Here is a 45733-nt window from a genome sequence, read left to right on the forward strand (position 1 = left end):
AGTGTCATCTGATAAAAGATCTACAATCACTTCATAATAGGCATCGATTTTTGATGTTCTATTTTTGGTCCCCTTTGGTATAAAACCATTCATGTATTTATCAATGGTACGTCGATCAACCTTCAATTCTCGTGCTAGTTGACTTTTATTTATTTTCATCTTTAAGTTCTCCATTAAATTTTTAAAATTAGATAAGTCTGTAAGACTTTTAATTGTAAATTCCGTTGGAATATCTAGTTTGATATACACACTAACCACCTCAAAGTCAGTATGTAGAATCCTATTGAAAATGTACATGCTTATTCAAGTGTTAATGTGTACATTTAAACTAGCATTTATAAATAAAGAAGGACTTATGAATTATTATATGAACGGTTTATTAATTAAGTGTGTATCAATTAGATGGGAATTTTATTTCTCTACACCTATTTTAATTTACTGGCAAAATCATGTTAAAAGTAAGAAGGAAAGTATTAAGTTAATGTTATTTTATTTAAAATATAATCCCAATCGGAATCATCACCTTCCCATCTATCCTGATAACGTGGGAGTTCAATTGAACAAACCCTTGATATTCCCCAATTTTGTTCAACGATATTAGATATATCCTCCTTAAAATTGACAATAAGAATATTAAAATCTTTATTTGTAATTTCGGATAATACGTTTTTTAATTCAATCGCTTCATCTCGATTTCCCCAAATCCTAATGAATAAAATCGATTCACTACTATTTATTTTTTCAAGGAATCGATTAATTCTAGTGTCTAATTTAGCTTTAAAAGAAGGATAAGTTGATTTCCAATTCTTTTCTGAGTCAATAGGAAAGTCATGCATTGAAAAACAATTATAATAAGTGTCCTTTATACAATAGGTAATTCGTTCTGCCCATTTAGTTTGATTATCAAATTCTGATTCAATAAGACCGTAACTTTCTGAACCTTCTATGACCATATTTTCCAACTTCATAAATTTTTCAAACCGACTTTGAAGTAATCTGTTTACATCTGAAAGTGATGGATAATAAAACCAATCTAAAGGTCCAGAAAATGTTCTTAAATGGTGCCTTTTGATTTGGTTAGTGACTTGACACAATCCTCCTAAACTTACAATTACGCCATAGGATTTTTGTATATCATCTAGGTTCATCCTCATCATCCTTTTTAAAAGTAATTTAAATTATCTATTCAGTATATGATGCAATAACATATTGATGTGGACATATATATCAAAGTACATAGAACTAAGACAATGGTATAAATTTGAAAAGTCAAAATCCCTAAGTTAAGGGATTATATCTTTAATGTTATATCATTGAGTTGCTATTGGGATGAAAGCTGGTAGGGATTATACTCTCCAGTAACTAAAATTAGAAACCAGTCCTTGATTACTACAGTAAAATTGTTGTACCTTTAAAAGAATCCTTAGATAAAAAAATCTATTGGTTAGCATTTAACCAGTAGATTTTTCTTTGAGTTATTATCTTTTACATCATAATTATAGAAGATGAAAAATTCCACTTAGAAATAATTTTAAGCAGAAGAATAGACTAGTCTAATTTCTAATGGTCCCAGTATCTTTTATTTTGACGTGTGTCTTTACATTTATTTTAGCCTCTGCTAACGCTTGCAACCAATCTCCCTTTACTTTTTTCCACTCTTTATATTGAAATGCTCTAGCATATAGGGATAATCCGATTGGATCAATTTTATTCTGCTGTATTTCATACAACATATTTTGTAAATTATTATTAATTTCTTTTTGAATAGCACTTTTTAAATTATTTATATTTTTTTTATTATCATAGTGTCCCTTAATTGAATTCGCATTGGTTTTTTCTATTAAAGCTACATTAGCATATATATCGAGATTAAATACAAACTTTCCGTTTTGAAAATTAACAAATACCTTCCTTGTCGCGTTCTGTACGAAGATAGAAGTGTTTATTTTTTTGTTGGACTTTTTAGGAGGAAGCGCAAGGTGTAGTATCATTCGCCCGCTACTTTTTTGCTTATTTATAAGATTAAAAAATTTAACATCTTTTTTAGGGATATGAGTTAAATATTTCCCTTTTCGATTTAAAAATGCAATTCCTACTGTGTCGATTTCATTCTTTGTTTTTTTGATAATTGGAACAGCTTGCGTCATTCCTTCTTCATTTTGTTCTCTCATTAATTGTTGAATTGTAGAAGAGACGGATTGGTTATTTTGAATTGACGATTCAATTACACCATTTATATAAGATGAAAGTGATGGTTTACTAGGCTTATGAATTTTAAAAATTTCTTCTGCAGGTCCATCTACAAGCACTACTTTAGCATTAATGGTAGCGTAAGGATCACGGTAAGAAGAATCAAGCTCCTGCAACCAATTTGCTTCTTGCGCTAATTTTTTCCCAATTAAAATGATTTCAGCTTTGGAAGCTGTCATAAAGCCTGTTAACTTTGTATCTATCTTACTGAATCCAGTATATACAGTTGATGCTTGTGTCCAATGTTCTATAGTACTTTTTGGTTGTTTATGATGAAAGAGTGGTATGCTTGTTCCAACTTTTATGTCTCCATTAGGGGTTCTATCCAAGCCAATTAACAGGATTAATGAAACCTTCTCAAGAGGAATTCTCTGACTACAACCAATTATATATACACAACAAATTACAATCCATATCCATTTTCGAATCAAAGTTGTTTCCTCCTAGTAATCCAAGTAAAAAGAATACTGTAAGCGAAAAATAAGATTGGTAATAGAATAAAGAAAACGACATTTAAGATATCCATAAGAGAATATATAAACAAATATTGATCCACATCGGGATTTAGGAAAATAAATAGGCCAACTATAAGTAACATAAAAGCAAGTAGCGCCCAATTGCGGGCGTTTTTTTGAAGTGAAATGGTCACAGATTCAAAACTGAAAAATAAATACGGATATATTGTAGTGGAAAATACAATTAAATAGTAAGCGATATATATAATTTCTAATCGTTCCATGAAAGAAAAACGAACCCCTTTTAACAGATGAAATACTGGCCAGATTACATCTTTTATCCCTTCTGGACTAAAGTATATATAAGAAAGGATAGTAACATATAGATAGAAAAACATGGTTCCAGTATTCGCTATTAGTAGTCCTTTTATGGCTTTTTGTTTTTTTTGTAAGAATGGGTATATATAATATGCAATTTCTAGGCCAGCATAAGGAGTAATGGTTTCTTTTGTTGCCTTTACAATAGGGTATAATCCTTCTTTAAATATAGGTAGTAGGTGTAAAGGATTGTAGTTAGTCTTTAGTGAAAAAAGAAGAAATAGCGGCATCCAAGTAGTGAAGAAGAAAACAAGCATAGAATAACTAGTAAGAGCCCTTAACCCACTCAGGGCTAAAATAATAAAAGGTAATAGTAATAATATGGTGATTTGATAAGCAGGAGTGGAAGGGAATATCCACACTTTTACAATATCAGTTGCCTTTAATAAAGTATTAAATCCAGCAAAAAATAGATAAAAGGCATATGCAAGAAAAAGAATTGTCCCTATCCATTTACCAAAGTATGTTTTTAAGATTTGTGAGAAATTTTTGTTAGGATTTTTTTGTAACATTAATATAATAAATACACCGATTATAGAAGTAACTATCCATCCGAGAATGATCGAAATCCAGCCATCTGTACCAGCAGTAGTAGCAAGTGGGCTTGGCATAATTAACATACCAGATGCGAGTTGCAGCGAATGAATGAAAATAATAAATTCGAATAAAGTTACTTTTTGGAACTTAAGATTCCCCATGTTAACCACCTTCTTTTTTCTTTCTTTGTTTCGGCTGTCCTGTACTCGAGCGGGTGGTAATCATCGAAATAGGAAATCTTACAAAAGAATCTTTTAACTCTTGGAGACGAAATGGTGCGATTGGCATTCCGTATGGTGAACCATAGGAAGTTAGTGAAACAAAATGAGCAAATAAGAGCATTAATCCACTAACAATACCTACAATCCCATAAAAGTAAGCCAATAACATCATTGGAAAACGGATAAGGCGTATAGAACTTGATAAATCATAATTAGAAACAATAAATGAAGCAATGGCTGTAATAGATACGATAATAACCATAACGTTACTAACAAGACCAGCTTGAACAGCTGCCTGTCCAATTACAATCCCTCCAACGATTCCAATAGTTTGTCCAATTGGTTGTGGTAAGCGAATGCCAGCTTCACGTAGCATTTCTAGTGTAATTTCCATTATAAAAGCTTCCAATAAGGGGGAGAAAGGGACTTTGACTCTTGATGTTGCAATAGAAGTGTATAAGTCTATAGGAATAATTTCAAAGTGAAAAGAGACTATAGCAATATAAAATGCGGGTAAAAAAATAGCTATAATAAATCCTGCAAATCGTAATAAGCGAAAAAATGATGCGATGAGCCAATGAATATTATAGTCATCTGGGGTTTGAAAAAATCCAATCAAATTCATCGGAACAACCATTGCACCAGGGGATCTATCCATTAATACTGCTACTTTCCCATCAAGTATATGATTTGAAATGGCGTCTGGGCGCTCGCTTAAATACGCCTGTGGAAAAGGAGTCCAATTTTGATCTTTTGTATAATTAGATAGCTCTCCAATACTTAATACCGCATCTGTTTTGATTTTACAGATTCTGGTTTCAATTTCTTGGACTACATCTGCGTTTGCTACATCACCTAAGTAAATTAAATAGACTAAAGAAGTGGCTCTTTCTCCAATCGTCAGCTTTTTGATTTTTAACTCTGTAGAAGGAATATATCGACGGATAAGACCTATATTTTTTGTGGCATTTTCAATAAATCCATCATGGGATCCTTTTATAGTAACTTCTGAAATTGGCTCTTGAATTGCTCTCTCTGCCCAGCCTTTTGTATTTATTAGAAGTGAACGCTTTTCTCCCTCCATAAACAGTACACATTGCCCCTCAAGTAATCCTTCTTTAATTTCATTCCATGTATATACTATTTTGGTATGAGTAGCAATAATATTAGAATTAAATATTTGACTGTCTTCATTTACTTCTTGTAATAATGGTGTAACAACATTGGTTTTTAATGCAACACCATCTGTAAGGCCTTCGAAATAATATAGTAAAATATTCGTGTTTGTTTTTAATTGCAAAGGATGTTCAATTAAATCTGCACTAATATCAAAGATGTTATCTAATGTATTTTTAAGTTCTTTTAAGTTACTTGTTTGGATCTTTTCAATGGTTTTATCTGTCTTAGTTTCTAAGGTCTCTTCATTTAAGGACAAAATTGACACCTCTTTAATATATAACGATTAGTTGTATTTATTATTTTTATATGATTGAATTTTATTCACTAATTTAAACTAATTGGAGATAAGAATTAATAAATTTGATGTGCTATATTATTAATTCAATAATTGGGAGCAAAAAGCAGATGTAATTTGTGTGGAAATTTCAGTATTAAGATAGAATTGAAATTTGAATGATTATAATAAAAAGAGCCCTTGATAGGTTCTTTTTTTAGTTGGTAAATATGATGTCAACAATAGATGGCGATAAAGGTAGTAATTTAGATGTCTTTATGTTAATCTGCTAAATTTTGTAAGGAGAATTCTTTTTTTCATACCTTCATACTCAATGAAAAAGGATATTTCATTTATTTGGGTGTTCTAGTGTATTTTAATTTTGCGCACCAACAAATTTTGTTTAGGGACAAAATGCGTTTTCTTAATTATCAGAAAAAACAGTGCGACAAAATTCCTATTAATTATTTTGGTAGGTATCAAATATTTCTTTGACCTTATTTTCTTGATATTACCGTACGTTTATATGTTTCTAAGGGAAAGAAATACTTTCATTTTTATTACCATCTATTGTTTGATTAAGATGGTAACATGAAAGTGAAACGTTTACAACCAGAAAATAAAGAAAAAATATTAAAATACGACTTTTTTCGACAATCATTCTATGTTTATATTTCATTTTATTATAGGAAAAGGCGGGGGAAAGCGGACCTTTTCCTATAAAATGTTTTGTTGGAATTAGAAATAACTAAAAAAGTAATATTATCTTAAAATTAAAATGAAATTCAATGATAAGGTTATAATTGAATTTTTAAACCTCATGTGTATTGAAAGTATGGTCAAATCTTAATCCACGTTGCGTTTCTTCCTTTTGTAACTAGCTTAATATGGCCAAACACTTGCAAGGAATTTAAAGCCTTACTGATTGTACTTTCTGCAATGTCTGGATAAGTGTTACGAATACTTTCCTTAGTAAAGGGTTGTTTTTGTTTAAGTATAAAATCCTGAATTCTCTCAACTTTAGTATGTTTACATATAGAATCTAGAACTGTGTTATGTAGATCTTTGTAAGCCTCTAATATAATGGTTAAAAACGTTTTTAACCAAAAGCTATTATTATGTTCCTCGCAGTACCAATTCACCGAAGATTTATAAATCGAATTGTAATAATCAGATTCGTTTTTCTTAATATATTTATCCAAACATACATATTTTACAAATGTATGTCCACTCTTAATTAACAGCAATTGCATTAACATAAATGCCAGCCTGTTATTACCTTGATTGAAAGGGACTATGCAATAAAAATTTAATATAAAACGAGCTATTAATAAAAGTGAATGTAGCCCCTTACTAGTATTTAATGAGTTGTATTGATCACATAATTGCTCCATAAACCGTGGGATAAGTTCATGCGGAAGAATGCGGTAACTATTCAAGTGCATTCCATGTTCTGGAACTCCTGGAATAATAAAAGGTTTTTCACGCCATTTGGCACTGTCAGAGGTAATATAATGTATTAGTTGAAAATGTAATTCCTGTATAGTTGCTGGATTAATTAATAAAGTACAGGAGTTTTTATGTACAAAAGAAAGTGTTTGATAATAGCAGAAAATAGCATCTTCAGAAATATTTTGAGGTACTATATCATCTAAAATAAGTTCTTTTAATCTTTTATTAGGAACTTTTATATCCTCATAAATAGTTGTGAAATTTTTTATGTAATGTAGTGGTATAGTTTTTTCTAAACTATTAAATATGTCAGGGTTTTGTTCCTGATAAGCAGCTAATTTTCCTTTGAATTCGCTAATTTCACTTATTAAATTGATTAACCTCCTTTTTAATTCAATATTTTTGTACTTATCATCAAAAAAGTCTCTCATTTTTGTTCCTCCTGTAACCCCTTAACACGTTGTTGCATATATCTTTCCATTCTAAAGGTATGCCACGAAATCATTGTAAAATAAAGATATTGTAGGTCTGATTTTGAATATATATATCAGAATCTATATTTTTATTTAACAATTAAAATGTGGAAATTATAAAGAAGAATCGTTACGATTCAATTTTAATAGGCATAATCCTAACATCAAATGCAAAAATGTACAATAAAAAAATATAAAATATAAAACTATCAAATCTTTTGAAAGATTATCTAAAAGAGTTTTAAGAAGTTGTAGGTATAGATGTTCTTTGGTTTAGGAGTAAATAATAAAGCGATAATAAAGTTTTCATAGGTAATTAAAAAGTAGATAGACTATTAATTTGTGACAATTACGTGCCTAATCTATCATATGCTTTTATGAGAATTCTAAAATTAAATCCTAACGAGCTGAATTTTCTATATTTAGCATAAATATTAGGGAGGCGTGCTGATGAAATGTATCATTTTATATAGAAATATGTAACGTTTAACACTCGTATTGTAAAATATTTTGACATACGTTAATTTAAATATTAGGTACAGGAACATTTAATAAAAACTCAGTACTAAAATACCCTTTAAACGTTTCACCCTAAGAACTTTTCTCAAGCACACTGAAGTTCATCCTTTGTTTCTGTGCCTTATTAGATAAAAATAACACAATAAATTATTAGAATGTGATAGTTAAAATTGTATTTTTAAATCTTTTTCTTTTCTATTTTTAAACCTTTTCTCTTTTCTTAAACATTAACAATTTTTTGATAATCTGTTTAAAGTAAGGAAATACAGGATAGAAAATAGCTATTAATAAAGAAAATACAGTTAAGCTAGATACCTTAAGTTATTTTATAAGTAATTAAGCGTTAGTTTGAATTAGTAGGGGTATTATATGTGTTTTAACCTCAAGTGTATATGTTTAAGGTTAAAGAATTTGTGAGTGGTATAAAAGTAGCGGAAGTCTGGAAGAAACGGATATAATCGGTTTCTTCTAGACTTTTTTGCTTTTTGTAATATAAAAAATTTATTTTTCCTACATGAGGAATTTTTTTGTTTTAATATTTGAATTTTTTGTGAAATTAAATGAAGTTTTTATTCTTCTTTTAATACATAATGTTACAAAATTGCTTAATTGTATTTACTTTATTTTTATAGGAGATTAAAAATAATAATAAATGTACCAATTTATGAGAGATATTAATATATTAATTGACGATTTGTTCGTTTATCCCTATATTGCTATTATATTAGCGAAAGCAATATATTGGGGGGACAAAAATGAAATTGAAATTAACATCTAAATTGGAAAGATTAAGAACAAGTAAAAAGGGGATTGGTGCTTGTGTTTTGGCTGCAGGCATGACAGCAATCACAATGACTCCTCAAAGTGCGTATGCACACGGGTTTGTTGAAAAGCCGAGTAGTCGTGCTGCTTTATGTAGTCAGAATTATGGGGCATTAAATTTAAATTGTGGAAATGTAATGTATGAACCTCAAAGTCTAGAAGCACCTAAAGGGTTTCCCGATGGTGGACCGATTGATGGTAAAATCGCTTCGGCAGGAGGACTATTTGGAGGAACTCTTGACCAACAAACAACAAATCGTTGGTTCAAAAACACAATTAAGGGTGGAGAAAATACATTTACATGGAAATATACAGCAGCACATTCTACAAGTAAATGGCATTATTACATTACAAAAAAAGGATGGGATCCTAATAAACCATTAACACGTGCGGAATTAGAACCAATTGGAACTGTAAAACATGACGGTTCGGCCGCATCAAATAATTTAACACATACAATTAATGTACCAACTGATCGTAATGGTTATCATGTTATTTTAGCTGTATGGGATGTAGCAGATACGTCAAATGCGTTTTATAATGTAATTGATGTAAATTTAGTAAATAATGAAACTCCTGATACAGTAGCTCCAAGTCAACCAACTGAATTAAATGCCTCTAAAGTTTCTGCCAATAGTGTTGAAATAACATGGAAGGCTTCTACTGATAATATAGGTGTAAAAGAATATCAAGTGTTACGTAATGGAGAAGTAATTGATACGGTACCAGGTACAACTTTTATTGATAAAAAACTAAAAGCAGATACGGAATATACCTATACAATAAAGGCATTAGACTCTGCTGGAAATATATCAAAAGAAAGCGAAAAACTAAAGGTTAAGACAACACATGCAATCCCAGATATAGAGGCTCCAAGTCAACCAAAAGGATTACATAGTATGGGTACAACAGCGACAACTGTTGATTTGATGTGGAGTCCATCAGAAGATAATGTAGGTGTTGACCATTATATTGTATATAGAGAAAGCGCTGGGGTTATGAATAAAATTGGGACCGCGGCTAATACATCCTTTATGGATAAAGATTTGAAGGCTAATACATCGTATAAATATGTAGTGACGGCGGTTGATTTAGCTGGAAATGAATCTAGTAGAAGTGATGTTTTGAATGTAACAACAAAGTCAGAGGATTCCGTATATGAAAAATGGGATGCAAGAAAAGCATATACTAAAGGTGATAGAGTAGTACATGAGGGGAAAGTGTATGAAGCAGTTCAAAATCATCAAGGAAATGGCGACTCAAATTGGATTTTTGCTTTATCGCTTTGGAAGCCAGTTTTGAATAAATGATAAGCTGAAAAAGGTAGTTAACAATTTTGGATTGCTCTTTAAAAATTAAGGGCTGTTTCAAATATAATTATCTAATGGATTAAATGATATGTTAATAAAGTGAAACTTTAATCAGTGAAGGTTTTGTTCATCCCCCACTGATTATCATCCCTCACCAATCGGGCTTTTACGGGCGCCCGTTAATGCGGGATAAAATTTAAACGCCATCCTAATGTTTACGAAATGAAATTAAAAAAGAATCCCAATGGAATTCCATTGGGATTCTTTTTTTCTAATTTGTAATAGCGTATATTTTCACTGTGAATTTGCTAGTGGCACCAATTGGACTTGCAATATAATATTTAGTATTTGTGTAAGCTTCAGTCCTAGATTCATGTGAAATATTTTTCCAACGAGTGGAATCTATTCCTAGGGAAACATCAATCATTACATTGAAAGAAATAGTAGAAGGATAATCTTTTTCTGAAGGCACAATAACCCATTTTAATTCTTTGGTACCTACAGGTAAACTATCAATTTTAAAGTTTTGGCTGGATCGATTTTGTTGCCCTGATAAAGGACTAGATTCAGATGATATTTGTGAAATTAATATTTCCTTTTCATTTGAATGTATACCATTTAATTTAATGATACTATCAATTAAACCTGGACCGGGAAAATCAGCTGCGATGATACCAGAATGTTTAATTGCGCCTTGTTGTAAGAGTTCGGTCCCAAGTGTATTCATCCCCCCATAGTATACTTGTCCGTTTCTATCGCGAGGGAAATCACTCCACGCATTAGTGGAATTCGTTTGAATCAATTTAGGACTACTGTCAGTATTTCTGCTCTCTTTTCCGCTTGCAACAAACCAAGGATATACATTATTTAAAAATGCGGCTGCGCCCCCCGTACCACTAAAATGGTTGAGATGAATTTTTCCATTATTAAAATTAATATTTGTATTTTGTAGATGGTTTTTTATCGCAATCCATTTTGTATATATTTCGTCTGGTCCGCTTCCAATTTCAAATTTATCTTGTATATTTAAACCTTCGTAATCAATCCCGTACAATTGAGCGGATGTAAAGTTTTGTAAGATTACAATTTTTCCGCGGGTATCTCCTAAAGTAGGGTTATTTCTATCTGAAGTTGGTACGGAATTAGGATCCCAAAAATATGAAGCATTAACGTTTTTATATTTTAAAAATATCTCCTCAAATGATAGAGATCCACTTTCAGGATTAGTTTCTTCTTTTAAGCGCATTAATATTGTTTCTGTTGGATGATCTTTTAAAAATTGAATGGTCTCTTTTAATACATCTTCAAACACAGCTTTTTGATTTACAACGCCATGATACATTGCAAAAGAATCTTTTACACGTTTAACACGCATATCTACATATCGAATTCCAGAATTTAATTGTTGGGATAAACTCATAGTTTGATTTCTTGTCAAATTTTCATCAAGAAAACTCGCTCCATGTAAAGCCATCGTACCGTGAGTCCCTGGAATAGATATTTCACTTATTTTTGTTGAACCTTCTATTTTCGACATCCACGATGGATTTTGATACCCTATATTGGATTCATAGGAGTAACCTGGATGACTATCAGCTAAAATAGTAGATGGTGTACTTAAACTTGCTAGTGTAATACAAGTAAGGATGCTAATTTTAAAGAAATTTCTCATTTTTATTTTGTTCATTTTTTCTCTCCTGACCTTTAAACAATTGTTAGATGATTTTTTACTATATTTATTGTTTTTCATTCTTAAGATAATAAATTTTTGTATTTAAAAATAATTAACAATAGGAGGAGTAAGTTATTTGAGACTTTAATAATTTTTTATTATAAATTGTCCCTAATAGCCAAACGGATTCTTGAAAACTCGAAGTATAGCCTCCAAAAAACAACTGTTTATCGTATTCAATACAAACAAAACAGAAGTCCTAAAAAAGACTTCTATTTTGTGACATATAATGAATGATAAGGTGGTAAACAAATCAAGATAATGTGATTGAGTGGTAAAAATTTATTAATAGCTGTTTTAGAATCTCTTATAACAAGGCTGATTACAAAAAGCGGATCTCTACACTGCTAATAAAAATTGAAAAATTCTACTCATTAAAACTTAGACTAACTACAGTTGCAATTGATTGGGCTGCATGTTCCCAGCTTCCATCTATAACTTTACCAATCTGCTGACCAAGTGCATTTAAATCATTTGGATTAACTGGAATTCCATTATACGCAGCAAGAATTGATAAAAGTGGAGCAGCAAATGGTGTCCAACCACCTCTGTCAATATTAAATACAGGTTTATCTAGTACCTTTCCATCTTGTACTGTAAACTCATAATAAAATTGATCATCTGGACGAAAACTTAAATGATGAGAGATTTGCCCCTTAACATATTTTTTTCCTGCACCTAGATTTACTACTTCTATTTCCTTTACATTAAATTCATGTTCAAATACTTTGATTTTTTTGACTTCTGGACCATTTAAGGCAGCTTGAACGGCTGTTTCCAAATTGTTTTGTGCAAAAGGTTGAATACTTAATTGTGCCTCTTTTAGTTGAATAGGAGCCTCCTTTTCTGCAGCAAACACCGAGGTAGTAGGTAGTGCACCTGTAGCTAACGTAGCTGCAAGTGCCGTTGTCATCATGATTTTTCGTTTCATCTTCATAGTTTTCCTTCCTCTCTTAAAGTTATGATATATAATTTTTTAAGATTGACACGGTACAATTTTTTTCATAATGCACGCAAAAAACTGGTTTAAGAACTATGTGAAAAACGTGTCGGAAAATTAAAATTAATTATATATGTATTTTAAATGATATATATCTACACATATTTTTTCAATTTTTAGATAAATTAAACAGTCATTACTGCATAAGAGTCAATTTAGCACTTTATTTATCTATACACTTCCTATAAACACATTTAGTTCATAGTAAAAGTAATATATTTGATATTAAATGTCTTGCATAATGCGATAAAATTTCACAATTTTTTATCAATATATACAGAAAAAAAGTAACGAAACTTAAGTGATATTTAATACTTTTCATATTTGTGAAGTATGTGAATTTGCTTATTGTAACATCTAAGATGTTAGATGTTGTTTTTTAAACATTACTTATCCGGATTCATGAAAAGTATTTTAATATATTTTTTATTTTATATAAAAATATATAGTTTTAATATTAAAACTAAAATATGGAAGTAACATAGGGGATTTACGCATATAGTAATGTTGATGGTGAAATTAACAAAATTTTCATTTAAATCAGATAAATCTATGATGTTTTTAACTTATAATAATGTTACTACGATGAAAAAATGGCTACTAATTAGTTAATTTAAAAATCAATTTTAGATAGGAAGAGGATAATGAAGACCAGAGATACTTATAAAATTATTGTAATTGGTGCTGGGACTGCAGGAATATCTTCTACTGCACATTTATTAAGAAATATCCCCCTATTGAAAGAAAGTATAGCGATTATTGATCCGTCAAAAAAACATTATTTTCAGCCACTATGGAGTTTAGTGGGGGGAGGAATTGTTTCAAAGGAAAGTACAATGCGTGATCAAGAATCGCTTATTCCAAAAGGGGCAACGTGGATCCCTAAAAGTGTTGTTAAGTTATTTCCGGATGAAAATAAGATACTGTTAGATGACGGACTGCTGCTTGAGTATGAAATTCTTATTGTAGCAGCTGGTATACAAATAAATTGGGAAGGTATTAAAGGCTTAAAAGAATCTATTGGGACTAATGGGGTATGTAGCAATTATTCTTATACATATGTTGATTCTACTTGGAGAGAAATCGAAAAATTTAAAGGAGGAAATGCGCTTTTTACCCACCCTAATACTCCTATTAAATGCGGTGGTGCTCCACAAAAAATTATGTATTTAGCAGAGGAGTATTTTTGTAATAGTGGTGTAAGAAACAGAAGTGAAGTAATGTTTTATTCTGCAAACAGTAACATCTTTCAGGTTCCGCGATATGCAAATACTTTAGAACAAGTACTAGAAAGAAAGCAAATTATAACGAACTATAATAAAAACTTAGTAGAGATTATCGCTGAAAAAAGAGAAGCAATTTTTGAAGATATGCAAACAATGAAAAGAGAAACAGTACCATATAGTATGATACATGTTGTTCCACCAATGGGACCACCTAACTTTATCAAAGAAAGTGAGATAAGTGATCATCAGGGCTGGGTAGATATAAGTCCTTATACTTTGCAGCATGTACAGTATAAGAATATTTTCGGACTTGGAGATTGTACCAATTTACCTACCTCTAAAACTGGAGCAGCAATTCGAAAGCAAATACCTGTCTTAAAACAAAATATTATGGACGTACTTAACGGAAGAGACTTGCAGGCTAAATATGATGGATATACATCATGTCCGATTGTTACAGGATATAAAAGTCTTATACTCGCTGAATTTAACTATGAACATGAGCCACAAGAAACGTTTCCATTTAATCAAGCGAAAGAACGGTATAGTATGTTTTTACTTAAAAGATATATGTTGCCATATATGTATTGGAATTTAATGTTGAAAGGGATTATGTAAGGAAAGATAGAGAGTAGTTGTAAAAATTGAAAAGTAATTTGAAATAAGTATTCGGAGGGAATAGTTATGCTTTTAAAATATTTTTATGATGAAAAATTAGCTCATGCTTCCTATTTAGTTGGTTGTCAGAAGGAAGGCGTAGCAATTGTTATTGATCCTAGCCGCTATATAGAACAATATATAGAATTTGCTAAGAAAGAGGGGATGGAAGTAATTGCTGCGGCTGAGACTCATATTCATGCCGATTTTCTTTCTGGGTCTAGAGAACTTTCTTATCTTTATCATGCAAATTTATATGTATCTGATGAAGGAGATTGTGATTGGAAATATCAATATCTTAACGAAGTTCGATACAAATTAGTTAATGAAGGCACAGAGTTTAAAGTAGGTCATATAAAATTTAATGTAATTCACACCCCAGGGCATACGCCTGAAAGTATCTCTTTTTTAGTAACTGATACAAGTCAAAATAATTTTACGAATGATAAACCGATAGGGATTTTCACAGGTGACTTTATATTTGTAGGAGATATAGGAAGACCTGATTTATTAGAAACAGCTGTTGGTATGAAAGATACAGCACAAATAGGAGCGAAACAATTATTTGATTCTATACAAAAAGTAAAAATACTCCCTGATTATTTGCAAATATGGCCATCACATGGTGCAGGAAGCGCATGCGGAAAAGCATTAGGAGCAATTCCAACTTCTACATTAGGTTATGAAAAGATGTTCAATTGGGTATTTCAATGTAATGAAGAAAGTGATTTTGTATCGATTTTATTGACGGGACAGCCAGAGCCTCCAAAGTATTTTTCATTAATGAAGAATTTAAATAAGTATGGTCCTCCAATTCGTAAGAAGAGAAAGATTACTACTATTAATACAGTAGAAGAACTCCAAGAAGTTATGAGGAGTGTTCAGCAAATAGTTGATATAAGGGATGTAGAGAGTTTTGCTTCTGGTCACATTGAAAAATCAATTAACATACCTTATAACAATTCTTTTACAACTTGGTGTGGATGGTTACTAGATTATAAAACAGAGACTTTAATCATTCTAGATGAGGAAAAGGTTAAAGTGGAGGAAGTCATTAGGGACTTTGAATCTATTGGGCTAGATAATATTGTTGCTTTTGTACCTTTAAAAGTAATAAAAAAATTTGATATATTAGAAAGTTACAAGGAAAAAACATCAATTGAATTATATCGGCATATAAAAGATAGAAGTGTTAAGGTTATCGATGTGCGTAGTAAAAAAGAGTGGGAGGAAGGACACCTTCATGATGCAATACATATTACTTTAGGTAATCTATTTGAGAAGATAGATTCTATACCAAAAGATTGCCCAATAGTTTTACAATGTCGAACCGGGTTGCGTTCAGCTATAGCAGCTAGCATTTTACAAAAAGCTGGTATAAAGGAAGTAGTGAATTTAAAGGGGGGATTTATTGCATGGAAAAAAGAAGGGCTTCCTTATACAACATGCAATCTCAACGCGTAGGAAAATATTATATGACAGGTAAGAATAATTAAAAGAAGTTATAGATGACGTGTTAGACAAGGAAAGCATAATTGTTGCAGCTTCAGGAAATACATTAGGATTATTAATTGATTATCCAGTTAAATATGAAAATGTAATGTTTGTTTCAGCATTAAAGAATTTGACATTGGATCCATCTTTTATCGAATGGCAGTGTTGGAAGTACTTAGGTATTATCAATAAGAACCCAATCAAAAATTCTCTTGGATGCAAGAGAATTTTTTTATTGGGAATAGTAAGGGGGAGGGGAGGTGCATTACATATGGGAAAAGGTAGAAGTAATAATGCTGGTAAAAAGCAACCGAATTTTGATGATTCATCTAATTTTGCTAAACAAAGCCAACCGACAGAAAAGAAGAAGAAATAAGAACAGGAGCTCTCTTGATAAAGGGAGCTCCTGTTAAAAGTGGATTGACGTTTCAGAATAACATATCGATGGATTAACCCAATAGCCATAAATACAAGGTTTTAATTTTTACGAAGGGCACCTAATTTAATATTATTGTCCCGCTTTTTTATACTTATTGATGCGTTAAATCCATTTGAGATGCTCCTTAATGGCGTTGGGCGTGACCTTAATTAAAATTTTTTAAACCTAATGGGACTTACCATTAAGAGGGCGAGGATTAAAGTAATCCATGCATTACTATATGAAAACAATGCCATACCAGCCAATGATAATCCTGCAGCTGGAATAGGTAATCCCTTAAAATATCCAATAGTTGGTTTAATACTAAATTTAGCTAATCTTAAAGCACCCATTGTTGGGAATAGGATAAATGCCAAAGAAGTTAAAATAGAAGGTGTTGCTATCGTATGAAATAAAAGCGCAGGAGCGACGCCGAAACTAACAATATCAGCTAAGGAATCCAATTCTACGCCAAACTCACTGTTCACTTTTAATTTTCTCGCAATTCTTCCATCAAGAAAATCTAAAACAGCTGAAAAGAAAATGAAAATGGAGGCTACTCCCAAATATTCATTCATATTCAAGGTGATTGAGAAAACGCCGCACAATAAATTTCCAATCGTAAATAAATTCGGTATGATTTTTACAAGCTGATTAAACAAGTTTGTTCCTCCTAAATTAATTAAACTTCACATTTCTGTAGCAATTTCTATATATTCTTCCGTTATTCTTAAAAATATATGACCACTGTATTACTGTAAGCTAATTAAATTTCGATAAGAGAAAAATTGATTTCTTAAACGTTCCGCTGGTTTATAAAAATGTTTAATCATTTTCAGTACGCGTTATTGAATATTAGCACTTGATAGTTGATATTTCGAGTAGTCAGGGATTTTCCGGTTCTGGTGCAAAAAATTCAAGGTAATTAAAAATAATCTCTAAAAAGGAGACATAATGATACTATTATTTTAAAAAGGTTCGTGGTTGGTATCGAATATAAAAAATTGGAATTTTTATACAAAAGGCACCCGAAAGGGTGCCTTTTGTACCTCTTAAAATGACTGAAGATGCGTTTACTTGAGTTCATTAGATAGTTAGAGGTTGATAGACTATCTTTAACGAAAATGTTGCGTAGTTCATCTACATTATATATCGATTTAATAATGAACGGGGATTTAGAAAGTTCCAAGGAAAGTACATATCAACCTGATTGGAAGATTGGAAATTTAATAACTGGTGATACATTTTACTTAACGCAATATTTTGGTGCGCAAATGAAAATTTTTAAAGTCCACACAAATGGTACCCTAGAACGATTTCAAACAATAGAACCAGAATTAAAATAAAATTTTTGCAGGATCAATTAAATTCATTCCTTGTTATGCAAACACATTTTCAGCGGAAATAACTTCATCACTATTTTGCGCTAGACAGACTTTATAAAAAATGGTTACATTTCCTGATCTTGAAATAATCCTCTCAAATTGCAATTCTACTTTTTTTGCAAATTTTACTGCATCAACAATATTTGTAGAAGTAAATGCTACAAAAGTTTTTCAAATGAAATTTATAAAAGCTTGATAGGCAATACCAAGGGAAAAGACCGTAGCTACCATATGTGCAGTCCATTTAGGCATATTTAAATTTAATACGGTATTGTACAAGATTCCATATACGATACAAATGATTAATACAAATGCAATGAATTGAAGAGCTAACAAAAATAGTGGTTGATCCATTTATTCTCACTTCCTTTGTTTAATATATTAATATAATTTATTTGAAAGTAGAAGTTTTATTTCTATAAAGTTCCAAAAATTTGATGTGAAAGGGATATTAGTAATCACAAGAATTGATGCAACTATGATGTAACTAAAAATAGTATTACAAAATCAATAAAATAGTAAAGAAGGTCGCCATTCACGGCGACCTTCTTTACTATGCGTTATACCCAAATAATTTTAAATCTTCTCCAGACCCTGAAATGATTTTCTCAAAGCGTAATCCTACTTTTTCTAAAAGCTTTCCTGAGGCGATGTTATCTATAGAAGTAATTGCTACAATTCGTTTCATGCCGAGCTTTTGTACACCGTATTCGATTATTGCAGAAGCTGACTCGTAGCCATATCCTTTTGAACGGAATGTTTCTAAAAAGGCAAATCCGATATCAACGTCTTCTAATGAATCTCTTTTAATAAGGCCACACATACCAAGTGGAGTGAGATCTTCTTTTCGTTCTACTAAGTAAAGGCCAAATCCGAGTTTGTTATACATATCGATGGGACCGTTTACAATATAATTTTTTGCATCTTCTAAGTTTCTAACCCCTTTGTCACCGATAAACTGAATCCATGCAGGATCGTTTACTAACTCAAGAATAAAAGAAGCGTCTTTTATATCAAACCAACGAAGATTTAGACGTTCGGTTTCAAGAACTATCAATTATTACACCACCTTTAAAAAGTTATAACAATTAGTATGGATTGTGTAAAACAAAAGTGCAACATATTTTAATGGGGGTGTTTGTTCACATAAAGTTCGTTTGTTTTGTATAGAGAGATATTTTATAATTAGGATTGATTGTAAAGAGTGAGATACTTATACAATGACTCCTAGGTGACTAGGAGTTTTTATTATACAACTATCATTATTACTAAATATGACACACTACACATTCTACTCAAGGAGGTACATAATGAAGAAATTATATAATGCATCGTTTACGTATTTGATTATCGGTTTATTATCAGGGATTTTCGCTAGGGAGTATGGTAAGTATAAAGGGATTTTAGGATCTACTTTGTTAAATCTTTTGCATACACATACACTTGTACTTGGCTTTTTCTTCTTTTTAATTGCTTTAGGATTAGCAAAAGTATTCGCGTTTCATGAAGTGAAAGGGTTTAATAAGTGGTTTGTTTTACATAACATTGCATTAACATTAATGTTAGGTTCGCTAGCAGTGAGAGGGCTTCTTCAGTTAAATGGAGCTGACTTTAAAGGGTTAACTTATATTGTAGGGTTTTCTCATTCGTTGATGGCAGTTACTTTAATTTGGTTTATGTTGTTAATAAAGAAATCGTTTAAAATGTAGTGAAAAAGAACTTGTAGCGTGTGCTGCGGGTTCTTTTTTGTATGTTCAGGTTAAATAATCTTATTTTTCTAATTATTTTGTATAAAGATGGTATACTTGTTTTAAAATTAAAAAGGAGAGTTGATTATGGAAATAACAATTGAACATGTAGTAAATGAATTAAGAGGCATACTTCCTGAAGATCGAGTAGTAATAAATATGACAGTACGAGAGTTACATAGTAAAGATGAATCTTACCACGTTAGTAGTTTACCTGATGTAGTTGTTTTTCCAAAAACGACCGAAGAAGTTAGCACGATAATGAAAATAGCGAGTCAGCACGGAACAGCTGTCGTTCCATTTGGAGTAGGATCCAGTTTAGAGGGACATGTAATTCCTTACGAAAAAGGAATTACAATGGACTTTTCTCTTATGAACAAAATATTTGAAATAAGAGAAAAGGATTTTCTTGTGAGAGTACAGCCAGGGGTGACGCGCTCTCAGCTTAATAAAGAATTGAAAAAGTATGGATTATTTTTTAGTGTAGACCCAGGAGCTGATGCAACGTTAGGAGGAATGGCTGCTACAAATGCGAGCGGAACGACAGCGGTAAAGTATGGTGTAATGCGTGATCAAGTTCGAGATTTAGAAGTCGTTCTTGCTGATGGAGGAGTAATACATACCGGGAATTTAGCGGCGAAGTCATCATCAGGTTATCATTTAAATGGTATTTTCGTAGGATCAGAAGGAACACTTGGATGTTTCACGGAGTTAACTTTAAAAGTATACGGTATACCAGAACATGTTATGGCTGCGAGGGCATCGTTTCCAACTATAAATGATGCAGTAGAAGTTGTAATTAACATATTACAAGCAGGTATTCCAATCGCGAGAATTGAACTCGTTGATGAATTATCTATGAAACAAGTAAATTATTACAATGAAACAAGTTACAGAGAAGAACCGACACTGTTTTTAGAGTTTCACGGCAATGAAGCAGGATTAAAGCAAGATATTGAATTTACGAAAGAAATCGTTCTTGATCATAAATGTATAGAAATTACGTTTGAGACGGAAACAGCAGCGAGAAATAAACTGTGGGATGCAAGACATAACTTAGCGTACTCTTACGTGCATAGTTATCCTGGTAAAAAGCTAATGAGTACAGACGTATGTGTGCCAATTTCGGAATTAGCTGGAGCGATTCAACATGCGAAAGAGGTATTAGATAAAGTAGGGCTTATTGGCGGTATTCTAGGTCATGTTGGAGATGGGAATTTCCATGTACTCTTAATGATTGACACAAATGATAAACAGGAAGTAAAGAAGGCGGACGAAATAAACGAAAGTATCGTTCTGTATGCTCTTAAACGAGGAGGAACGTGTACAGGAGAACATGGCGTTGGAATCGGGAAACGAAAGTATCAAGAAGAAGAACATGGGGCGGCATTATTTGTAATGGAGAAAATAAAGAAAGTTCTTGATCCGCAAAATATTTTGAATCCGAAAAAGGTGTTTCAATTAAAAGATAGGGGCTGAGTGGATGAAAGTACTAGAAGCGATAAGTAATATAGCTGGAAAGTATTTTGCATTTTGGGTTATTTGTATTGCAGCTGTTGCATATTTCATTCCCGCGCCATTTCTCGGGTTAACTAGTTACATAACGATTTTACTTGGGGTTGTCATGTTTGGGATGGGATTAACATTGAAGGCTGTTGATTTCAAAATCATAGCTACAAAACCATTACCAGTTATTATCGGTGTATGTGCTCAGTTTATTATTATGCCACTTGTCGCATACGTACTAGCCTACGTTATGAATCTGCCAGCGGAATTAGCAGCTGGGTTAGTGTTGCTCGGTTCAGTACCGGGTGGCACTGAATCAAATGTTATGGTTTATTTAGCAAAAGGGAACTTAGCGTTGTCTATTGCAATGACTTCAGTATCAACGTTACTAGCACCAATTGCTACACCGCTCATTCTACTATTACTTGCAGGGCAATGGATGCCAGTAAATGCTATGTCCATGTTTCTTTCTATCGTACAAGTCATTATTGTGCCTATTATTTTAGGACTAGTAGTGAAAAAGTTTTTCCCTCATATCGTTAATAAAGGAATGACTGTTATTCCTTTAATATCAGTTGTAGCAATTATCATAATTGTTTCTGCAGTTGTTTCAGCAAATGTAAGTAGCATTACTTCTTCAGGACTTCTTATCTTTATTGCGGTGATGCTCCATAATGCTTTCGGTTTTTTGCTCGGATATATAACTGCGTTCGTACTTGGACTAGACGAAGGGACAAGAAGGGCTATTTCAATAGAAGTAGGAATGCAAAATTCAGGTTTAGGTGTTGCGCTGGCGACAGCACATTTTGGACCGGTTGCTGCACTCCCAAGTGTATTAGCGGCAGTATGGCATAACATTGCAGGGCCAATATTAGCAACCATCTGGTCAAAAAATACAAAGAATACTTTCAGCGATGAAAATGTATCAATAAATATAGAAAAATAGGAATGATAAATAATGCAAAAACGTATTGTACATTTTGAAGGAATGGTTGTATTTTTAGCCATGATTTATATGTATTCGATATATGAGTTTAGTTGGATTATATTTTTTGTATTCCTTTTAGCGCCGGATCTATCAATGTTAGCATATGGGATTAATAATCACGTTGGTGCGAAAATATATAATGTATGTCACACATATATCATATCCATATTAATTGTTCTAATAGGTGTCTATTTTAAGATGGATATCGTTATAATGATTGGCTTAATATGGACAGCACATATTGGAATGGATCGAATGTTTGGATATGGATTGAAATATGAGACGGATTTTAAGGATACTCATATTCAGAGGTTATAAGAAAAAGTATTCATATTTACAGCGGGTCTATTAAAATATTGAACAAAATTCAGTGAATGAATTTCGTTCAATTGTTGAGAAATATATATATAGATAGATATAAATAATCGAATTATGTTATTTTTATGATAATTAAAAGAAGGAGAGTGGATTTGATGAATATACAAATCACTGGCAATGAATTAATTAATAAGATGCTGAATGATTGGTATCGAGATATTAGAGCTCAACGTATAAGTGAAGCAAAAAAATTAAAAGAAGAGATCGATAAAAAGCTTTATATTATCGAATCAGATATAAAGGTTTCATTTCACTATTATCTGTTAGAATTTCGATATAAAGTGCTAATAGATGGTTTAGGTAATTTGAAAAAAGCTTTTGATAAAATAGATGCATTGCCTAAACCAAATGATGAATATTCTAATTATTATTATTATTTATTCAAAGCCATTCATTATACAATTCTTACTAATTATAGTGAAGCTAGCAACTATTTTGAAAAAGCTGAAGGGTTATTAGAGCATATTTCAGATGAAATTGAATATGCAGAGTTTAATTATAGAGTTGCTATATTAAAATACCACTTGCATTACGCATATTCAGCTATTGAATACGCTTCAAAGGCAAGAGATATCTTTGTTAAACAAGCAGGGTATGAAGTGAACATAGCGCTGTGCGAAAATATATTAGGATTATCTTTTTCGGAATTAAAGCAGCATGATAAAGGTGAGGAATATATTGCGTCAGCAATAAACATTTTACAAAAAAATGATGCAGAAATGTTAGTATTAAGAATCAGACATAATTTAGGTTTATTGTATGCGAGTCAAAATCTTTCAGTTTTAGCAATTAGACACTTATCTGAGGTTTCTAAAAAAATGCCTACTCATTATAAGGCAATCTTTTTAGAGGCAAGAGAATATTATAAATTAGGTGAAATAGAAAAAGCGAAGGAATTAATTGAAAGTGGATTGAAGGTTTGTGAGGAATTAAAAAATGATGAATATAGATATCACTTTTTAATTCTAAAGGGATTTTGTCAGCATTTAGAGGTAGAAAAAATAGAAAAAATTATTCTTGAAGGTTTTTCTTACTTTGAAAGAAAAAATTTATCGGAGTATATTCACGAATATACTGAAAGTCTGGCATTAGAGTTTCATAAAGTAGGTAATATAGAAAAAGCAGAAAAGTATTTTTTTATGAGTTATGAAATAAAAAAGAGAATATTTGAAAAAGAAGCATTAAAATAAAGAAAAAACTTGGATTATCTATAATGGGAATAGCAGCTGGAGTTATGGGGTTTTATGGTAGAAGGTCTTTGCAATAAATTAGCTCACAGTGGATATGGTGGAACGTTTATAATTATAAAACCTAATGAAAATCCATATGCTGTCTCTGAAGATACAACGATGCCTGCAAAACAAACCTTCTATTGAACGTGGGTAATTAAACAAGTCACAAATTATAATTTGTGACTTGTTTAAGGTTGGATACTAAATGTGTTGCTTTCAATATTGAAAGCAACTTTTAAGTTTGTGATTAATAGTTAACTTAATAAATTTGGGGTTAAAATAAAAACAAATTTTTAATCAAGTCCCACAAAAAGTACGATAAGGGCGATTCGTCGGTGCAGGCGGAATGCAGTATTCTTCTTGATCTGTAGAATACGCATAAGGATTTGATAAAGCTTCAAGAAGTTTCTCCATTACGCTATAGTCGTCATTTGTAACAGCTGCTTCTAGTGCTTCTTCTACACGGTGGTTCCTCGGGATGATTGATGGGTTATTATTTTTCATCATCTCGTAGGCGTTTTCTTTCGATTCTTCTTGTTTTTCTAATCGAGATTGCCACAGTTTGTACCATTCTTTAAATTCAGGACTATCGAATAGAGGGATATTTTCTAACGTATCAAGAGTTAATGAACGGAATGTATTAGTGTAATCTGCTTTATATTTCTCCATCATTTTTAAAAGTTGCTCAATAAGTGATTGATCTTGTTCTTCGTTGCTAAATAGTCCTAATTTCTTTTTCATTCCAAGGAACCAATTGTTTTCATACTGTACGCTAAATTTCGAAATTTCGTCTTGAGCGATTTTTAGTGCTTCTTCTTCATCTTCGTGCAGAATCGGTATTAAAGATTCTGCTAGTCGTGCGAGATCCCATGCGGCCATATATGGTTGATTTCCATATGCATAACGACCTTGTGTGTCGATAGAGCTAAATACGGTTCCTTGGTCGTAATTGTCCATAAATGCACAAGGACCGTAATCAATTGTTTCGCCACTGATCGTTATATTGTCAGTGTTCATTACGCCGTGAATAAATCCAACAAGTTGCCATTTTGCGATAAGACTGGCTTGTCTTTTAATGACTTCTTGTAGTAATGCAGTATATCGGTTTTTATGAGATTCAATTTCTGGGTAATGCCTTTTTATCGTATAGTCAGCTAGTGGTTTCAGGTCCTCTATTGAACCACGAGCTGCAGCATATTGAAATGTACCGACCCGTATATGACTACTAGCGACTCTAGTTAAAATTGCTCCAGGTAATTTTGTTTCACGATATGTAGGTTCACCAGTTGTGACAACAGCTAAACTACGAGTAGTCGGAATATCAAGTGCATACATTGCCTCACTAATAATATATTCACGTAGCATCGGACCGAGTGCAGCACGGCCATCTCCTCGACGTGAATAGGGAGTAGGGCCAGAACCTTTCAGTTGAATATCGAAACGCTCACCTGAAGGAGTAATTTGTTCGCCAATTAAAAGAGCACGACCGTCGCCTAACATATTAAAATGTCCGAATTGATGACCAGCATATGCTTGAGCTAATGGATGAGCTCCTTCTGGAAGTCCATTGCCAGCGAAAATGACAATTTCAGCTTCCTTTTTCAGTTCTTCAGGGGTTAAGCCAAGAGATATCGCTAATGAATGGTTTAGTTTAACTAACTCCGGTGAACTTACGGGAGTAGGGGGGATTTCTGTATAAAATGATTGTGGTAAAGTCATATAACTATTATCTAAATTCCAACCTGTTTCATTATTTTTAGTCATTGTATCTCCTCCTTTTTGTATTTTAAATTATGTATTTGTACGTATGTATTCTTTGTAAAGTTAACTAAAAGTATAATACAATATTTCCCCTTGCAATCTATTGTAAGGACTTCATTGTACTATGTCTATTTAACAGCAAATTTAAAACCTCCATTTTTAAAAATGGAGGTTTTATTATTATTTAATTTTTACAATTATTTTTCCTTTTGCTCTTCCAGACTCTGAATATTCCATTGCTTTTTGCGCATCTTCAAAAGGAAAAACTCGATCGATTACAGGTTTGATTTGTCCAGCTTCAATATAGTTTGCAATAGTACGTAATTGATCCCCACTTGGCTTCATAAATAAAAATGAATATTGAGCATTATGCTTTTTTTCAAGTGCAGTAAGTTTTTTGCTGGCTAATGAAAATAAGAGAGTTTTAAAGAATCCTGAACCAAATTCTTTACCGAAGCGAGCATTCGGCATGCCTGAAACGGAAACAATGTTTCCTCCCCTTTTTATAATATTGAATGATTTTTCAAGTGTTGCACCGCCGATTGTATCAAATACGGCATCATAATTTTTTAGTATATCTTCAAATTTCTCTGTTTTGTAATTAATAATTTCATCTGCGCCAAGAGACGTTACTAAATTCGCACCAGCTTCACTAGCAGTCGTTGTAACAATGGCACCCATTATTTTTGCTAGCTGAATAGCGAAAGTACCAACACCACCGGATCCGGCGTGAATTAAAATCTTTTGTCCTTTTTGTAATTGCATGATGTCATGTAATGCTTGATATGATGTTAAGCCAACGAGTGGAATCGAAGCAGCTTCCTCAAAACTTAAATTTTTCGGTTTTAAAGCTATATCATCTTCATGAATGGCTATATACTCCGCGAAAGTACCAATCTTATTTTTTCTTGGACGAGCATATATTTCATCACCAACTTTAAAACGAGTTACTTTTGATCCAACCTTCGTGATGACACCGGCAAAGTCGTTACCAAGGATTAGGGGCATTTCATATTTCAGTAACATTTTTACTTTTCCGTCGCGTATTTTAAAATCAATTGGGTTAATGCTAGCTGCATGAATTTCTGCGAGCGCTTCATACTCATTTATTTCAGGAGTAGGTACCTCTGCCATACGCATTGGGACTTTTCCATATCTATCAATTATCATTGCTTTCATTTCTTATACCTCCAAGTTTTAATAAAAGTTTTGCAATAGCTTCTCAATATCTAATACAAGATTTTTTAATAAACCTAATTTTGTACGTATATCAATATAATAAAAATTCTTTGTACCTTCTTTTCTCATTAAAATAATGCCAGCTTCTCGTAAAATCTTAAGGTGATGTGATACTGCTGGACGGGAAAGGTGTGTTTGCTTCGTGATTTCTCCTACACGTAATCCTGTTTGACATTCCGTTTCCATTAGCACTAATAAAATAGCTTGACGCGTTTCATCACCAATTGCCAATAATACTTTTTGAGAATCAATAAAATCTTTTTTTATAATATTTAATTGTTCTTGTTTATTCATTTCAATCACTTTGCCTCCAGGTAATTAGTCGAAAGGTTTAAGATGATGAACCATTACTTCGATACGGTAATGCTACATGATTGTTGTATGAGGTGCAATATTGAGAAAGAAAATCGAGACGAATGAATTTTTTATTGTTGAAAATTATAGGGAGATAGAAAAGGGATTGGAAGGACTACATAACACAATAGATGAGGTTTTAAAAACAAAAAATGATGTAACAATAAAATAAGCGGTCGTAACCTTGTATAATCCATAAGGTTACAATCGCTTATAATGTTTGTATTATTTTTGATTTTTACGATAGAACATGGTTCAACGTAAAGTACGTTCTTTTGTTTTACACTTTCATACAGACACAATTCAGGTGGATTATAGATGTATGAAAAAGTAAAAGTAATTTGGGGCGTAATCTATCTATATGATAATTTAAAATGAAATATAAGTCTATATCTTTGTTGTTTTTTTGATTATATTTATGTCACTGAGCTCAGAACAATGATGTGGAGGGTAAATATATGAAATCGAATTATGTACCAGTTTTAATTGTTGGAGGGGGATTATCTGGGTTAGCGTCTGCGTTATTTCTTGCAAAACATAACATTGAGTACTTACTTATTGAAAGGCATCCGTCTACTGCCATTCATCCGAAAGCAGGCGGTCTTACTTTACGTACAATGGAGTTGTTTCGAGAATTAGGCTTGGAAAAAAGAATTAAATTGGCAGGTAAAGCATTAGAGAACTGCCGAGGAAGAATAGCGGTTCATACAATAGCTGAGGCGAATAAAGAAGAATTGGAACAAATGAGAGCGACGCAATACGGAAACGATGAAGAGTTACTTCAAAAAATAGAAAAGATTAGTCCATCAAAACAAACTGCGTGTTATCAAATTATTTTAGAAGAGATGATGTTACAAGAAGCGAAAATGCTAGGCGGGCAACTATCTTTTTATCATGAATTAGTTTCATTTGAACAAAATGAAAACGGGGTAAAAGCAAAGATTCGAAATCGTGAAACAGAAAAAGAAAGTGTCATACATTGTGACTATGTAATTGCAGCAGATGGAGCGAAAAGTAAAATACGTGAGCAGTTAGGGATTAAAACTGAGGGGCGTGGAACCATTGGTGGCTATTATATGAATATTTATTTTGAAGCAGACTTAAGTGAGTTTATACAAGGAGACGCATTCGGTTTTTCGATGGTAGTTCATCCGGAGGTTCTTGGTGCACTTATCCCGGTTGATAACGTAAAAAAATGGATTTATCATGTAGCCTACGATCCATTAAAAGGAGAGGGGCTAGAGGACTTCACTATAGAACGTTGTAAACAAATTATTCAAATAGCAATTGGAAGTACAAATGTTGAATCAGAAATATTAAGTGTTTTACCGTGGGAAGCGGCCGAAAGTACAGCGGTGAAATTTCAAGAAAATCGAACCTTTTTAGTTGGAGATTCAGCACATATTATGCCGCCAACAGGAGGACTTGGTTCAAATACAGGAATACAAGATGCACATAACTTAGCTTGGAAATTAGCGGCTGTTATAAAAGGGAAGGCAAAACCAAAACTGTTAGAAACATATCATGAAGAGAGACACTCTGTTGCAAAATTAACGACAGCTTATGCAAGTAGTTTACTGTTTCGTGCTGCGAATAGAGAGGAAGGCAGTTTGAATAATATGGATGGTTTAGCTGTTACAGTTGGATATCAGTATTGTTCAGAGGCGATTATAGATAATTCAGTCACTCCACATAGAATGGATAGCATAGAGTTGAACGGAAGACCTGGAACGCGAGCGCCACATTTATGGGGAACGTATGAAGGGAAAGAAGTTTCTATATTAGACTTATTCGGTAACAGTTTTGTATTACTTACAAGAGTAGAAAATAGTTCTTGGGCTGAAGCAGCACATACTGTTTCAGCCAAATTAGGAATAAATATAAAAGGGTATCGTGTTGGCTTAAGTGGAGACTTTGTTGCTCCAGAAGATATTTTTAGCAAATTATATGGTATAGGGAATGGAGGTGCTGTATTAATTAGACCAGATGGCTTTATCGGATGGCGTTCGGAAAAAACGGTAGTAAATCCAGATATAGTATTGGAAGAGGTAATAAGAAATTTATTATGTGATTTTTAAGTAACTACAGACATATTGTTTTATGTACTTCACTGTACTGAAAAAAATATTCACAAATTTCAATAGGTTTGATATGATTAAATTCGACAAGTTAATAGAGGCCGGAGATATTTGAGAAAAGCCATAAATTTATTTAGGGATACAGGAGTGTAGCCTAAATAATTTATGGCTTTTTTTATTGAATGAACCGTACAAAATAGGGAGTTACATGTGAAAAGGAGGGCTATAGGAATTAAATAGGATAATACTAGTTTTTTATATTAATAATATAGAGAAAGTATATTTGTAAGAGTGGAATTTTAATATAGGTTTATAAAAATAATGAAAGTGTGTCTTCTATTTCGTGTAAATCTCATTAGCTTGTTGAAATTTGCAACGTAGGAAGGATTAGAAGGATGAGAAAGATTATTAGCGTTTTAGTTATTTTCTTTATGACGGGAAGTATCTTTGCTGGGGGAGCTGTTCATGCGAAAGCAGAAGGGAAGCATGAATGGAATACGAATAAGTTTTTAAATATTGCACATCGCGGAGCAAGTGGACATGCACCTGAGCACACTTTTGCTTCTTATGATTTAGTGAAAAAAATGAAAGCGGATTATTTAGAGTTAGATATTCAATTAACAAAGGATGGCCAATTAATTGCAATGCATGATACAGCGGTTGATCGCACTACAAATGGAACAGGCGAAGTACGTGATAAAACGTTAAGCGAAATAAAGAGTTTAGATGCAGGATCATGGTTTAATAAAGCGTATCCAGAAAAGGCTAAGCAAGAGTATGTTGGGCAAAAAGTTCCAACTCTTGAAGAAATTTTTCAAAAGTATGGAAGAAGTATGAAGTATTATATTGAAACAAAATCACCAGATGTGTATCCAGGAATGGAAGAGAAATTGTTGGCGTTGTTACAAAAATATAATTTAGTAGGTCAAAACATGTCTTCTAGCCGTGTTATGATTCAATCATTTAGTAAAGATAGTTTGAAAAAGATTCATAGTATGAATGAAAATATTCCGTTAGTTCAATTGCTTTGGTATTATCCAAATGAAAACAATGAAATTGTCGAATGGTCTGGCATTACACATGAACCGAAAAGTGTAACGAATGATGATTTTCAAGAAATTAAAAAGTATGCAGCTGGTATTGGACCAAACTTACGTAATGATAACGGAGAACTAATTATTGATGAGTCATATATGAAAATGGCTAGGAAAAATGGACTGTTAATTCACCCTTATACAATTAACGAGAAACCAGATATGAGACTGTTAATCAAATGGGGTGCTACAGGAATGTTTACAAATTATCCGGATCGATTACATAGTGTATTGAAGGAAAAATAAGTGGAAAAGGGTATACCAGTGTTTTAGGTATACCCTTTTTAATTTAATTCCCCGATAAACAGAATCTCTTTTTCATAGCATTCATCTTCATCATAAATAATTTCTTGAAAGCGAAGTGTTTGGAAGGAATGATAAACTGAAATTTCCCATGTCTCCCCAAAATCAATTTCATTTGAAAGAAGGATCCATTTTTGAAATTCACTATTTCTATTAAAGAAATTATGAAAATAGTCCTTATTTTTAAATATAATGATTTGCGAATCCCATAAATTATTTATAGAAATCAAAACAACAACTCGATATGTATGTGTATCGCTCGGTTTCATAGTTATTAAATGATTTGCTTGATTTAATAAGGTTTGAATACACAATCGTTTTACTTTTCTAGGTGTTTTACAAGAGGCAATAAAAGCTTGCGAAACTGGCAATAGCATATTCCAATATTCATCGTTATAGAAAGTAGAAGGGAATGTTTTTGTATGTTCCTCAATTCGCTTTATCATAGTGTTTGTTTTTCGTTTCATACCACGTATTTTCTTTTCACGCATTGAGAGTCATCTCCATAAATTTTTGTAATGCAGCAGAGTGATATATATCTTTTCTAGTAATAAAAGTAGTAGGAACTTTTTTGAAGCTATTTGGCAAAGGATTGAATGATATGTCATGTTTATGACCATTTAAAATAGACTTCATCATAATTGCTACGCCCATACCTGATTTTACACATGCGAGTATCGCTTCAATTGTTCCAAACTCTAATACTCGTTTAGGTGAAATTCCTTCTTCTTGAAGCCAATCTTCTAATAAATTTCTATAATAGCACCCGTGACTAAATGCAAGTAAATTCATGTCTCCTATGTCTTTAAAGGAAGATAAAGGCTTTTTGCTAATGAGAACTAATTCTTCTTCATGAAATATATTTGTATGAAGTTCAGCATGCTGAGTGGTTCCAGCGATAAACGCCCCGTCTAGTTTTCGTTCTAATACAAGTCTAATCAATTGTTCCGTCGTATTTGATTCTAAAATCAATTCGACTTTTGGGTATTCCTCATAATAGGCCGTTAATATAGATGGAAGTCTTACAGCTGTTGTAGATTCTGTACATCCAATTTTTAAAGTGCCCCTTGGTTCGATCTCATTACTTTGAACTGCTTTAATAGATTGATCCATTAAGTGGATAATTTGTTTAGCGTATGTTAATAAAATCTCACCGTTAGAAGTTAAAGTTACACCTTTTCCGTTTCGGTAAAATAAAGGTACACCTAGTTCGTTTTCTAGTTGTTTCATACGCATTGTTACGCCAGACTGTACATAGTTTAAATTTTTAGCTGCGTGAGATATGTTTTTTTCTTTCGCAACTTCGTAAAATACAGTTAAATCTTTTATATCCAAGTATCATCCCTCCATAAAAGGTATCATTTTTTTTGATGGATTACATGATAAATCTTTATTTTATATGATATCAGAACTTTCATACAATGGAAGGGGATGGAGGGATTATTGTGTTAATGGAAGAAGGGATGAATGGTACTTATAAGTGGGTTATGTTAATTTTTGCGACAGTTGCTCAAACAACAGCGACACTTATAACGTATGGTATTGGAGCATTTGCTTTATTTTGGAAAGAAGAATATGCACTTACGAATACGGAGAGTGGATTGTTAGTAAGTGTTGTAAATATAGGACCGCTATTTTGTATGCTTTTTGTTGGGCGGCTACTTGATCAATACAATGAAAAGTTGTTAATTTCGATAAGTTTATTTTTACTAGGGGGTTCGTTTTTACTGACTAATATGGTCAATGGATTTAATGGGTTACTCTTTGTACTTTTATTAGTAGGAACGTTTTATAGTGTTTCGCACCCAGGAGGAAGTAAGGTGATAATGAAGTGGTTCTCAAAAGAAAATCGCGGGTTAGCGATGGGGATTAGACAAGCCGGTATACCGATTGGTGGTACATTAGCGGGAGTATTGATCCCGTTTCTTACAATAAAATATAATATGGCCTATGCGGTAAATAGCATTGCATGCATTTGTATAATTGGAGGGTTTTTATTTTTTATATTTTATAAGGAACCATATATTCAAGAGAAAGTTAAACAAGAACGTAGTAAACTTTCTTTTTGGATGCAGTTAAAAGAAGTGATGTGTAAAAAAGAGTTGTATGCAATTTATATAACTGGCATTTGTATGATTTCATTGCAAATGGTGTTAGTTGCACACTTTATAAAATTTTTAGTATTGGAACAATCAATCACGCCAATTTTAGCTGGAAAAGTATTTTCCGTTATGTTCTTTTCTGGAATGGTTGGTAGGGTTATATTAGCAGCTACTAGTGATTTATTTTATAAGGGGAATAGGCGTACCCCCTTATTTATAACTGTTTGTATTTCTATTTTCTTCATTCTAATATTAGTAATGAGCATACATACAATAACGAATGTATTGTATGGCGTAAGTGCATTGTTAGGGTTCTTTTCAATTGGATGGTTTAGTCTTTTTATAACTGAAGTTGCGGAATCAGCAAGTGAAGAATCGGTAGGGATGACAGTGAGTTTTGCACTTACATTAAATCAAATTGCTATTATTGTTGCGCCTGCTTTATTTGGTTATATTGTAGATAAGAAGGGATATACCTACGCGTGGTTATGCATAGTTGTATTACTAACTATTTCAGCGGTTAGCTTATATAGGAAGTATAGAAAATGAAGGAATGTTAGCAATGTAAATTTTTTATGAAGAAAGTCTAAAGAAATGTTGAATGAGCGACATTTCTTTTTTATTTGTTGTATAATCAAAATGTAAATGAGATTCGTTTTCAATTTCGTTCATTACCTCTTTTGAAATTACCTGTAATTTTAGCCATAATTAGCTGTTTTTCTTTATCGTTATTTGCATGATTTATTTTATTTAAAAATTTTTCAGCATCATTTCCTTTTAATACCATAATCTGTTTTCTGTAATATTCAATTAATACCATGTTGTTTTTTATTATCCGATAATGAAACATTTTATCATCTAAACGATTGCGTTTATCGGTATTTTTCATATTACATCTCCATTCTTTTTAGTATGTAACAAATGTTACAAAAGAATTTGAAATTATAGTTTAATGCATCCGATTGTATGTTGGAAATTTTGCAAGAAAGAAATACAATAGAGAGTAGTAAAAATTGAAAATGAGAAAAAGGAATCTAGTTTTAACAGAGTGAATATTAAATAATATTATAATATACTTGATAATTAAAAGATATAAAATAGAATGGATGTACGTTAAGTGAAACTAGATAAAAGAGGGTTCCTAGTATGTTAAAGAAATGGTTAATCGTTTTCTTTATTTTTGCTGTTTTTTGTGGAAGTGTTGTTACACTAATACATGCAAATAAAGGAAAAAAATATGATACAAAGGCATTTTCTAATGTAAATAGTAAGCAAAAAGATGTTAAGCAGGAAGTTGATGCGAATGAGAAAAAGCGTTATGAAATTGCAGCTGGAAAACTAGATCAGTACTTAAAAGATAAAGGATTTAATGGGAGTGTTCTTGTAGCAAGTAAAGATCATGTCATTTTACGAAAAGGCTACGGTTATGCGAATGTGAAAGATCAAGTATTAACAACGCCAAGAACGAAATATCGCATTGGGTCTATTACGAAAACAGTAGTTGCAATATCTATTATGCAACTAAAAGAAAAAGGGAAGTTGAACATTGAAGACAATGTAAATAAATATATCCCATCGTTTCCAGCAGATAAAAATATTACGTTACGAAACTTGTTAACACATACGTCTGGATTACCAGAACAGGGACAAGGTAGTGTTGACGCAGCATCACGGTTAAAATTAGTAACGTGGATTGGGGCACAAACGTTACAATTTCCAGCAGGGACAGGATGGAAATATACAGATTATAATTATATGGTGCTTGCATATATTGTAGAAAAAATATCGAATAAACCACTTGCTGAATATGTGAAAGAAAATATTTTGACTCCTGTTGAAATGAATGAATCTGGAATGGGCGCAACACTCCCAGAAGATATTTTCTTAGCAGAAGGGTATACGAAAAAAGATAATAAGTTAATAGCCACGCCTCGCTTAAAAATGAACTGGCTGTATGGTTGTGGTGAAATGTATACGACTGTTGAAGATATGAAAAAGTTAGATGAAGCTATTATGGATGGTAAACTACTTTCCAAACAAAGTGTATCAGATATGTTTTCTGCATCACCTGCAAGAAAATATGGATTTAGTTTCTATATTTACCCAGATTATTATCATAACCACGGTGTATTAGCTGGCTGGAACACTTTTAATAATTTTAACTGGGATAAACGAACGTTTGTCATATTATTTTCTAACGTCCAAAATGGTATGAATGATGCATTTAATCAAGAATTTAGGAAAATGGCGAATGATTTAATAGAAGGAAAGTAATTATAAAAAAATCGGTATTGATATGTAATTATCAATACCGATTTTTTTATTTTGTAAAGTTTTACTTACTGAATAAAGTGAAACTTTAATCAGCAGGGCCCCACCTAACTTCTTTGCTTTCGCTGAATTTTGAGGTGGGGGTCTTACTGCCCACAAATGGCGGGATAAATAGGTAAAAAAGGTGATTGGCATTTGAATAAATCTAAATAGGTCGTTAAATGATAAGTAATGCAAAGAACAATTGGTAATTTTTACATTGATAAAAAAGCTTGAGCTTCACACTATGTGAAGCTTTACAGTATTGGAGACAAGAACAGGAGGTTGGAAAAATGAAAAAAGCAATAAAGTTTTGTTTAATAGCTACATTATCTACAACGATTATTAGTGGATGCTCTTTTGAGGGTAACAATGAAAATGTTAAAGGGAAAGAAGGAGAAAAAGTAGAGGTACAGAAAAATGCTGGGAAATATACGATGCCAGATGAAAAAGATAAACATGAAGGTACATGGCTGCAATGGCCACATGAATACACATATGGTGAAGAGTATAAGCAGGAAGTTGAACCTATTTGGGTTAAGATGGCAAGTGCTTTAACTGAGGGTGAGAAAGTTCACATTGTTGCATATGACCAGGAAGAAAAGGAGAGAATCAATAAGCTTTTAACAAATGAAGGGTTAAATATGGAGAAGATTGATTTCTTTATCGCGCCTACTGATGATGTATGGGCAAGGGATAGTGGACCAATTTTTGTTTATGACAGCAATAAAAATCTCAAAATATTAGATCCAGCATTTAATGGTTGGGGGAAGAAAACACCTTATAAAAATGATGCTCAAATACGTAAAAATGTTAGTAAACAATCAGGAATTGAAAGAATTGATTGGGGGAAATTTGTCCTTGAAGGCGGCGCAATTGAATTAGACAGCAATGGGACTGCGTTATTAACTCGAAGTTCGGTAACGAATAAAAATAGAAATCCTGATTTATCAGAAAAGGAAATTGAAAAATATATAAGTGACCTAGGGGTATCAAACTTTATTTGGTTAGACGGAGTACCTAATTTAGATATTACGGACTTTCATATTGATGGATTTGCTAAATTCCATAATAAATCTACCATTGTAACGATGAAAGAAGATGACCTAGCCGAATGGGGTTTATCTAATAAAGATATGGATACATTGTTAGATGCAAAAAATGCTTCAGGACAGAAATATAAGTATGAATACTTGCCGCTTAGTAAAGAAAAGGTTGCTTTAGAAAATGGAAAAACTCTCGATTATAAGGGATCGTATATCAATTATTATATCGGGAATACAGTTGTATTAGTGCCTAATTATAATGACTCGAATGATAAAATCGCAAACGATACGATTCAGAAGTTATACCCAGATCGTAAAGTAGTCGGTATTGATGTGAGAGAGTTGTATAAAAACGGCGGTATGATTCATTGTGTGACACAACAACAACCAATTGCATTGAAGTAATTAATTGTAATTTCGTTGTGCTGCTATATGGACAAAATAGGTGAAATCTTATCTTTACCTATTTTGTCGTTCCTTATTATTTGTAAAAATAAAATTTAAATATGATGATAATTGAATTGTAGTGTATGTTCGCTTTTCGTTTTATATGGTAAAGGAGAAAAATGTTTGTGTTAAAGAATTTTAAAATAGTGTTTTCGTATTTCCCTATCGTTTTACAGTACATTTTAAATGTAGCTTTAATTTGCTTAGGAGTTGTTCTAAGTGTGTTTCTTATGAAAGAAGTTATTCAGTTTATACAAGAACTGAAATTGGATGGTAATGAATCTAGTTATCATTTAATTGATAGTATCGTCGTATTCTTTTTGTACTTTGAATTCATCGTAATGATTATAAAGTATTTTCAAATGAATTTTCATTTTCCATTACGATATTTTATATATATAGGTATAACAGCTATTGTTCGTCTTATTATTATAGATCACGATAGTCCGTTAGATTTATTGTTATATGCCTGTGCAATCTTTGTATTAATTAGTGCGTTATTCATTGCGAATTCTAAAATGATGCGTCGGGATTTAGAATAGTGAACATTTGTTGTTGAATTAAATAAGATATTTTATCTTTTTGCCAAAAAGGAGTAACGGTATTGAAAGAAATAATCTTAACCAGCCTCATAATGATAGGGTTTATGATTCTATTATTTAATTGTATACTTTCGTGATTTAAAAGAATAAAAGGTTAATAGAGAAAGAGGTTTTTGTAAATATGGTTCATTACAATAATCAAAATAGTTTACATTTATAAGTTTTACATTCATAGGTATTGAAGCAATAGGGGTTGAAATTGAAGATCCCTTTGGTCAGGATCCAAATGATCTTCCGCTAGAAGGAATTTGTATAGGAGTAGAAGCGCATTTAGTGAATTTATATAATCAAAACGATCTATTAGAAGTAATGGGTTTGAATCTTGATAAAAAAATCATTTAATCATTTATTGTTGTTTTAAAATATGGTATTTAAAAAACTTGTCAAGAGTCAATTTAAGGCTTAATGTCAGCTTTATATTCTTTATATAAATATATAATATTTCTCCATGCTATAATCCATTCATGAAATATACGCGGTTCATGAGTTGTAATGAAAAGAGAAATGAATTGAGGAATAGTTGGCTTTGTGAAATCAGTTATGTAACTACTATTAAAAAGCGAGGTAAATAATATGGAACAAAAACATAATGGGATTATTTTTACTGCAATACCAGACGAATCGAATGAATATTATCAACCATTTTATGAAGACTTGATTTACTTTAATGAATGTTTAAATGAAAAGAAATCAATTGCGGATCAACTTATATCTTTATCTGTTGAAGAACAAGACTTTCATACGAGCTGTTTTGAGTATGATGATATATGGCTAAGAGATGTTGCACCGGTTGTCACAACTCATCTAGTTAAATTTAAATATAGACCCAATTATTTGCCAGATGATCAGGGGCGATATTTAGATCAACAGTTTAATAAATGGTTGAAAAAGAATGACTTTGAATATGTGAAATCCCCATTAATATTAGATGGTGGTAATCTTATTTGGAATAAAAAAGATACCGTAATATTAACAGAACGTATATTTGATGATAACGATGATTGGACAGAAGAGGAAATTATTGAGCAGTTAGAATGGGATTTAGATGTGAGCCGAGTTATTATTATTCCTGCTGAAGAAGGGGATGTACTAGCACACGCAGACGGAATGGTTAAATTTATTGATGAACATACAATGTTTATTAGTGATTTTTTAGGGGATCATGAATTTAGATATAGTGTTCAAGAGATTATTCAAGAACAAATGCCAGAAGCTGAATTTATAGTTGTTCCTTCATCATATACAGAGAAAGGACAATATGATCAAGAGATAGCATCAGCAAAAGGGTTGTATATAAATATGTTAGAATCATGTGATGCTCTTTATGTTCCTAAGTTTGGACTAGCTAAAGATGAGGAAGTTTTACGATATATTCAACAGTATACGGAGAAGCAAGTTATTCAAATTCATGTAGGAGAAATATCAACAATGGGAGGCGCAATGAATTGTTTAACGTGGTATTGTCCAAGCCATTTGTTACCTTCGAAAATGAGAAGATTGAAAAATCAGAATGAAGATTTTTCAATGAAGAAGATTTTTGATTGGTTTTAATAAATAAGTAATGAAAAGAAAATATATTCAAGGAGTATTGATATGTATACCATCGCTGAGTTTTCTCGGATTTGTAAAATGAGTACGCGGATGTTAAGACATTATGACAAAGAGGAGATATTAAAACCGGCATATGTGAATCCGGTTAATGGGTATAGGTATTATGAACAAGAGCAGCTGGAAGTAGCATTGAAAATAAAAAAGCTAAGGGAGTATAAATTTCCTCTTCCAAAAATTAAAATTGTTTTGCAGTCATCGGATCAAGATTCGTTTGTTCAACATATACAATCACAAATTATCGAGTTGTCTCATGAAGTGAAGCAAAATTTACAGGTTATTTCAGAAATGAATGAAATGGTAATGGTGAATAGTAGTCTAAATATTGCTCGCCATAGAAGTTACGATATATTAATGGGAATGAGGAACGAAGTAACGATAATTACTCAAAGAGTAAAAATAGATATAGATGATATAGATGATTATTTTTATGACTTATATGAAGAGGTACAAAAAAATAACTTTCAAATAGTCGGTTCGCCATCTGCAGTCTTTTATGATGAAGAATATATTCCAAGTAACAGTGATATTGAATTAAGAATCCCGGTTATGCAGGGGAATGATGAAGATGTAGTACAAGAATATGAAATGAAAAAACTAAGTCCACATCAAATCGTTACTACTATGCATTATGGAAGTTACGACTATATAGGTTACGCTTATATAGCGTTAGAAGAATGGGTTGAAAAAAATGGGTATGTAATAGTTAATTCGCCATATGAGGTTTATATAAAGGGACCTGAATGTGATTGTTTAGCAGAAGAGTATGTGACACAAATTTGTTTTTTAGTTACGAAAATAGAATGAGAATAAGGATTGACATTAACATTATGTCAATCCTTATTCTATGTACGAAAGCAATTTATCATAATAAAAAGGCGAAATAAAGAGTCACCTTATAAAGTTGCTACAAGTAAATGAAGATATTCCTGTTGACCTTAACACGATGTCAAAGTATAGACTGTACGTACATTCATATAAGGGGTGAACACGTATGAGAAATATAGAAAATAGTTTGTTTTATATGCCTGCGGAATGGGAGAAACATGAAGGTACATGGCTCCAATGGCCACATGATAAAGCACATAGAGGTGAAGGTTATAGAGCTAAGTTAGATGATATTTGGATATCGATGGCAAAGGAGCTTCACTATGGAGAAAATGTCCATATTGTTGTATGTGATGAAGAAGAGAAAATACATGTCCAATCGAAGTTAATGGAAGCTAATGTAAATATGGATAAAATTGATTTCTTAATTCAAGAAACTGATGATATTTGGATAAGAGATAACGGACCAATCTTTGTAACGGATAAGGAAGGGAATCGCTGCCTAACGCACTGGATATTTAATGGTTGGGGAAATAAATATCCGTACGAAAAAGACGCTAATATTCCGAATAAAATAAGTGAAATGTATCGCATTCCAAAAGTTGAATCTAGTGTCTGTCTAGAGGGCGGGGGAATTGAGATAAACGGAAACGGGACCTTAATGGCGGCGAAAACGTCTATTATAAATGAAAATCGAAATCCCACACTAAGTCAGAAAGAAATTGAAATGGAATTAACGAAATATTTAGGAGTAACGAATTTTATATGGATAACTGGTATACGCGGAGAAGATAATTATGATGAAGATACGGATTATCATATTGATGGCGCGGCACGGTTTGTAAATGAAAATACGATACTGTATGAATATGATCCTTTCGGTGAAGGAGAGCCATACCTTTTGGAGGCGTACGAAAAGCATTATCAAGAATTGCGACAAGCGAAAAATATAGATGGAAAGCCATTTCAGCTCATTCCAGTACCAGTAACAAGAAAAGTGGTAAAAGAAGCAGACTGTAAGGGTTCATATTTGAATTTTTATATTGGTAATGAAGTCGTATTAGTTCCTGTATATGGTGATGAACATGACAAGTTAGGGCTGCAAATTATTGAAGGTCAGTTTCCAGGAAGAAGAATTGTCGGTATTTATGTGAATGAATTGTATGCGTATGGTGGTATGATTCACTGTGTGACGCAGCAGCATATAGAATAGAGTAATTCAAATGAAAAAGCATGCAGAGCATATACTCTGCATGCTTTTTATAATGCTGAAAACTCCTCAACAAGTTGAGTGAATTGTTTCAATGCACTTTCAATCGGTTCTGGCGTAGTTAAATCAACACCAGCTTTTTTCAATAGGTTTAGTGGATAATCAGAACTTCCACCTTTCAGGAATTCAATATAATTTTTCTGAGCATTCGGATCACCGCTTAATAGTTTATCAGCGATTTGAATGGCAGATGCGAATCCAGTTGCATATTTGTATACGTAAAACGGGCGGTAGAAATGAGGGATTCTAGCCCATCCGTACTTTACTTCTTCATCAAATACAAGTGAATCACCGTTATATTCTTTAAATAGTTTTTCATAAATTTCACTGAAGACTTGTGCATTTAATGGTTTACCTTGTTCCGCCATTTCATGTGTGATTTTTTCAAATTCTGCAAACATAATTTGTGTAAAGAAAGTACCTTTGAATTTTTCAATAAAATGGTTAACTAAATGGTTACGCACGTTCGTTTCTGTTGCTTCTTTTAATAAATAGTGAATTAATAACACTTCATTTACTGTAGAAGCGACTTCTGCCACAAAGATAGAATAATGTGCAGAAATTCTTGGTTGGTATCCATGTGAATAGTGCGTATGCATACCGTGCCCGCATTCATGAGTAAGAGTGAACAGGCTATTTAAATCATCGTGATGATTTAAAAGAATGAAAGGATGAACACCATATACACCAAAGTTATAAGCACCAGAACGTTTTCCTGGTGTTTCTCTTACGTCTATATATCGTTTATCTTTAAAACTTTTTAATGTCTCAATATATTCTTCTCCTAAAGGAGCTAGTGATGCAATCATAATGTCAAATGCTTCACTATATGGGATGTCTTGTTTTGCACCTTCTACTAAATCGACGCCTAAGTCGTATTGTCTTAGTTCATCTACGTTTAATTTTTCTTTTCGAATTTCATTGTATGTATGTAATGTTTGAATGTTTTTTTTCGTTGTATCAATAAGGTTTTCATATACTTCTTTCGGAACCATATCGCCAAATAATGATTTCTCTAGCGCTGATGGATAGTTTCTTAGCTTCGAAACGGTAACATTATTTTTAATAGCAGCGGATAAAGTAGATGCGATGGAATTCTTTAACTGAACATATGGTTTGTAATATGCTTTATAAGCTTCTTTACGCTTTTCACGATTCGTATCTTCTATTAACTTTGCATACATTCCGCGTGTTAAGTTCACTTTTTCTCCATCGTCAGTCGTCACTTCACCAAATAATATATCTGCATTGTTTAACATACCAAATGTGTGCTGTGGAGAAGAAAGAGCTTCACCCATCTGTGATAAAATTGCTTCTTGGTCCTTATTCAATACGTGTTTTTTATAACGATATAATTCAAATAAGTCTTCTTTATAATATTGTAAGCCTTCTGTTTCTTCTATGTAAGAATGTAATGTGCTTTCGTCTATGCTAAGTAAGAAGGGGGAAAAGAAAGATTTAGCTGCACTTACTTTCACGTGTAATTGTGATACTTTATCGACAAGAGATTGCGCGTCAGTATCGCGTGTATCAAGGTCAGATTGTAATCGTGCATAAGCGAACATTAAAGATATTATGCTAGAAATTTCTTCACTCTTCGTTAAATAAGCTAATAAACTATTGCCATCGTGAATATTGCCATTAAACTCGTGTAATTCCTTCGTTAATACTTCAATTTTATGAAAATCACTTTCCCAATCTTCAATTGTATGGTAAATGTCTGTTAAATCCCATTTTTCTATATCAGCTACTTGTAATCGATCTTTAAGTTCTGTCATAATCATTTCCTTTCTAAACATGTAGTTATATTTCTATATAACTATGAAATACAACAAATTGCAAAAAATCCCTGCTGAAAATTGAAAAGCCTTGCTAAAATAACAAGGCTTACATACTTATAGTGTAATTCCAAATTTTGAATGTAAAAGGTTTGTAAATTGCATGTCTGTAACGGTTTCTTTCGTTTTTTTACCATTTTTCGCTACTGTAAGGCTATCTTTCGTTAAAGAGGCATGCCCATCTTCAGTTAGTTTTACAATAAGAGGTAGTTTATTAAAGGGTGACCCTTCATGTTCAACGATAATTTTTTGTGCTGTATTTGCTTTTTCTTCATCCACTTCTTCTATATAAAATGCATAGCCTAACGTCCAATCATCAGCAGAAGATTGATCCAAGAACTCATTGTTTTTCCGCATCTCTAAAATGTAGTTTCCCTTTTCGGTCATTTCTTTACGAATACGATAATCTCCTGTAACAGAGTGAATGACTTCACCTGAGAAAGGGACAGGGGCAAGAGGTAAGTATGATCCGAATCCTACTTCAATTAAATAAAGTTCAGTATGATGTGTTAAAACGGTTGCAATATGGCCAGAATCAACAGCCCATATGGAGTTTGTAGCGTTATAAACTGTTCCTGAAACGAGATGAACATCGAATCCAGAATCTTTCAGGAAGTAATACATAGTAGGATTGAGTTCATAACAAAGACCGCCACGGTTATTTACTAAAATTTTCTCTTTCAAATTTTCTTTTGATATTTCTTTAAAATTCTTTTCGAGAATATTTAAGTTTTCAAAAGGAACAGTTTGTGCCATTGCGTACATAATGTTAGATAAATCTTCAAATGAAACTGTGTCTTTTTCTTCTATATATAATCGTGCGAAAAATTGTTTTTGAAAGTCTGTCATAGAAATCCCTCCGTTATGTTTTTATAGGTAAATTGTAAACAATCTTGAATAGGATGTGAAATTAAAACTACGTTGAATATTTGAAGTGAGATTAAAAATAATGTGGGAGAGTGAGAGATTGCTACTTTACTAACGGTGGGACGAATATTATAATAATTCTGATAAACTATGCAAACGCTTTCTTAGAAGGGGATGGTGTACAGATGTTTAAAAGAGTAACAATAGTCGGATTGTCAGTTGTTATGTTTTTACCTAGTATATATGAGGGGAGTAAAGCATATGCAGATACAGTTAACAATGGAACGTTAATGCAGTATTTTGAGTGGTATGCTCCGAATGATGGGGATCATTGGAATCGTTTGCGTACTGATGCTGAAAATTTAGCGCAAAAAGGAATTACATCTGTTTGGATACCACCTGCATATAAAGGAACTACGCAAAATGACGTAGGATATGGAGCATATGATTTATATGATTTGGGGGAATTCAATCAAAAGGGAACAGTGCGGACGAAATATGGGACGAAAGCACAATTGAAGTCTGCAATTGACGCTTTACATAAGAAAAACATCGATGTATACGGTGATGTAGTTATGAATCATAAAGGTGGGGCTGATTATACAGAAACTGTCACAGCAGTTGAGGTAGACCCAAGCAATCGAAATGTTGAAGTATCAGGTGATTATGAAATTAGTGCTTGGACAGGATTTAACTTTCCAGGGCGTGGAGATTCTTATTCTAATTTCAAATGGAAATGGTATCATTTTGACGGAACAGATTGGGATGAAGGAAAGAAATTAAACCGAATTTATAAATTTAGGGGCATAGGTAAAGCGTGGGACTGGGAAGTGTCTAGCGAGAATGGGAATTATGATTATTTGATGTACGCGGATCTTGATTTTGATCATCCAGATGTTGCGAATGAAATGAAAAAATGGGGAACGTGGTATGCGAAGGAATTAAATTTAGATGGCTTTCGTTTAGATGCTGTTAAACATATTGATCATGAATATTTGCGCGATTGGGTAAATCATGTTAGACAGCAAACGGGGAAAGAAATGTTTACAGTAGCTGAATATTGGCAAAATGATATCCAGACTTTAAATAATTATTTAGCGAAGGTCAATTATAATCAATCTGTGTTCGATGCACCACTTCATTATAATTTTCACTATGCTTCAACAGGAAATGGGAATTATGATATGAGAAATATTTTAAAAGGAACGGTAGTTGCGAATCATCCTACACTTGCGGTTACTCTAGTTGAAAATCATGATTCACAGCCTGGTCAGTCATTGGAATCTGTAGTGAGCCCTTGGTTCAAACCGTTGGCATATGCATTTATTTTAACGCGTGCAGAGGGATATCCTTCTGTTTTCTATGGTGATTACTATGGTACAAAAGGAAATAGTAACTATGAAATTCCAGCGTTAAAGGACAAAATTGATCCGATTTTGACGGCACGAAAAAACTTTGCATATGGTACGCAGCGGGATTATTTTGATCATCCAGATGTAATTGGCTGGACAAGAGAAGGTGATAGTGTACATGCTAATTCTGGTTTAGCAACATTAATCTCTGATGGACCAGGAGGGTCAAAGTGGATGGATGTTGGGAAGAATAACGCAGGGGAAGTATGGTACGATATTACGGGTAATCAAACAAATACTGTAACAATTAATAAGGATGGTTGGGGACAATTCCAAGTAAGTGGAGGATCAGTTTCCATATATGTTCAGCAGTAATTTGGTGATGAAAAAGAAGAGGTAGACTGAAATATAAGTTTTCCTCTTCTTTTTATATTGTGCATATTTATCCCGCTATTTGTGGTCAGTCCGATTGGTGAGGGCTTATTAAAGTTTCACTTTATTTTTCCTGAATCTTTATTGTAATAAAAGAGTTAGTCGACCTTTATAACAACAAGAGAGGCATTGGAGTATATAATGTCACCCGTGGCTTCTCTTATTCGTACTCGAAGAACATCCCCTTGATTTAAAGATAGTAAATCAGTTCTGGCGGATGTAGCTCTTATCCCAGAATCACCACCAACTCGCGTTTCGATTGCGAATTGAATGGAATCGTTTATTGTAAGATTTAATATACTAGACGATATAGCTTGTATTACAAATACAATTGAAAAGGATACAGAGTACACGCCAGTGGTATCAATTGTAATAGAATTATTTAATGGATTTATAGTAGTTCCACTAGCAGGTCCTGGAATGGTAAAATTAATATTTGTATTAACTACTGCTGAAAAACCGATTCCTACTTCAGAAGTTATTGTTCCAAATATGGGAAGAATCCCTAAACCGGTTGCGCCAGTAGAACCTGTACCCCCAGTAGGACCAGTTATTCCGATTCCAGTAG

The 45733-nt window shown here is 32.5% G+C and carries 41 protein-coding genes and 2 pseudogenes; 23 read left to right on the forward strand and 20 right to left on the reverse strand.

The annotated features are described in order from the left end of the window. The 6 genes and pseudogenes from ATL10_RS26075 to ATL10_RS26105 form a co-directional block, all read right to left on the reverse strand. A pseudogene (locus tag ATL10_RS26075) lies at positions 1-249 on the reverse strand (IS21 family transposase); the annotation flags it as partial. A 224-nt stretch (positions 250-473) separates the two neighbouring features. After that, positions 474-1148, reverse strand: coding sequence for a papain-like cysteine peptidase (locus ATL10_RS26080; RefSeq protein ID WP_016512478.1), 675 nt, complete (start codon positions 1146-1148; stop codon positions 474-476). A gap of 405 nt (positions 1149-1553) precedes the next feature. Beyond that, a complete protein-coding gene (locus tag ATL10_RS26085; RefSeq protein WP_098236176.1) occupies positions 1554-2681 on the reverse strand; it encodes a Ger(x)C family spore germination protein in 1128 nt (375 codons plus the stop codon). Beyond that, positions 2678-3781 (reverse strand): GerAB/ArcD/ProY family transporter, encoded by a 1104-nt coding sequence (locus ATL10_RS26090; RefSeq protein ID WP_000527368.1) that lies wholly within the window; start codon positions 3779-3781, stop codon positions 2678-2680. Before ATL10_RS26090 ends, ATL10_RS26085 begins: the two co-directional genes overlap by 4 nt. Position 3782: 1 nt before the next feature. Further along, a complete protein-coding gene (locus ATL10_RS26095) occupies positions 3783-5276 on the reverse strand; it encodes a spore germination protein (protein ID WP_000055701.1) in 1494 nt (497 codons plus the stop codon). Between the two features lie 857 nt (positions 5277-6133). Then, a complete protein-coding gene (locus ATL10_RS26105; protein WP_001204217.1) occupies positions 6134-7177 on the reverse strand; it encodes a Fic family protein in 1044 nt (347 codons plus the stop codon). A 1316-nt stretch (positions 7178-8493) separates the two neighbouring features. On the opposite strand from ATL10_RS26105, the gene ATL10_RS26110 reads away from it, so the two are divergent. Then, a complete protein-coding gene (locus tag ATL10_RS26110; RefSeq protein ID WP_098289796.1) occupies positions 8494-9870 on the forward strand; it encodes a lytic polysaccharide monooxygenase in 1377 nt (458 codons plus the stop codon). Between the two features lie 271 nt (positions 9871-10141). Here the strand turns inward: ATL10_RS26110 and ATL10_RS26115 are convergent, their stop codons facing one another. Then, entirely contained in the window at positions 10142-11557 is a 1416-nt protein-coding gene (locus ATL10_RS26115; protein ID WP_072940712.1) for a phosphatidylinositol-specific phospholipase C, read from the reverse strand. Between the two features lie 412 nt (positions 11558-11969). After that, positions 11970-12539, reverse strand: a complete 570-nt coding sequence (locus tag ATL10_RS26125) for a hypothetical protein (RefSeq protein ID WP_000782798.1) — start codon at positions 12537-12539, stop codon at positions 11970-11972. Positions 12540-13246: 707 nt separating this feature from the next. On the opposite strand from ATL10_RS26125, the gene ATL10_RS26130 reads away from it, so the two are divergent. The 3 genes from ATL10_RS26130 to ATL10_RS31995 all read left to right on the forward strand — a co-directional run bounded on the left by ATL10_RS26130 (position 13247) and on the right by ATL10_RS31995 (position 16355). Further along, positions 13247-14446, forward strand: a complete 1200-nt coding sequence (locus ATL10_RS26130; RefSeq protein WP_061661125.1) for an FAD/NAD(P)-binding oxidoreductase — start codon at positions 13247-13249, stop codon at positions 14444-14446. A gap of 66 nt (positions 14447-14512) precedes the next feature. After that, entirely contained in the window at positions 14513-15949 is a 1437-nt protein-coding gene (locus ATL10_RS26135; protein WP_110497819.1) for an MBL fold metallo-hydrolase, read from the forward strand. Positions 15950-15998: 49 nt separating this feature from the next. Further along, a complete protein-coding gene (locus ATL10_RS31995) occupies positions 15999-16355 on the forward strand; it encodes a hypothetical protein (RefSeq protein WP_225988587.1) in 357 nt (118 codons plus the stop codon). Between the two features lie 212 nt (positions 16356-16567). Here the strand turns inward: ATL10_RS31995 and pssA are convergent, their stop codons facing one another. Next, a complete protein-coding gene (pssA, locus tag ATL10_RS26150) occupies positions 16568-17059 on the reverse strand; it encodes a CDP-diacylglycerol--serine O-phosphatidyltransferase (protein WP_071714627.1) in 492 nt (163 codons plus the stop codon). Positions 17060-17560: 501 nt separating this feature from the next. Between pssA and ATL10_RS26155 the strand changes: the two genes are divergently transcribed. Next, positions 17561-17743, forward strand: coding sequence for a DUF5065 family protein (locus ATL10_RS26155; protein WP_043352867.1), 183 nt, complete (start codon positions 17561-17563; stop codon positions 17741-17743). Between the two features lie 210 nt (positions 17744-17953). On the opposite strand, the gene ATL10_RS26160 is transcribed toward ATL10_RS26155, so the two are convergent. Together ATL10_RS26160 and ATL10_RS26165 are read right to left on the reverse strand one after the other, a co-directional pair. After that, a complete protein-coding gene (locus ATL10_RS26160) occupies positions 17954-18136 on the reverse strand; it encodes a hypothetical protein (protein ID WP_071714626.1) in 183 nt (60 codons plus the stop codon). 199 nt (positions 18137-18335) lie between these two features. Beyond that, on the reverse strand, positions 18336-18839 hold the full coding sequence (locus tag ATL10_RS26165) for a GNAT family N-acetyltransferase (protein WP_016512486.1): 504 nt from the start codon (positions 18837-18839) through the stop codon (positions 18336-18338). Positions 18840-19092: 253 nt separating this feature from the next. Between ATL10_RS26165 and ATL10_RS26170 the strand changes: the two genes are divergently transcribed. From ATL10_RS26170 to ATL10_RS32000, 6 genes are all read left to right on the forward strand, one after another. Next, positions 19093-19491 (forward strand): DUF2871 family protein, encoded by a 399-nt coding sequence (locus ATL10_RS26170; RefSeq protein ID WP_016512487.1) that lies wholly within the window; start codon positions 19093-19095, stop codon positions 19489-19491. 126 nt (positions 19492-19617) lie between these two features. Then, complete coding sequence (locus ATL10_RS26175) at positions 19618-21009, forward strand: FAD-binding oxidoreductase (protein ID WP_097924137.1); 1392 nt, start codon at positions 19618-19620, stop codon at positions 21007-21009. Positions 21010-21013: 4 nt separating this feature from the next. Continuing rightward, the gene (locus ATL10_RS26180; protein ID WP_110497821.1) at positions 21014-21982 is read left to right on the forward strand and encodes a bile acid:sodium symporter family protein; all 969 of its coding nucleotides are present in this window, start codon (positions 21014-21016) and stop codon (positions 21980-21982) included. A gap of 12 nt (positions 21983-21994) precedes the next feature. Then, on the forward strand, positions 21995-22342 hold the full coding sequence (locus ATL10_RS26185; RefSeq protein ID WP_072939279.1) for a DUF4260 domain-containing protein: 348 nt from the start codon (positions 21995-21997) through the stop codon (positions 22340-22342). 155 nt (positions 22343-22497) lie between these two features. Further along, positions 22498-23592, forward strand: coding sequence for a response regulator aspartate phosphatase (locus tag ATL10_RS26190; RefSeq protein ID WP_001025499.1), 1095 nt, complete (start codon positions 22498-22500; stop codon positions 23590-23592). Between the two features lie 54 nt (positions 23593-23646). After that, complete coding sequence (locus ATL10_RS32000; RefSeq protein WP_000229164.1) at positions 23647-23778, forward strand: hypothetical protein; 132 nt, start codon at positions 23647-23649, stop codon at positions 23776-23778. A gap of 153 nt (positions 23779-23931) precedes the next feature. On the opposite strand, the gene ATL10_RS26200 is transcribed toward ATL10_RS32000, so the two are convergent. The 3 genes from ATL10_RS26200 to ATL10_RS26210 all read right to left on the reverse strand — a co-directional run bounded on the left by ATL10_RS26200 (position 23932) and on the right by ATL10_RS26210 (position 26937). Next, positions 23932-25398 carry a protein adenylyltransferase SelO gene (locus tag ATL10_RS26200; RefSeq protein WP_110497823.1) on the reverse strand — a complete coding sequence of 489 codons (1467 nt, stop codon included), beginning with the start codon at positions 25396-25398 and terminating at the stop codon, positions 23932-23934. Between the two features lie 177 nt (positions 25399-25575). After that, the gene (locus ATL10_RS26205) at positions 25576-26574 is read right to left on the reverse strand and encodes an NADP-dependent oxidoreductase (RefSeq protein ID WP_110497825.1); all 999 of its coding nucleotides are present in this window, start codon (positions 26572-26574) and stop codon (positions 25576-25578) included. Between the two features lie 18 nt (positions 26575-26592). Next, positions 26593-26937, reverse strand: coding sequence for an ArsR/SmtB family transcription factor (locus tag ATL10_RS26210; protein WP_000571870.1), 345 nt, complete (start codon positions 26935-26937; stop codon positions 26593-26595). A gap of 91 nt (positions 26938-27028) precedes the next feature. Here ATL10_RS26210 and ATL10_RS32005 point away from each other — a divergent pair, with 91 nt between their 5' ends. From ATL10_RS32005 to ATL10_RS26220, 3 genes are all read left to right on the forward strand, one after another. Next, positions 27029-27160 (forward strand): hypothetical protein, encoded by a 132-nt coding sequence (locus tag ATL10_RS32005; protein ID WP_001227549.1) that lies wholly within the window; start codon positions 27029-27031, stop codon positions 27158-27160. A 286-nt stretch (positions 27161-27446) separates the two neighbouring features. Next, complete coding sequence (locus tag ATL10_RS26215) at positions 27447-29066, forward strand: FAD-dependent oxidoreductase (protein WP_098835875.1); 1620 nt, start codon at positions 27447-27449, stop codon at positions 29064-29066. 395 nt (positions 29067-29461) lie between these two features. Then, positions 29462-30406, forward strand: coding sequence for a glycerophosphodiester phosphodiesterase (locus ATL10_RS26220; protein ID WP_001226340.1), 945 nt, complete (start codon positions 29462-29464; stop codon positions 30404-30406). 38 nt (positions 30407-30444) lie between these two features. On the opposite strand, the gene ATL10_RS26225 is transcribed toward ATL10_RS26220, so the two are convergent. Together ATL10_RS26225 and ATL10_RS26230 are read right to left on the reverse strand one after the other, a co-directional pair. Beyond that, complete coding sequence (locus tag ATL10_RS26225; RefSeq protein ID WP_097924138.1) at positions 30445-30954, reverse strand: DUF3916 domain-containing protein; 510 nt, start codon at positions 30952-30954, stop codon at positions 30445-30447. Next, positions 30947-31798, reverse strand: a complete 852-nt coding sequence (locus ATL10_RS26230) for a LysR family transcriptional regulator (RefSeq protein WP_097924140.1) — start codon at positions 31796-31798, stop codon at positions 30947-30949. Before ATL10_RS26230 ends, ATL10_RS26225 begins: the two co-directional genes overlap by 8 nt. 86 nt (positions 31799-31884) lie before the next feature. Here ATL10_RS26230 and ATL10_RS26235 point away from each other — a divergent pair, with 86 nt between their 5' ends. Beyond that, on the forward strand, positions 31885-33114 hold the full coding sequence (locus tag ATL10_RS26235; protein WP_065229152.1) for an MFS transporter: 1230 nt from the start codon (positions 31885-31887) through the stop codon (positions 33112-33114). Positions 33115-33223: 109 nt separating this feature from the next. Here the strand turns inward: ATL10_RS26235 and ATL10_RS26240 are convergent, their stop codons facing one another. Further along, complete coding sequence (locus tag ATL10_RS26240) at positions 33224-33454, reverse strand: hypothetical protein (RefSeq protein WP_000798787.1); 231 nt, start codon at positions 33452-33454, stop codon at positions 33224-33226. Between the two features lie 257 nt (positions 33455-33711). Here ATL10_RS26240 and ATL10_RS26245 point away from each other — a divergent pair, with 257 nt between their 5' ends. The 7 genes and pseudogenes from ATL10_RS26245 to ATL10_RS26280 all read left to right on the forward strand — a co-directional run bounded on the left by ATL10_RS26245 (position 33712) and on the right by ATL10_RS26280 (position 40619). After that, the gene (locus ATL10_RS26245) at positions 33712-34839 is read left to right on the forward strand and encodes a serine hydrolase domain-containing protein (protein ID WP_000915203.1); all 1128 of its coding nucleotides are present in this window, start codon (positions 33712-33714) and stop codon (positions 34837-34839) included. A 329-nt stretch (positions 34840-35168) separates the two neighbouring features. Further along, positions 35169-36326: an agmatine deiminase family protein gene (locus ATL10_RS26255; protein WP_110497827.1), complete on the forward strand. Its 1158-nt coding sequence runs from the start codon at positions 35169-35171 to the stop codon at positions 36324-36326. 167 nt (positions 36327-36493) lie between these two features. Further along, positions 36494-36910 carry a phosphate-starvation-inducible protein PsiE gene (psiE, locus tag ATL10_RS26260; RefSeq protein WP_000916570.1) on the forward strand — a complete coding sequence of 139 codons (417 nt, stop codon included), beginning with the start codon at positions 36494-36496 and terminating at the stop codon, positions 36908-36910. A gap of 210 nt (positions 36911-37120) precedes the next feature. Continuing rightward, positions 37121-37312, forward strand: a pseudogene (locus tag ATL10_RS26265) (bestrophin family protein); the annotation flags it as partial. A gap of 231 nt (positions 37313-37543) precedes the next feature. After that, positions 37544-38521: an agmatine deiminase family protein gene (locus ATL10_RS26270; RefSeq protein WP_000435524.1), complete on the forward strand. Its 978-nt coding sequence runs from the start codon at positions 37544-37546 to the stop codon at positions 38519-38521. A 42-nt stretch (positions 38522-38563) separates the two neighbouring features. Next, on the forward strand, positions 38564-39385 hold the full coding sequence (locus ATL10_RS26275; RefSeq protein ID WP_000287980.1) for a MerR family transcriptional regulator: 822 nt from the start codon (positions 38564-38566) through the stop codon (positions 39383-39385). Between the two features lie 187 nt (positions 39386-39572). Continuing rightward, positions 39573-40619, forward strand: a complete 1047-nt coding sequence (locus tag ATL10_RS26280; RefSeq protein ID WP_001244187.1) for an agmatine deiminase family protein — start codon at positions 39573-39575, stop codon at positions 40617-40619. A gap of 47 nt (positions 40620-40666) precedes the next feature. Here ATL10_RS26280 and pepF read toward each other — a convergent pair whose 3' ends face one another. Both pepF and ATL10_RS26290 read right to left on the reverse strand, forming a co-directional pair. After that, positions 40667-42454 carry an oligoendopeptidase F gene (gene pepF / locus ATL10_RS26285; protein ID WP_097924144.1) on the reverse strand — a complete coding sequence of 596 codons (1788 nt, stop codon included), beginning with the start codon at positions 42452-42454 and terminating at the stop codon, positions 40667-40669. A gap of 117 nt (positions 42455-42571) precedes the next feature. Next, a complete protein-coding gene (locus ATL10_RS26290; protein WP_000129221.1) occupies positions 42572-43363 on the reverse strand; it encodes an arylamine N-acetyltransferase family protein in 792 nt (263 codons plus the stop codon). A gap of 203 nt (positions 43364-43566) precedes the next feature. Between ATL10_RS26290 and amyS the strand changes: the two genes are divergently transcribed. Beyond that, positions 43567-45108, forward strand: coding sequence for an alpha-amylase (gene amyS, locus ATL10_RS26295; RefSeq protein WP_000476899.1), 1542 nt, complete (start codon positions 43567-43569; stop codon positions 45106-45108). Positions 45109-45263: 155 nt separating this feature from the next. On the opposite strand, the gene betA is transcribed toward amyS, so the two are convergent. Further along, positions 45264-45733: collagen-like exosporium glycoprotein BetA (betA, locus tag ATL10_RS32010; RefSeq protein ID WP_258375810.1), on the reverse strand; the 470-nt coding region annotated here is incomplete at its 5' end.

The sequence above is a fragment of the Bacillus sp. 196mf genome (assembly GCF_003217275.1).
GTDB classification, from domain to species: domain Bacteria; phylum Bacillota; class Bacilli; order Bacillales; family Bacillaceae_G; genus Bacillus_A; species Bacillus_A thuringiensis_S.

Bases quoted from the DNA above. Each gene is read 5' to 3' on its own strand.
- ATL10_RS26170 (WP_016512487.1), top strand. From the start codon at position 19,093: ATGAAGAAATTATATAATGCATCGTTTACGTATTTGATTATCGGTTTA.
- ATL10_RS26080 (WP_016512478.1), bottom strand. From the start codon at position 1,148: ATGAACCTAGATGATATACAAAAATCCTATGGCGTAATTGTAAGTTTA.
- ATL10_RS26105 (WP_001204217.1), bottom strand. From the start codon at position 7,177: ATGAGAGACTTTTTTGATGATAAGTACAAAAATATTGAATTAAAAAGG.
- ATL10_RS26155 (WP_043352867.1), top strand. From the start codon at position 17,561: ATGAACGGGGATTTAGAAAGTTCCAAGGAAAGTACATATCAACCTGAT.
- ATL10_RS26225 (WP_097924138.1), bottom strand. From the start codon at position 30,954: ATGCGTGAAAAGAAAATACGTGGTATGAAACGAAAAACAAACACTATG.
- ATL10_RS26220 (WP_001226340.1), top strand. From the start codon at position 29,462: ATGAGAAAGATTATTAGCGTTTTAGTTATTTTCTTTATGACGGGAAGT.
- ATL10_RS26275 (WP_000287980.1), top strand. From the start codon at position 38,564: ATGTATACCATCGCTGAGTTTTCTCGGATTTGTAAAATGAGTACGCGG.
- ATL10_RS26215 (WP_098835875.1), top strand. From the start codon at position 27,447: ATGAAATCGAATTATGTACCAGTTTTAATTGTTGGAGGGGGATTATCT.
- ATL10_RS26160 (WP_071714626.1), bottom strand. From the start codon at position 18,136: ATGGATCAACCACTATTTTTGTTAGCTCTTCAATTCATTGCATTTGTA.
- ATL10_RS26290 (WP_000129221.1), bottom strand. From the start codon at position 43,363: ATGACAGACTTTCAAAAACAATTTTTCGCACGATTATATATAGAAGAA.
- ATL10_RS26115 (WP_072940712.1), bottom strand. From the start codon at position 11,557: ATGAACAAAATAAAAATGAGAAATTTCTTTAAAATTAGCATCCTTACT.
- pepF (WP_097924144.1), bottom strand. From the start codon at position 42,454: ATGACAGAACTTAAAGATCGATTACAAGTAGCTGATATAGAAAAATGG.
- amyS (WP_000476899.1), top strand. From the start codon at position 43,567: ATGTTTAAAAGAGTAACAATAGTCGGATTGTCAGTTGTTATGTTTTTA.
- ATL10_RS26205 (WP_110497825.1), bottom strand. From the start codon at position 26,574: ATGAAAGCAATGATAATTGATAGATATGGAAAAGTCCCAATGCGTATG.
- ATL10_RS26125 (WP_000782798.1), bottom strand. From the start codon at position 12,539: ATGAAGATGAAACGAAAAATCATGATGACAACGGCACTTGCAGCTACG.
- ATL10_RS26255 (WP_110497827.1), top strand. From the start codon at position 35,169: ATGAAAAAAGCAATAAAGTTTTGTTTAATAGCTACATTATCTACAACG.
- ATL10_RS26270 (WP_000435524.1), top strand. From the start codon at position 37,544: ATGGAACAAAAACATAATGGGATTATTTTTACTGCAATACCAGACGAA.
- ATL10_RS26235 (WP_065229152.1), top strand. From the start codon at position 31,885: ATGGAAGGGGATGGAGGGATTATTGTGTTAATGGAAGAAGGGATGAAT.
- ATL10_RS26110 (WP_098289796.1), top strand. From the start codon at position 8,494: ATGAAATTGAAATTAACATCTAAATTGGAAAGATTAAGAACAAGTAAA.
- ATL10_RS26090 (WP_000527368.1), bottom strand. From the start codon at position 3,781: ATGGGGAATCTTAAGTTCCAAAAAGTAACTTTATTCGAATTTATTATT.
- ATL10_RS26135 (WP_110497819.1), top strand. From the start codon at position 14,513: ATGCTTTTAAAATATTTTTATGATGAAAAATTAGCTCATGCTTCCTAT.
- ATL10_RS26190 (WP_001025499.1), top strand. From the start codon at position 22,498: ATGAATATACAAATCACTGGCAATGAATTAATTAATAAGATGCTGAAT.
- ATL10_RS26175 (WP_097924137.1), top strand. From the start codon at position 19,618: ATGGAAATAACAATTGAACATGTAGTAAATGAATTAAGAGGCATACTT.
- ATL10_RS26130 (WP_061661125.1), top strand. From the start codon at position 13,247: ATGAAGACCAGAGATACTTATAAAATTATTGTAATTGGTGCTGGGACT.
- ATL10_RS26180 (WP_110497821.1), top strand. From the start codon at position 21,014: ATGAAAGTACTAGAAGCGATAAGTAATATAGCTGGAAAGTATTTTGCA.
- ATL10_RS26280 (WP_001244187.1), top strand. From the start codon at position 39,573: ATGAGAAATATAGAAAATAGTTTGTTTTATATGCCTGCGGAATGGGAG.
- ATL10_RS26240 (WP_000798787.1), bottom strand. From the start codon at position 33,454: ATGAAAAATACCGATAAACGCAATCGTTTAGATGATAAAATGTTTCAT.
- ATL10_RS26245 (WP_000915203.1), top strand. From the start codon at position 33,712: ATGTTAAAGAAATGGTTAATCGTTTTCTTTATTTTTGCTGTTTTTTGT.
- ATL10_RS26185 (WP_072939279.1), top strand. From the start codon at position 21,995: ATGCAAAAACGTATTGTACATTTTGAAGGAATGGTTGTATTTTTAGCC.
- ATL10_RS26200 (WP_110497823.1), bottom strand. From the start codon at position 25,398: ATGACTAAAAATAATGAAACAGGTTGGAATTTAGATAATAGTTATATG.
- ATL10_RS32000 (WP_000229164.1), top strand. From the start codon at position 23,647: ATGGTAGAAGGTCTTTGCAATAAATTAGCTCACAGTGGATATGGTGGA.